The following is a 49,932-nucleotide window of genomic DNA, read 5'->3' as shown; positions in this document are numbered from 1 at the left end:
AACTGTCTCAGGCAAGACCTATTTTGGGAAAAGAGCCTGGGCGCACTCGCCGATGTGACTGAATTTCCTTTTCCACATTACTTTGGAAAGGCTCGTACACCCAGGCTAATTGATGAGCCAAACACAGACCTGAATCCTTACATCGCTCCACCCAACCGATCTGCTACTGCGTAGAATAGAAATCGAGAGACCTGTACGTTCAACCATCACCATGACCACACTTCTCAAACCTTCTACCCTAATCCCCAAAGGATTGCGGATACAGCAGATCAACAACTACACCCTGTTTAAATTCACTGATGAATTGGGCGATCGAATGCAAGCCCTGCTTGACAAGAAAAAAGCTGATTGTCTTACCTCAGATGAAACTCTGGAACTAGAAGCTATTGGCGAACTCGACGAGATTTTTAGCTACATTAACGCGGTCATTGTCGCTAGAGCTAATGGTCATTCCTAAATCGCTCTACGAAACCGTTCGACAACGTACCCAATTTCGGTGTGAATATTGTCACTATCCCGAACTTCTCAGTTCTGCCCCGCTTTCCATCGATCACATCCCTGGTCGTTTGAGTAAAAAAATTCCCTTAACATAGACATAAGCCAAATCAAGCTGACCGATGAATTGGAGCAATAACAATGATCGCGATCGCCAAAAAACCCTTGACCTTATCACAGAGGGCGACCCGACCAAATTGAAACGACGAACGTTGTTCATTTATACAAGCGGGTCGCCCCTACAAGCGCCGATATTACCAATGACCCATGACCCATGACAAAATAATCTAAATCCAAGAATCGAACCACATTCGCAGTTGATGACCCCTAAGAGATAGAGGTAATCCTAAATAAATCGGCAACCAAAAGACAAATGCCAACAGAATTAAACTGATAACCGTTATTGCCGCAATTTGCCAAGATTCTTGCTCTCGATGTAGCCAACGGTCAACCAGCCAAGCCAACCCTAACCCAGAAAACACAGAAGCTCCCATATAGTGGTATAAAAATGTACAGCGACTCACCCCAACCCAAGGTAATAACTGAGCCAGCCAGTTAAGCCCTAAATAGAGACTAATATAATTCACCGTTGTGGGTGGAAAATATCCATGCATTCCTGACCAAAGACGCTGTAGCAACAGCAACAGTAACAATAAAATTGCTGCTGTTGATAGCCACCAAAGGATAGGATTTCCCATAGCATGGACATCATAAATCACCTGACCATATCCCTTGGGTAACGGAGGGTAAGCCGGGACTTGTTCGCGGGTACTCTGGGCAGTTTGGTAAAAGTAAGCCACAGGTCGCAGCATAATCAGCCAAGTGTACCATTTAGAACAGTAGGGATGAACCTCTGGTCCGCTACCGATTTTTTCGTGAAAGGTCAAAATTCTATAGTGGGCTTCCCAAAATCCGGGTTGGGGATTCATAATTAGGTGGGGAATCCAGAGTAAGCTATAGGTTAACGCTGGAATTAGGGCAAAATTGACTAAAAACTGAATCCCGTTTAATTGAGTTAGATTAACTAAAGAAGTTTTGCCCCAATGCTTGGCTCTGAGGGCACTGGGTTTTGATCCAACGCTTGGCTCTGAGGAAACCAGGTTTTGACCTAACGCTTGGCTCTGAGGGAACCGGGTTTTGAATGTAGAGACGTGCCATGGCGCGTCTGTAGAATCAGATTTTACCATGAGCATTTTTTGAGACTCTGATGTTACTAAACCCGCCCCAAGCGACGTTTTTTTTGAATCACCTCTCCACTGAAGCAACCAAGCCATTCCCCAAAGAAGATAAACTCCGAATAAAAACCATAAACCATTCCATTTAATACAAGCAGATGCGCCAAAAAAAGCACCCGATAATGCCATAGTAGTCCAGCGTTTTGACTGGGGTTGACTGAGTGCGATTAACAAACATAAATTCCCAAATAATCCCAAAATAACTAAATAGACATTATTCAGCGCGTAGCGAGACTCAACTAAAAATAGACCATCTGCCCCGGCTAACAAGGCGGCAATTAACGCATAGCTGCGACGCCGATTAAGCTGATAAGCAATCCCGGCGACAACTAAGGGGATAAACGAACCCGTGAGCGCATTCAGCCAACGATAACTCCATGTAGATAGCAATGAACCCGCCAAACCATTCATGGGCTGCTGATCCCAGGGAAGATGAGAACCCAGCCACATCCCGATCGCGATAATATATTGACTCAAGGGCGGGTGAGCATTGAAAAAGTCTGTTCCGGTTAAGTAATTATTGGCAAATTTGGCATAATATACCTCGTCAAATACCAAAGTGTTAAATCGACCTAAGCCCCAAAATCGGAGAATGGCTGAGGCTAAAAAAATAGCGGTTAAGCCAAAATGAAACCAATAGTTTGATAAGTTTAATGATTTGTTATTTAAAATCATATAATATCAGGTGAATCGGGTTGGTATTAGATCCCCAACTTCTTTAAGAAGTCGAGGAGCGGGTGGGGAGTTCACCCCGCTTCGCTAACGCTAACATCTGCTCCATATCTCATCCTGAGAAAGGAGTAAGCTAATATTAGGGCATCTCAGGGGACAGTTATGAATCATCGTGATCCTTCTGGACAACCAAGGAGACAGTTAGGAGTTCTGGCTAAATTCTTTAAATTTGATCGATACCAAACCACGATCCGCATAGAACTATTGGCAGGGTTCACCACCTTTATGACGATGGCTTATATTTTGGTTGTGAATCCGGGCATTTTATCCGATGCCATTTTTTTACAAGCATCAGGAGATTTGTTTAATGAATTAGTCATCGCCACAGCACTTTCTGCGGCAATTGCTACCCTAGTTATGGGATTGTGGGCGAATTACCCCCTTGCCCTTGCCCCCGGTATGGGACTCAATGCCTTTTTTACCTACTCGGTGGTATTGGGATTAGGCATCGACTGGCGGATTGCCCTTTCTGCTATCTTAATCGAAGGGTTGATTTTTATTGCCCTAACTCTGTCAAATGTGCGCCATTTAATCGTCAAAGCGATCCCCGATTGTCTGAAACGGGCAACGGCGGCGGGAATTGGCTTATTTATCGCCTATATTGGCTTAAGTGGGGCGGGGATTATCGCCGCTGATGCGGTGACAAAAACGAAATTAGGGGATTTGAGTCAACCTTCGACATTAATTGCAATCGCGGGTATCCTGATCACCTCGGCATTTGTCGCCCGTCGCCTCACGGGGGCGCTGCTATGGGGGATTTTGGCAACGGCGGCGCTAGCCTGGATTCTCGGCGTGTCTCCGTTACCAGAGGGGATTGTCGGTGTTCCTGAGTTACCCGTGGATTTAGTCGGAGTTGCGATCGCGGGATTGGGTAGAATCAATCAGGTGAATGGGTGGGATTTCCTGGCGGTGTTGTTTGTGTTTCTGTTTGTGGATTTATTTGACACCGTGGGTACGCTGACTGGGGTGGGGATGCAGGCGGGCTATATTGATGAACATGGGGAATTGCCCCGGGCAAATCAAGCGTTGATGGCGGATGCAGTGGGGACAACGGTAGGGGCGGTTTTGGGAACTTCGACGGTGACGACGTATATTGAGTCGGCTGCGGGTATTGCTGAAGGGGGGCGCACGGGATTTACGGCTGTTGTTGTGGCGATTTTGTTTGTTGTTTCGATATTTTTTATTCCTTTACTTTCGGGAATTCCGGCTTTTGCTACGACGCCAGCGTTGGTGATTGTGGGGGTGTTGATGGCTGGGAATTTACGGGGAATTCACTGGGATGATCCGGCGGAGTCCATTCCTTCATTTTTAACAATTTTAATGATGCCGTTGACGTATTCGATCGCGGAAGGTTTGGCGATTGGATTGATTACCTACCCGTTAATTAAAGGGTTTCAGGGGAAAGCCGATGAAGTCGCGATCGCGGTGTGGGTTTTGGCGGGGATTTTTGTGCTACGTTTTATCGTAATGGCGATGAATAGTGGCGGATGAGTTTAAGAGAGTTCCCCGATAAGTTGTACTTTTTTAACGCAGAGGACGCAGAGGTTAGCGCAGAGGTTCGCAGAGGTTCTCATAAATTATATAACAAAGGGCAAATGACGAAGGACAAAGGACAAATAACTAATCAATTGTGGCTTAAGTGTAGCGCCAGTATGACCTGTAATAATCCATAGTAGGGCGCGAATGCTGTCACGAAGGATACGCAGCCAGGATTCAGTGGGTTGGTTGGAGGGTACGGAGATGGGGGTGAAGGTGATGCTTTGGCTTCCGAGAACGAGAGTCGCGATCGCTTTGGCTCTGGGTATATGATAATCGGAGGTGATTAGGTAGATATGTTGGATTTTGTGGCGTTTGAAGTCAGCTACTAGGGAGGTAAAATTGGTGACGGTATCGACGGCGCGATAGTCGAGATGAACGCGCTGAATCGGAATATTAGCATTCTGGAAAATGGTATAGGTAACTTCGGGGGGTGAACCACTCGAAACCCAGATGTCTAGGGAGGGGTGAGTTTGGGCAAATTGGGCGGTGAATCGTTCGCGATCGCGCCCACCGCCTAAGGTTAGGATAGCTTGAGGATAGGGTGATTGGTATTGTGCGATCGCCAGCCGCAGGGGAATGATACCGATCAATAGTAGGACGAGGGTAACACTGACCCAACCCAAAAAACGATATCGTTTGTGACAGCAATAAACACCCTTCACTGGCTATAGGTTAAATCTTCTGGTAAAGGTTTTTTTTCAATAATAGCGGTATAAACTCGAATCAGCTTTTGCGCCGCTTGTTCCCAAGTATAATTTTGAAAGATGAATTCACGGGCGCGAGTTCCCATAGCTTTAGCTTGTTGAGGATGATTTAAGCAGTTAATTAAAGCATCGGCAATAGCATCGGTATCAATTGCCACAACATGAGCAGCTTTAGCATCGGCCGCTTCTGGGAAATTGCAGCCCGTCGTAATTATACAGGGTAATCCTGACGCCATACCTTCTAAGACAGACATACTGAAGCCTTCGGAGTAAGAAGGAGCAACATATAGAGTAGCGGCTGCAAGAGCAGCATATTTTAATGATCCGGTGAGCATCCCTGTAAAGGTGACAGCATCTAGACAGCTTTCTTGTGTAAAATAGCGCTTAGCTGTGGGCAAAAAGCCAATATTATCGGGTCCTGCTATAACTAGATGAGTTTGCGGAAACTGGCTATGAACCTTAGCAAAAGCTGGAGCGAGTAAATCTAGTCCTTTTTTAGGATCAAGACGGCCCAAAAATAAAATTAGGGTTTTATTCCTAGTTGCCAGAAATTGTTGGCAAAAAATCTCTGGGTCAGGTAGTCTTTCAAATTCTTGACAGTAGATGCCATTTGGAATAACTACTGTAGGAGGTTTTAGACCTAATAGCTTGATATTTTTAGCTTCTGTATTGGCGAGAACTTGAATTGCACTGGCTCGCTGTATCGCTGGTTTTTCTAAAATATTGTAGTAAATTTTTTTCTTCCAAGCTTTATGTGATAGCGCCCAAGGCTCTAGCATACCACGAGGGCTTCTAATGTAGGGAATATTGTAGCGCTGACAAGCCCAGCAAGCTGGTAAAACTGGATAAGAAAAAACTGTGTTAATATTAACTAAATCATAATTTAAGACATGTTTTATCAGCCATTTATGCATTGAAAAGCTAATAGTCTGTTTTTGAAAATTCCATCGATTAAAATATTTAACATTGTATTTTTTTTTGTTAATCCATGTATTTAAAGGAATATCTAGATTATTCAGTCCATTGGCATTGGTTGCAACAAGATCTATTTTAATGCCCAAAGAACCAACTCCTTGAGCTAATTCAACGATACTTTTTGCTGGACCACCATAAACTAATCCTAGGTAAGGTGTAACGACTAAAATTCTCATAGGTTGTTTAAAAAATTGAATCTTTAAGTTTTAAGGTTGCATCAATAGCCTGGAATAAACTATCAAAAAATCGAGTAACTCCATAATTTTTAACTATTTTTTGACTGACTTGTCCCATTTTTAATCGGGAATCTAAATCTAAACTATGTAAATTTAATAATGCCCGTGTAATATCTTGTTGACTTTTAGGATTGAAGAGTAAGCCATTTTCACCCTCTTGAATAAGTTCGTGACATGCTCCTACTGTGCGACTGCATAGAACTGGCAATTTAGCTGCACAAGCTTCATTGATGACTAAACCCCATTGTTCTTGTAAAGCAGGATGTACAAAAGCATTAGCTAAGCCATACCAATCACCAATGTTTTTGTAGGTAATAAAACCTGGCAAATGAACAGTTTCATCGAGTTTTCGTTCCACTATCAGGTGTCGAATAGCATATTCTTCTTCTCCGTTACCACAAATTACAAGCTCCCAAGCAATTTTTTCTCCAATGTTTTGGCGATAATCAGCAAAAGCCTTTATTAGGAGCAGAACATTTTTACGTTTAATAAACCGAGTGACGGCAAGGAAATAAGGGGAATCAGGTATCTCCGGCTGACGTTGTTTTGTTGCCAAAGGATTTTGTCTTGCTACCTCAGCGGCTTGAGTAAAATAACTGTTATCAACAACATCATAACCCATAAAAATTCGTTCGCTAGGAAAACCTAGTTGAATTAAATAGTCTCGATGGAGTTGACCCCCGACAACAGCAGCATCAAATTTTCTTACATAGAGCCAGGATTTAAGCTGTTCCTTCCACCACTGTCGCCTTTCGTCATCCCATTTACTTTCACTCATCAGAATTGCTGGCACCTGATGACGTTTACACCAGTAAAGCGCTGCACGGGAGAAAGGAAAACCCCATCCAGGAATTACCACTATATTAGGTTTACAGTAGTCAAGATAAGACGAAAGTAAAGATGCTGCTATCTTAGACTGGGAAGTACGGTCTATGTAAGGAGGCGTGGTAGCAACAGGTAAAAGAGTTTTTAGGGGAAAGGTAATTTCATTGCTCAACTCTCCCCAGATATGGTTTTTGCTCTTATCTGTTACTTGAACTGCGGTCAAACTCCAGCCTCTGTACTGACAGGCTGCGTAGACAGCACGTAACCGAGCTGCATGGTAGCCGCCAATATGGTGGAAAATGACAATAAGATGCATGGAATAATAACGTTGTGAAGTTTGATTGATAGAGAAACTAAGAGTTTAGGCTCAATCATAAGGCAGTTTAGTCAGCGACATGTCAGTAGACATTTCAACGATAGTTTGCAGAGAAAATTTTTGTTTAAAATAGGCTCGTTTAATCCAGAGCAATAAGAAGCAGGGCCAAAATGCCATACCAATCCAGGCATAAATTCCTGCTAAATCTCCACCCCGAAGCAATGGCACCAGCGAGGCACTAAGGATAGCACGAATCATCACACCGGCAAAAGGCTGAATGCGGGTACTACAGCGCACAATAGCTGCCACAATTGCTCCATACAACACTGAGAAGCCTAAAATACCAATAATTCCCCCTTCAGCATAGAATGAACCAAATAAGGATGGTGAAATTCCCAACGTGCTTCCCTTACTCGAATTAACTAAGCCAAATTGGCTGGCATAGCCACCCCCAACAGGTTTTTCGGGCCACCAGGCTCTAGGTATAGGACGCAACAAAATTTCTAGATGCTCCATACCCCAGCGAAAGTCTAAATGATGGGGATAGACACGTTTCACCATAACAAACCCATCCAACATATTTGCATCTTCCGCGCTGTAGGCACGCTCTAAAGTTGCCTGATTCAAAACAACATCAGTGACTTCAGGATTACGCATAACACCCGCCAGTGCAAATAGACCTAGACAGAGTATTGCTAGAGCAGATAGAAGAATTAGACGAGCTTTAGGTCGATAAGAACAAGACAAGATAACGGCACTAGCGATTAACCATCCCAAAAACTGAAAGCGTCGGGTGGGACCAAAGGTAAAATCAACCACACCTATTAGAATAAAAACGGCTACAATTTTGCTTATCGCTGAAGGAAGTCCACCAAATTTCCATAAGCAGACAAGCATTACTGCAACTCCTACTAGAACTAGAGGAAATAGATACAAATAGCCACTGATCTCAAAGGCTAGTGAACGTCCTGACCTTAATTGGGTAATCACACTAGAACGAGTGAGTAGTATCAGGGGTAAGCAAAACAGACCGAACAAGATAAGTTTAGGGCGCAGCCACCGAAAAAAGAAAGGTTCTCCAAATGGTACAGTAACAGGTATGGCTTGCCGTTGTTTCCACATATAGGTTGCCAAGAAACAGATTTGACCGAGTATGATGTAGCTTAAGGCAGTGAGAGCATCTTCTTTTGTAATAGCGCCAAGTCCAATTCGACTTGAAGTATTAATCCACCTTCCTAGACCACTAGTCACAACTCCGTATCGAAAGGAAGAAACGTAGAATAAGAAGGTACTGATTAGCAGAGGAATTTCATCATTGCGCCGCAGCAACCATATCCCACTAATAACCAGCAGTGCGAGTTGAGTGAAAACTAGTTCTGGGTATTCAAAGATGTGCATAGGGTAAAGATTGAAGATGGTGATGCAACTGCGACAGGCTAAACTCAGACATATCAGTAGCTGCTTCGGCAAAGGCTTGGAGTTGCCCAGGATTATTTAAGCAGAATTCGAGGGCTTGGGCGATCGCTTCCCCAGTGACGTCTGGTAGGATTAGCCCATTGACTCGATCTTTCACCACTTCACCACAAAATCTGGACGCTATTATCGGCAGCTTCCATGCCTGTGCTTCTAGTTGAACCAAGCCAAAACCATCAGATAGGGTAGGAAACAGGAAAACATCGGCACGTTGATAGCACTGGGCTGTTTGACGGCGAGGGATAGCGCCAATCCACCGGATCTGCTTGTACATTTTAGCTTGCCTAGCAATGCCTAGAGAACCAACGAGCCAGAATTCAATCGGTTGATGATGTAGGAGTTCAGCCGCTTCTAGAATTGCACCAATACCCTTACGCAAAATCACTTGACCCAGAAATAGCACGCGCAGGGGACATTTTGGAGAGAACGCTGCAGGGTAGGTTCGCTCAAAATTGCTGGCTGTCTCAGGGGGGTTGTAAGCAAGGGGAATAATGTCTATCTTATTTGCTGGAATACCGACTTGTTGCAAAGCTTGGCTTGACCAGGGAGAATTAACGATAATTCGGTCAGCTAGCAAACATTCTTCTTGCCAGTTCATCCAGTATTGAGGTGGTGCTGGTTGCCAAGTAGACTGGTAGTCCAGATGTCTACTATGTTCCTGTCGAACTAATGTTTCCTCGACTGAGCCTGGATCGATTTGACCTAGGATAGTGATCCAACCCTGAGTTTTAGCATAGCGGAACAGTTCTAAAGCGGCATAACTGTAGGCAAAGAGGATAGGACAAGTGTTAAGTTGTGGCGTGAGGGTTTCCAGTAACTCGACGGCTTGTTGTTGGAACCAGTGATTACGCCCAATAATACCTGTCCATCCTAAATTTTTTGGCAGGCGTTGTGCCAGTTCAAAGCGAATCAAAGAGTGAGTGAAGGCGTGGACAGAGGCTTGGGCTAAATCAGGGTGAAAGCGATCGCGTAAATTCGCTAAAATATGTCTCGGTAGCAAGTTTAGTGGAGAATTAGGTAAAACCCAAGCATCGGTAATCAGATAGGCAAGTTTTCCATACTGTTGTAATGCTCGTGGGATAGCATAATGTTCACGGGCACCCAGTTGACAGCATATCCATGATGGCACTTGATAAAACATTCCCTTTATTAAGGATTATATTGGCGCATTTGTTTCTATTAATATTTTATTTTTTTCTAAAAATTCTTAAATTTATCTTTCCAGTTTCTGGGACTTTCTCCTATTTTACAAAATATTTCTACTTGCTTATAGCCCAACTTGTTAGCAATTATTTTAGACCAAAATTTATCTTGAAAAAAATTGAATGACTTATCAAAATTTTAGAATAATTATTTTTAATAAACTGAACAACTTTGTGTACATGATTATTTCGACAATCGTCAAAAATAACAATTCCATTCATTTCAAGGAGCTGTACTACAAAATAAAAGTCTACAAACACATCTTCAAATAAATGAGAGCCATCTATATAAACTAGTCCAAATTTTTCATGTTCTAAAATCAACCGGGGCAGCACTAATGATGAATACTCTTCAAAGAAACGGAAATTTTTATCAAGCTGTTCTTGTGTAATGACAGTAATAGCACTATTTTTCCAGACGGTACTTTGGTAGGGATCGATTGCTGTGTGTAAAAAATCTTTTTTTGTGTGAACCTCTTGAAGAGTTGAAAGAATAGCTAATGCAGAACCTCCAAATGCCAATCCAATTTCTAGTGTCTTCTTTGGGCATAAATCGATAATTAGTCTTCGGAGGAGTTGTAAATTATTTATTGTTGACATTCCCCGGATCTGAATAAGATTTCCATCTCCATCTATAGTTTGTCCATTTTTTATAATGGTTTTTAATCGGGGACAAAAATCTAGATTTGAATCCGAGAGAATGAGTTGCGATTTTTTCATAGGTTGGGCTATTCTAATTTTTGAAGCATGTTACGATAGTTAATTTGTTTAACTCCTGGTGGTAATATTCATATCCGACTGTTTTTGACAAAGTGACGGTTTAACTTCAACTGCGGAAAATATCTCTTGCCATTCCTCTTCCGTATAGATTGGCTGTGAGAGTAGGGAGAGCCACAATCGGTAAATCTGCCAAGAAATTGGGTTTCTTTTCAGTAAGGCATAGGGTAAACCTTGTAAGGCAGCAAACCACCAAAATGGTTCTCGAATAACCCAGTTCATTCCGCGTTTGACTGCATATCTAAACTGACTAAAGAACCGATACAGCGATAGTACCAGCACATAAGGAAAAGGGCATCTGCGCCACATACTCCACTGCTCATTACGGGCATGGCGATGGTGAGTGCGAGTTTCGTTACGCCCTGTTGGTGTGAAGTGGTGGCGAATGATGATGTCTGTAAAGAAATAGATTTCATATCCTACAGCTAAACATTGAAGTGCGTAATCAGGTTCTTCGTAGGCATGGAAGAAGTTTGTGTCAAAGCCATCAACCTCAAAATATACGCTGCGCCGGAAACAAGCAGCCGCACAAGCAAATGTGCCACAGTAGTAAGACGCTCCAAAGTCTTTAACTGTTAAGGATTCTAAGTACTCTTCCGTTCGTTGCGGGAAAGAGGCAACTGCTAGGCGAGGACGTTCATGAAACAAACATTTTAACCGGGCTACGATATCTTGCTCAAGCGGATAGCTATCGTCATCAAGAGCAAGTACTAGATCACCTTCGGCTTGGCGAATGAGGTAATCTCGGGAAGCTACAGAGCCTCTGCTGACTGGGTTAATGAAAAGGCGATAATGATTGTAATTCTGTTGAATCAATTCAATGGTTTTATCGGTACATCCGTCAGCACAGATCAACACCTCATCAAGGGGTGGAAATAAGGACTCTATTACTTCACAAGTTTGCTTGAGTTCGTTGACTCGGTTATGGGTCGTAATCATCACAGATACTCTCAGCTCCGTGGCGGCTTGATGTGTTAACGGGGACGGCATCGGAGAGTCATGTTTTAAATTATGCTGTTCTTGGCTTGCCACTGGTACATCAACTCCGCTTTATACAGATTATACAGATTTCAGGTGCTGCCGACACTGCTGACACTGAGACAGATCTCCTAGTAAACCCCGTCCATAGCCGCTCATCCCATAGATCTTAGTCATGTACTCAAACACGATGAGCTTAAACCCGGGGTGAGGAACATTCATTATTATAAGTTGTGTTGCGGCATTTCGTAAGCGTAAGAGACGCCGCATCACTGAAACCTTACCATTCAAGGTTGGGATCGTTAAACATGGGGTGAACCAGTTCAACTAACCCTTCCTTATCCGAGGGACACCTGATATCTGTAGAAACAATGATTTTAACCGATTCAGTTGCAATCGCTAGATTCCTCCCTTGAACTACATTAAAAATTCAGGATAGTAAATTTTCAAACCTACACATTTAATCATTATTTTTTATTTATATTTAACCGAATCAAGAATGGTTTTGCACTAAATATTACTTTTCCCGTATAAGCAGATTTATTTATAAATATTCATGAAAAGTTATTAAAAATTTGAAATTCTTTAGATTGCATATTGCCGAAGTCGGTTATTATTAAGAGTGGAGTCCGATTACAGTTTAAAAATTCTGGCTATCAGGTTCTATTAGTTCTAATTAGAGATTGGAGGATATTCGCTCCCGTAAGTGATTGTATAGTTTTAACACAACCGCCTACGGCGATACGCTATCTACCACTACATGGTCATCAATTAAGCTCTGAGGCAGATACATGGCTAACATTACTGGTACACCTTTCGATGATAACGGTATTGTCAATCCTATACTAAGGGGAACAGCTCTTAATGATCTCATCAATGGTCTAGATGGGAATGATATTCTACAAGGTCGAGCTGGCAACGATCTCTTACGGGGTTGGGCTGGCGATGACACCATAATAGGGGCAACTGGCAATGACCAACTTGATGGTGGAAACGGTAATGATATCTTGGATGGCGGCAGAGGCAACGACCGCTACATCGTGGATAGTACCACCGATCAGATTATAGATGCGGATGGTTGGGGAACCGTTATTTCTATAGCACCGAGTTTCTCACTCGAAACTCAAGCGAGTGGGTATAGTGGTCTAAGAGGCTTAAATTTGCGGCTTATAGGGACTGCTATTGATGGTACAGGTGACAATTTTGACAATTTAATTAGTGGTAACGGGGAAAGTAACACTCTCGAAGGCTTAGATGGTGATGACATTCTCAAGGGTAGTGATGGCAATGATAATCTTATTGGAGGTAACGGAAATGATCAACTTATAGGCGGAGCAGGCTTAGACACCTTTGATGGAGGTGCTGGTAATGACATATACACCGTTGATAACGCCAATGAAACAATTATCGATGCGGATGGTCAAGGAACGGTTAACTCATCCGTGGATTTTAATCTGTCAACGCAAGCAAGTGGATACACTGCTCCTAGGGGCTTGAATCTACGCCTCAGAGATACAGCTATAAATGGTACAGGAGACAACTTTGATAACGTAATCATTGGTAATGCAGCAAATAACACGCTTCGGGGTTTGGATGGCAATGACCTGCTCAATGGTGCAGATGGTGATGACATCCTTGAAGGTGGAAGCGGCGACGACACTCTAGAAGGTGCTTCTGGTAGCAACACTCTCATCGGTGGTCTGGGTGACGATATCTACAATATTTCTGGAGGGGACACTGACGAAATTGATGAATCCACCGGAGGTGGCATTGATACTGTTTTCTCTACGATTGATTTTTCTCTGAACGATCTCCCCAGCGGTGTCACTATTGCAGGTGAGGTTGAGAATCTAATTCTGGCTGCACCTGGAGCTAGTATAGGGGCAATAGAAGGTCCTATCCTTGGTGAAGGAAATGCCTTAAACAATGAGATTATCGGAAATCGACAAGATAACACGCTCAATGGTTTAGGCGGTGATGACAGTATTTTTGGCTCTTTTGGTAATGACATTATCGATGGTGGAGACGACGCTGATAGTCTATTTGGAGAAGATGGTGATGACACTCTGATTGGTGGTAATGGCGATGATATCCTCGATGGGGGCAGCGGCATCAATACTCTGGATGGTGGCGATGGCGATGATACTTACATCATTCGCAACGCCAATGATTCAATTGTGGCTGACCCCAGTGGTACTGATACGGTAGAGTCTTTTGCTAATAGGGGGCTAGGTATTGGTAGTGGTCTAGAGAACTTGACCTTGCTGGGTAGTGTGACTTTAGGACTTGGAAATGAACTTGATAATACGATTACGGGTAATGACTTCAACAATCTGATTGACAGTGGCGAGGGCGATGATACTGTCTTTGGTGAAGCGGGTCAAGACAATATCAGGGGAGGGACAGGTAATGATATCCTCAATGGAGGAAACGATGGCGACTCTCTTGATGGTGGTGGTGGTGATGACGAACTATTCGGCGATGAGGGTGGGGATAGTCTGTTTGGTGGCTTTGGCTTTGATATCCTCAATGGTGGAAACGGTGAGGATTTTCTCAATGGGTTTGTGCAGGATGATATTTTGACTGGGGGAGCTGACGCGGATATCTTCTTTTTCGGAGGAAGGAATAGTGTTCGTTCTCTTGGTATGGATACAATTACCGACTTTGGAGACGGTGCAGACATTATTCAATTGAGTCAGAGGACTTTCTCTGCTTTGACCAGTGCTACTGGCGTGGGTTTTAGCGTGTCTGGCGAGTTTGCACTAGCCGCTGACGATTTACAGGCTCAGACAACTGGTGCTGTGCTCGTGTACAGTCAGACTGGCAGGTTGTTTTATGATACCAATGGCGCTGCTGTAGGGTTTGGTTCAGATGGTGGTCAGTTTGCTATCCTTAATGGCACACCAGCACTGGCTGGAGGAGATTTTGAAATAGTTGCTTAGTCAAGCTCCATCGCTTACCGATTCCAACTTCAGCAGGACTGAGAATTACTCCATCCTGTTGGAGTTGCGGTGCATTAGCCATTTTTATTGAAACCAATAATCAACAAATGTTCAGCAGAAATAATTGATCCCCAAAATGTATCACTTTTTCCTTTTGTGCTATTCAATCGCAGTTGTCAAATCTTGATACAGCCATTGTGTGCAAATCACACACAGAGGCAGTTTGGAGGGGTTGGTGGAGTTTTGCGATCGCGTCATATCACCTCTTGATACAACAGAGCAGCTCACCGGAAGGGGTGATATGATGTCTGGCAAGACCTTAGGGTTGGTTTGTAAGGACAACATGGTTAGCTTTGAGGCTGATTGATTCCAGCGCTGACGCCACCGTTGCACTGTCACTCGACTGGTATGCAATTGTTGTGCAATCTGCTCATTGTTTAAGCCACGATTAGCTAATAGCACAATTTTCGCACGCCGGACTAACCTCTGTTGACTTGTATGACGATGCACGAGCAACTCCTAGATAGCCTGCGGTTGTCTAGTTAAAGCGATAGCTATCGGTAGTGGTCTTGACATAGTTTTCAATGGAGTAGTCTTCTGCCACAAGTGGGGGAATGGGTGTCATTCCCTGTCCGATTTTATCAGGCTTCTAACCGAAAAGCTATTTCTGCGAGGCTGTACTAGGGAACCTTGACCCATAAAGTTGCAATCTGAGATGGCAACCATCTTGGACGCAACCCTTGACATTTCTTTAACTACTTTTTCTGGATCTTTGACATGATGTAAGATAGCGAATTCACAAACTAGATCAAACTTGTTGTCGGGAAAAGGAAGTTGGTAAGCATTCCCATCTATCAAATCCTGATTCGGAATTCCTTTATTGTATCCTTGCTCACGCAAAGCGTCAACTGGTTCGATTCCTTTAACAATTAAATTGGGGAAACGGTTCTCTTTCAGTTAGCTCTCGCAATAATGTAAAATAGGTACATGGATAAGACAAAAAATTATGGGTCTTCCGTACTTAGATTCCTGTGCTTAATGACTCTTGCGGGAACTCCTACAGCGATCGCGTTCGGGGGTAAATCGTGCGTAACCACACTCCCTGCACCCACAATGGTGCGATCGCCAATCGTCACACCTTTGAGGATTATGACATTGGCTCCCAACCAAACGCAATCTCCAATTTGAGTAGGTTTAGCAATCATCGGTTGCTCAAGGGGGGCGAGCGTAGGATCGTGACCATGATCGTGATCGGTAATGTAACAATTAGGACCAATACCGCAGTTTTTACCAATAGTCAGTGATAGTATAGCATCCAGAAAGGTATGGCGGTTGATGTAGGTATTAGCACCAATATGAATCTTCGGATGAGGGAGGAGTTCGCCCGTGGTAAGTAGTATCACACCTCGATCTAGGGCACAAGGACTCTCGATTTCAATATCCGCAAAATTGCGGGGAATTTCAATATGTCGCATCCAGACATAGCCGTGTAGCTTGACTCCTAGCGTGCGATAGTAGACATTGCGCCAACGACTTTTGACGCCTTCAATAACTCGATTGATGGCTAAAATTCCAGGACGCAGCCAACTCATGACTTATCCCCTGGTGTCCCATATTTTGATGAAATAATTTCTTTAACGGCGCTCACTTTGCCCCTAAGAACGGCTGGGAGATAAAGCCAACCCTTCACAGAAACAAGAGAAGCAGCGATCCCAAACCCCTGCAGTACAGCGAGTTTGACATAATCCGAAAATTGTCGTCGGTCTAAGATGCAGGTCATGACATAGTGACGATTAATTAAATCCATTTTTGCAACCACTCCTGGATGGCTCTTATGCTCTCCAGGTTGGCTGTCATGGAAAATGCGAGCCGTGCGAACATTAGCCAGTTTCCATTGTTTACCCACTATTAGAGAAAGGGTTACATCCTCCATTAGAGAATAACCTGTAAAGAGAGAGGAGAACAAGGGTTGGGGCAAAGCTTGTTCTCGATAAAGAACACAAGTGGTATTAAGCCATTCTACAGGAACAACGTCTGGTAAATCCACCCGATCCTCGGGTAGCAAGTTTAACGCCGGTCCAATACATTTTCCCGCATAACTCTTTTCCGAATGCCCATGGAGAAAGTGAAATAGAGTGCGACTAATCCAACCGGGCGGTAAATATCGCTGATTCGTAATCATGGCGTTAACACCTCCCAAACTCGAGTCACTCTGGAGAGCTTTCCATAACCGCCATAGACAATCTGGCTCTAAAATGATGTCATCGTCGAGAAACCAAATACTATCTTGGGTCGTGTATTGCATGGCTTGATTTCGCTGGGTTGCTGCACCTATTTCTGTAGCTCTATAGTAAGTGATTGGAGTCGCTAAACCAGGAATACTGGCTTGGCAAAGTTGTTGAGTATCATCGTGAGTCGAACCATCGACCACAATTATCTCAAGAGGCTGAACTGACTGTTGAGCCAAGCTTTGAAGCATTCGGAGTAATGGAATGCTACGGTTACGGGTGGGAATAATTGCTGAAATTGGCAGAAGTTGAGGCATGGCTATGTAAACCTTTAGACTAAAAGCTCCATGCAGCAAACGAACACTCTGTCAGCTTTCTAAGTTGTTCAACATCGCCACGCAACACATCTACTAATGCTTGGCGAAGTGACTCACTTAACACCGGTGGTTTTATTGGCTGCTCTAGTAACCAGGGAATGATTTTCCGAAGCCGCCCTCCTGCTGGAAATGCCGTCACCTGTACACCTAAGTTTGTCAGTCGCCTTTTTTGACTAGTTTGATGAAACACATTGCCAAATTCTGGGTGTGTGAAAGTCGAATCGACTTCGAGAAAACGAAAAATTCGATGTAATGTTCCCGTACAGTCACTGACTAAATCGTCTAAGTCGATGACCAAAATTCGAGAAAGTGGGTAGTAAGGAAAAAACTGTTCTAGCTGCATGTAATAGCGACTACAATGAATGTAATGGTTAGTGTCAAGGTCTGCCAATGCTTCCTTCAAGTCTCGATATTCACAGCGAGCAGCAAAATTATGGATGTAGTGAGAAACTATACGTTGAATTGGGTCTCGAACAATATAAATGAGTTTTGCCTCTGGAATCAAGCGATACATGCGCTCTGGTATACCCTTGAACGCCGGGTATTTTGTATAGTTAGGCGATGACTCACCTCTAAGAGTTGTTGATTCTGCAAAGTGAGATTTATACCAATCTAAACCCCGATTCCAAGTTTTTTCTTTTACAAAAAAATCAAGCTCTTTTAGGGTTGACATTTGGATTTTAGGATGTAGTTTCAAGTAATGATACAGACTTGATGTACCACATTTCATAGCACCAATTATCACAAAATCAGGCAGTCGATCAAACCGAGAATTCATGGGTCATCATAAAGTCAATTTTGGCGTTTATTTAATATTAGCATTTCGCTTATACTGAGCAAGTTTTTCAGCCATATTAAATCCAAACAGCTTATAGGCAAAGCGATAAATTACAGGTGCAGCTTTGCCTGAAGGCATGAAATTTGAACTATTCCTATGTATCTGAGAAATAACCTCAGTAGCCCATTGCTTATTATAAAGCCAAATCATCCGGGCACACTCAAAACGAGCTTGGTTTATTGCATTCCGTCGTAATTGAGTTAACTCACCTCTAGTTTCTAGATAGTGTTCTATTTTTTCTTCAATTGCTAGACGCTGATAATGGATTTCAGTTATATTTCTCTTACAGACTGTTGATTCACTCCATTGTCTGTAAATTGAACCAGATTCAGGGAAATATTCAAAGCGTTTCCTTGCCATCAGCAACCGCAAATATAACTCGTGTTCCTGACAGCAATGCTGATCATCTTTCCATCCTCCAACATCTAAGATAGCTTGCTTGCGCCAAAGCGGACTTCCTGTTTGAGGTAGATACCATCTCGCTAATAAAATCCAAGGATCGTGAGGTGCAGGAATAGGTAAAAATTCTTGCCATGATTTACCATCTCGGTGATATTCAAAAAGGCTGGGACTGTAAATAACATCGGCTTGAGGAACTTTAGCAATAAAATTTATTTGTTTTTCCACTTTATTTGGCAACAGGTAATCATCAGCATCTAAATACTGTAACCATTTACCTGTACTGAGTTGGATTAGGCGATTCCTAGCAACGTTACCACCCTGATTTGAAGTACTTTCCCAATATATTTTATTTCCAAAATTTTTGATAATCTCAAGACTTTTATCAGTGGAGCCATCGTCAAGTACAATTACTTCTTTATCAGAATATGTCTGGTTTAAAGCGCTTTTTATAGCCTGACAAATCCACCTTTCTGCATTATAACATGGAATTAATATACTTACTCTAGAAAACATAATCTATTTTGAGTCTCTCTTTATATTAAAGCAAATATTTAGCAATGTTTTTTCTGCGATTTGAATACTTTCCCACTTTAGGGATAGCAACAAGATTGCATAGCCAGGGCCAGTTGTGATCTTTAGGATTAAGTAAGTTATATAAAACACCATACGACAACTCCGGCATTGGATTTGGATAACTTCGGTTTACATGATAAAGATCAAATAAATGAGGTTTAAAAAAACTCCAAACATCTTTCGGATAAAAACCTAATCTTGATAAACCAACTTTATATATTTCAACAATAAATAGGGGTAATGATTCTTCATGAAATAGTAAATCTCCCTTTCTTAACACTAATGGTTCAGCACCCTCTACATCGATTTTTACTAATGAAACATTATGAATTATTTTATGGTTATTTATTAGTTGATTTAAGGTGGTAGATTTGATTATTTCTTTTTTGAAAAAGTCTGCTTCTAAAGGATTAACTTTTAAAGATTGTTTTACATCTACATGACCATCACGGCTAACCATAAACTCAACCGAACCATTCTGGTCAGTCACACAAATTTGTTCCAAGTAGATCTGTTTTAAAGAGAGTAAATCAATGGCTTTTTGTAAATATTCCGATGTTTGGCGTGAAGCTTCTACTGCAATTACTTTTCCTTTTTGGCCAACATTTTTAGCAAAAAATGCAGAGAAATATCCAATATTTGCTCCCAAATCTATACAAGTATCTCCTGCCAATAGCCAATCTCCTGCAATAAGTAGCTCGATTTCATCAAAATGTTGATTGCTAATATAGAGATTAACTGAAGTTTTTGACGCAGGAATGCATACAAATTCAAATCCATGTCTTTTGTATGTAAATGGTTTACCACTCCTGAAATTAACAATATACTGCCTAATATTCTTCTTGACCTGATGAGCAATAGTTTCTATCGGTTTTGGCTCATTTGCCATTAGATAGTATGCTGATTTAAACTTACTTAAAATTTTCTGCATTTCTAGTGTTCCTGAAAATTATTTTACTCTAATCCCATTTTCTGTCTTAACCGCTTTGCTGCCACTTCTGGCAACAAATATTTTTCTTTCATTGCCGAAATATTATAACGCATCTGAATCAACTCATTGTCTTCAATGTTCAATATTTTTTGTATAGCAGCAATCCAATCACCCTGTTTAACAGCAATACAGTTTACTTCATTTTGAAGATTCATATCATAAAGATAAAGTTCATCTTCATTAATTACAGGAATACTACCTCTAACTAAAGCTTCAATAACACGATGGGTTACTCTTTCATATCCAGGTGGGCATAAAGTGAAATCAGATTCAGACAAATACTCTATATACTTCTCAGGAGGTACTCCCCTTGTTTCACTAATCCTATTTCCATAATCAATCCATAACACTTTAAGCTCTATATTACTTTCATCCAGAAATGATTTTATTTTTTTGAGGATTTGCGCTCTATTTTGAGGATTTATATTACCCATGTAGTTTATCTTAAATTTTCTGCTTGCTTGTGGCATCCATTCAAAAGCAAACATTAAATGTTTTAGTTTTTCATTTTCCAAAAATTCCGAATGAACATCAAATCCAATAATATACTTTCTAGAAAAAAAACTAAATAAATCAAAATCATATAATCCATCTATATAGCCTATGCTTTCTGTCCGAAATAAAATCTTATAATTTTTGATTATTTGTTTTATATCAGTAAATAAATTTTTGATATAAAATTGTTTTTTTCGATAATAAAGTACATTTAGATGGCCGGCAATTCTAAGAAAATCCATAATCTTTGGTGACAAATCAATATTTGATAATTCTATATATAAATAGTCAATTTTGATTGTTTTGGGATGGCTAACAACTTTAATGTTTTTTATTTTATTGATTTTGCCCAAGTAAAGTAAATGTTGGTTATCTACAGCATTTTCCTTTTCTGGAGTAATCAAATAAATTTCATAGTCTTGCATAGAAATAGCTTTGGCAACTGTATAGGTTTTGCTGCGAATTTTCTCTGAATATAATCCTATCTTTTTTTTCATTATTTATTCCTATTTTTAACGCGGATTAAGATGCATTTGATATACCTTGCTCGTTTTAGCAGCAATCTTGAGCCAATCAAGTTTATTACAAACTTCTGTAACTTGTTGACCAAGCTCACCTAAGTTAATATTATGAGTCTTTATCAATGCCTGAAGCAGCCCTTGCTTATCATCTGGATCATAAAGCAGGCTTCCTGCTATCTCAAGCGTTTCCGGTATACCCCCTAACTTGGGCGCGATAATTGGCTTTCCATACGACATGGCAACCACCAAACTACTAGAAGTTAAAATATTTTCAAAGGGAAGCACTACAACTGTGGCGGCACTAAAAAACAGATGTATTTTCTCATCTTCAACAAACTCAGAATAAAGGATGACTCCTTTTATCCTTGAAGCTAGCTGATTTAATTTTCGCCCATAAGCAGTATCCAATGGTTTTCCTACAATTAGGAGAATATCATTCTCAAAAACATCCTGATTTTCACGCCAAACCTTAAGTAACCGCTCTATCCCTTTATAAGGTCTAAGCATCCCTTGGTTAAGATAGATGTGTCCAGTGGGAGATAAATTAAGTTCCTTTCGTGCCAATTGCTCATCAATTAGAGGACAGTAAATATCTCGATAATGCCCAATCGGTATAACTTCAGCTTTGGCAGGAGCAAACCAATACTCTTGAGCAATTACATCTAAGGTTGAGTAATTGTGCAAGATAATCTGATCAACCAACTGGGCCAAAATACGTCTAGTCCATAACTCCAGACGAGGAAACTTGGAATCATGGGAGATGCGATTATGAACTGTCCACACTACTCTGACACCAGCCCAGCGAGTCATCAGGACATCGATTAGAAGTTTGACACTATAAACAAACTTGGTTAACCATCTGTCACCTTTGATATAAGGGCTTAACCAATGTAAATGCACAATATCAAAAGACTGTTGACTCGTTTTAATCACCCGAAATATGGGAAATACTCGGCGATAACCCCAAGGAAAATGCACTCGCACACCATTTAACTCTAATGCCTTAGCCAAAAGAGTTTGATAAGGATTATCGATACGATAATCAGGCATCATTAACACTTGGATTGGTGTAGATGGTGTAGAAGTTTCAACACTCACTGGTTTAACTCCTCAAGAAATCCATTTTGCACTAAATGCCTAATACCTTCACTATACATTAAATGCCGGATTACTCCAACATAGTGACGACAAGGGGAACCCTTTATTCCTTTTTCTAAACGAACTTCATAATCCTCAGGCAATAACTCAACGCCAAACTTAGAACTGCAAAGTGTCAAAACAGTTTGCTCAATGCGCCAAAAATGACCGATTATTCCAGGGAGTCCGAGAAATTCCTCAATCCAGTCTAGATTTATTGATTGTTTGTGAATTAGTCCTAAGCCTGAATTAAATCTAGGTTGCATCGTGAAATTCAAACGTTCTCTCACAACTGTCGGTTCTACTGTATAGGCACTAGCTATATCCCTATTGACGCAATTGTATAAGTAGGTAGGAGATTCTATCCGCTTCAGCAATTCTGTCGGTTCCTGAAAAAATAATACATCGCTATCTAGCAGCAGCAGGCGATCGCTCTCTAGATAAGCCACAAAGTCAAACACTTTGGGCGAGAGGTGATTAGTCTGACGAAACTCCAGACAGCGAGGATAGGGTTTCAATAATGATACCATCTTCTCCTCTGCTATCTTTCGGTCAATGATTCTACTATCTGGAAAGTGATACTGGAGCGTATCACAATGTTCCTGCGTCAATGTTCCGTCGTCGTGGATACACAGGCTGTAGAGCCGACCAGAAAAATGGTAGAAAGACTTCAATACCCAAATTAGGTTTAGCAAATCGGTTGTAGAAGTCAAAACATGAATTTCACAAGTAGTATCTGTTGTGTCGGTTACTGGTCTAGAAGCTAAAATTTGCTGTCTAACATGATCTCGGTAGAAAGCGGTTTGTAAACCATGTTTATATTTTTGGCGTATTTTCAATAAGAAGTAGCCTAGAGACATAGTTAAATAATTATTATAAAAATTAAAATCAATTTTAATTATATTCAATCAATTTAAGTATGGGTAGGAACGCAGAAAAGAATCTTTTTTAGTGAACACTACATCAACTATCATTAAAGCCTCGTCAAATGGTCTATGACCAAATCCAGCAAAATCATATACTACATAGCCTCGCTGATTCATAAAGGATATAACTTCTGCAAACTGAGGTAATTTTATTTCAAGAGGAAATAAAATTACCTCTAAAATGAAGATTTCTGTACAACCTAATAACTTAGAAGCACCTTTTAAAACTTCTAGTTCAAAACCCTCTATATCTAACTTCACAAGCTGCGGCAATAATATTTTATTCTGTTCCACCAAAGAATCTATGGTTACAACCGATACCCGACGTTGTTCTGCTTGCCAATCCTTACCATGAAAGATTAAATCAGAAGATTCTGGAATCCTAAAAGTAGAACCCTCTTTAGGCTTAGTGGGCCATACTGTCAAGGGAAATTCACCACAACGGCTACCAGCGCCTACGAGAAAATATTGTGAATCCGGATATTCCTTACAAAAAGCCTCTAAGTAGGGTTCCATTTCTACTTGAGGTTCAATTAAGTAAAATTTTGCTTCTGGAAATATTTGCTTGGCTGTTCTACTCCATGAACCTCGATTTGCACCAACATCAAGCACTGATGAACAGGATAATCCTCGACGTCTAAGTTCCTGCAAAACTCTTTCTAAGCTTCCTGTTGTAGGGCGTCTAATGCTTTTGTGCCAAACTTCATACCCAAGACTATTAAGAAGATTTTTAATTATACGTTTAAATGTTTTATGCATTTGTGGTTTCACCCTATTAACACAGTTATTCAAAGGAGTTGCAATATGCACATCAGCTAACCAATACTTCCTTGGTTTTCATCCAAAACCACATCATAGAACAGGGACGATCTTCGTCCATACAAGCCATGGCATATTTTCTTGAGATAGTAAGACACCGAGGAAAATCATTGTAGTTTCTAGGATTTGTTTGGATTAACTCAATTCTATGAGTTTCACTGAATCGCTCATAAAAAATATGGGCAATATCTGGACAAACAAAGTGATGGAGTTCTACCAGAATGTCTGTATTTTGCAGCAACGGAACTTTTTTAGGATCAAGGAGTGTATATTCGGCTCCTTCAATATCACAAATAATTACGGTTTTTTGGTCTGAATATATAATTTCTGATAAAACTTCAGGGGTACAGGCTCCAAATACCTTAATCTGGTCATCAACCGTGTTTAATTTTGCAAAATTTTGTAGAAGTAAGTGAGCCTTTGGTTCTGACTCAAAACAGATGACTTTGGTTTCTTGCATACGATAGGCAAAACCCACTGCGTAGTATCCTTCTGCTGCACCAATGTCAATGATGAGTTTATAAGATTTGTCAATAATCTCTTCAACAATAGACCATAGCTCTTTTTCATAAGTTCCTATTACTTTTGGAGACCAAGCACTGTTAATTGAATCAGTTATATAACGTAATCCTTGAAAAGGACCTGAGGCGATATATCCATCTGTTTTACTCTTCAACACCGACTGTGCTTGGGCTATTTTACGGCGACGGAGCGTTCTGGCTATTTTACGAATTCTCATTGCCCGGTAATTAGAGTTTATACAAAAGCGAATTATCTTTCTAAATGACTCAGGCAATAATTGTTTAAGAAGGCTTCGGATCGAATTCATTGATCTGTATATCTGCGTTGGCATCTCGTGTCATTGGTCATTAGTTCTTTATTTCTTACTTAGGACTGTGTCCGGACGAAAATTCTCCCATAATTTGATTTTCAAGTTACCATTAAATTAAATATTTTATACATTTTTGACCAATTTATAATTTATTCAACCTTAGATAAATTGCTGACAAATAGATTTGGCATAATTGGGTAATTTGGCATAATAATCTCTATATATTTTATTATAAAAAATAATCTTTTTGACTTGAAAATTAATCTCATTTATTTCTTTTAATTCATTAAAAATATCTATGCCGTAGTGATATAGTTCTAGATCAAATTGATTGTATTTTTGAATAAGCTTCAAGCTTTTTATAGGTATATCGTTTTTAGATATTCTGTTATTCCCTACTCTTTGTTTTATATAAAGGCATTTTTTAAATTCCCATTTAAAAGCTCTCTTTAATAAGATAAGTGACTCATTAAATTTTTCTGTAATTCCAACAACTATAAAGTGTTCTTTTAAATTATTCTTAGCTAACTCCAGGATTTCAGAAGAACACTGATTAAACCCTATTTCTGTATGTTGACCCGATAAAAATTTTGTCTGTCCATTTTCTGACATCCTTGATATGCCGCTACAAACATAGTCTTCAAGACTCATATTTTGAGAAATGACTTGATTATGTAACTTGTGTTGAGGAACACGAATAATATGGTAATAATCCGATATGACCCGATCCACAGGATTTCTTAGCATAGTAAAGTAGGTAAATGGACGTGAGAAAAACTGATGATAGCCAAAGCTAAAATGACCTTTAACAATCTTTAACTTTGATAGTTCACTTTTGCTCATTTGAGGAGCTTGTATAGTTGTATTGAATTGTTGATCGATGGACAAGATTTGATGCGATAGATATTGACGTTTGAGGATACTAGTTAGCGTAGTTCCACCTGTTTTGGGAAGATGTAGAAAAAAAATAAGAGTGGAATTTGCTGTAGGTTCAATAACCATATTTTTCTCATCAATAAACATTTTTAATGCTAATGTCTCACTATAATTAAGTCGGTTTAAACAATTAATAATCTCTTTAATATTTTAACTCAATCGTTAATTTTTTGTTTCTATAGTTTAGAGGTAAAGGCACTAAACCATGGATATGAGATTCAAAATATGTACCCGTACCAAAAATATCGCGAGCCGGAATTGTCAGTATTAAAGCGTCTTCAATTCTTAACAAAATTTCAAGTTTTGGTTTTGACAACCAAATAATAATCGTGTAATCTCCACCTCCTAGATACTTTTGAATGTTGCGACATTCAAAAATACACTTTGTCGCTCGATCTAATGTCTCAATAATGTAGTTAGTAAAGGCAGGAGCCATCATTGTGACACGAACGCCCCCTAAAGTAGATATAATTAATCCAACACAATACTCCAAAAACCAATCCCAATGAGAGGAGAAATCCGGGCAGATAATTTTTAGCTTTCCCACCTAAAATTGCCCAACGAAACCCATCGATTACTCCGACCATAGGGTTGAGCGAATAAACTAATCGCCAATCTTGAGGCACAATCGTGCTACTAAATCCTACAGGCGAAATATACAAACCAAACTGGACGATAAACGGTACAATATAGCGAAAATCCCGATACTTTACATTCAGCGCGGCTAGCCATAACCCTGCTCCCATTGATGCCGCAAACGCAATTATAATAGTAAAAAATGGTAGAGTCAAAATTCGCCAACTGGGGAGGAAATCATACCATGCCATTAAGCCTAGCAAAATCATCCCTGATATCATAAAATCTACAAAGCTGACAATCACAGAACTTGCTGGCACAATCAAGCGGGGAAAGTAGACCTTGGCAATTAAATTGGCATTACTGATTAAACTATTGCTGCACCCGGAAAGGGAATTGGAAAAAAACTGCCAGGGCAACATCGCCGCAAATACCAAAATCGGATAAGGGACTCCTTCAGATGGTAACTTTGCCAGTTTACCAAAAACTATCGTAAATACCACCATCGTTAAAAAGGGTCGAATTAATACCCAGGCTATGCCAATGATGGTTTGCTTGTATAGTACTAGGATATCTCGCCATGCTAGAAAGTAGAACAGTTCCCGGTAACGCCACAAGTCTTTCCAATATTGTTGTTCGGTGCGACCTGCCTCAATTATCAGTTCTTGCATCATTGGTCATTTGTTATTTGTCCTTGGGTAGCTTTACTTCAATCCTCTGATTTTAAACTGAGAAGAATACCACTAGCGATCGCGTGCCTCCCTGTCTCTGAACCATCTGTTCATACAGCCCCCGTTAAAGCCCATCAGTATACCGACTTTAAACTAATTTACCTCATAAATCCCGTTTGTAGTTTTTTGGGCGCACGTCGGTGCGCCCCTACAATCCTGGAATTTACAAACATCCTCAGTCCAGCTTCAACGCATTGACTGGCACTTCTTCCCAGGAACTGACGGTTCTCAGACGCGCTACCCAACCTGCTGATTTTTGCTCATCTGTCAAGTTTTCTTGGAATGATTCGTGGCAGTCTTTGGCTTGGTCTTCGTCACAACAAGCGATGCACGAATAAATCAGACCTCCGGGATCAACCTGTTCATTCACCCAAATCATTGTATTCTCCTCATTCCCTGAAACAGTTAATCAAAATCTCAAGTACCATGGCACTGACTTAAGTCTGGTGGGCAATGCCCACCCTACGGTATATCAAGGGTTTGGGATCGCCCAAACTGTTTATTTTAGTGCCATTCATCTTAAGTCGATCTACTTAATTTTGTAAAAGACTGGGATCATCGCCTGCAAGAGGAAAAACACAGTTGTTGATATTTCATCAGCCTTGGCGACATAAGTTGTAAACCAATCTAAAGATTATATGTTTGTTTCCCTAGTTGGGGGAGCGCATCACCTGTAACTCGGCAAATGCGCCAGTCGGGTAGCACTATAGCACCTAGACGCTGATAAAACGCGATCGCAGGTTTATTCCAGTCCAGTACTGACCACTCTAAGCGCCCACAATCCCGTTCTACCGCTAGTTGGGCAACATAGGTTAGCAACGCCTTCCCGATACCCTGACGCCGAAATTTCGGGCGCACGAATAAATCTTCAATATAAATGCCCGGTTTGGTCAAAAAGGTGGAATAGTTAGAGAAAAACAGGGCAAACCCTACCGTTTGCCCCTCATACTCTGCCAAAATTGCCTCAACATGAGGTTTAGCGCCAAACAGATGGTCGTGGAGAGCGTCCACAGTCCCTGTGACTAGGTGAGACAGCTTCTCATACTCAGCCAGTGCTTGAATGAGTTCAAACAGCACTGGCACATCCGTTGGGGTAGCTGGTCGTACCTTCAACTTATTCATGGTTCGTTCGTTCGTAGTTGGCACAAAGCGTGCCATCAGCGAAGACAGCGCTTACTACAAAACCAATCCTAACTTAACCACCCTTGTAGGCGACGAGCAACTTGAGGGCGGCGCAGCTTCCGCATGGCTTTACTCTGAATCTGACGTACCCTTTCGCGGGAAAGGTTGAACATACTGCCGACTTCCTCTAATGTGTAGGCTTCAGGAGTAGCCAACCCATAGCGCAGAGAAATGACATCCTTTTCCCGTTCGGTGAGAACATCACTCAAGACATCGGAAATCTCTTGACGCATCATGGATTCGCTCATCTGCTGTTCGGGCAAGTGTAAATCATTATCTTCTAGCAAATCCACAAGTTCTGTATCTTCGCCTTTACCCACCCGATGGTTGAGGGAGAGCGATCGCCGACGTAATTGTAACAACTGACGCAAGTTAGTGCGGCTAATCTCTAAGGCTTCTGCAAGTTCGGTTTCGTTGGGAGTCCGTTGCAGTTGCTGTTTGAGTTCCCGTTGCACTTTTTTCAGCTTATTCAGCTTTTCGACAATGTGAATCGGTAAGCGAATGGTACGGGCGTCGTTGGCAATGGTACGGGTAATCGCCTGACGAATCCACCAATAAGCATAGGTGGAGAATTTGTAACCTTTGCCGGGATCGAACTTCTCCGCCGCCCGATTGAGCCCTAATGCGCCTTCTTGAATTAAATCTAGGAAAGGAACTCCCCGGTTAAGATAACGCTTGGCGATGGAAACGACTAAGCGTAAGTTGGAGCGAATCATTTTACGCTTAGATATCTGTCCTCGGTAGAGGCGATTTTCAAATTGACGTTCGGTTAGATCAAAAGCTTGAGCCAGTTCCGCATTCGTTGGCTTGCGCCCCAACTCCTGGTGCAAGCGTTCAGTCATCTCATCCATTTCTACCAAAAATTGAACCTGAGTGGCTAACTCGATCTCTTCTTCTGGCTTCAGCAAGGGATAACGCGCCATCTCCTTGAAGAAAGCTCCTACTGTATCATCAGAGCTAGTTTTATGGTAGCCAGATTGCCGCGTTTTTCCCGAACGAGTCTCTGAGTCGGAGAATTCGACTTCTACAAGATTTTGGTCATTGTCTGAGATTTGATCAGTCTGAGGGTGAGAAAAATCCGTATCTTCTGTAAACTGACGAGTAGAAGTTGGGTTCAATTGTGCGATAGTCATAGTTAGGTTTGAAGTAGGAGTGTTATGGAAAATTGTGATTGAGTTTTCTGGCAAATCAGATTGAGCCGATGGACTGAATATAAATGAGCGTTCTCAAGAAATTTTTTCAAAATTGGCTGTAGCTCTGGGCTTTACAGCTCAACAGCGGAGACGATTTGAATGGGAGTTGCCATCCAAGGCGCACCCCTCATCTCGATACCTTCTCTACGTTTAGGATTAGAAAATACTGATTCTAAGGCTACCAGAAGCAATTTGGCTAGTTGTTGCCCTGATTACAAACTACTCAACAGCATAGGTGTATGGATTATAGCGGGAAATTCAATGGGCTATATACAGAATCTCATACAGGTCAGTGTTTTCCTCTCTACCGATCGGGTGAAAATAAGCTGAAGGGGATGGGGAAGCAAGGGGAGATGGGGGAGATGGGGAGACAAGGGAGTTAACTCAAAACTTCGGTTGGGGCGGGCGCGAGTCACATCAGGGCAGGAAAAAAACGATAATAGTGAAACCCGCCCCTACATTCGGAAAAACGTTCCCTGTTCCCTGAAAAATGACCAATCAAATTAGGAGATGATGTTTGTGACTAGACCAACTCTCGTCGAGAATCCCGGAATCCCTGCTGAATCAGCAGATGGTGTATCTACTGCATACAATCCCAACGATTTCGATACTAACGTGATGGGAACATATAGTCGCTTCCCCATCGCCCTAGAACGGGGTACGGGTTGCCGGGTTTGGGATACAGCCGGACGTGATTATCTCGATTTTGTAGCTGGGATCGCTACCTGTACCTTGGGTCACGCCCATCCGGCTCTCATCGAAACGGTGACGCAACAAATCAAAACCCTGCACCATGTTTCTAATCTGTACTATATTCCCCCCCAAGGAGACTTAGCTCGGTGGATGATTGAGCATTCCTGTGCCGATCGCGTCTTTTTCTGTAACTCGGGTGCGGAGGCGAATGAAGGGGCAATTAAATTGGCTCGGAAATACGCCCACACGGTTCTAGAGATTGAGAAACCGATAATTTTGACAGCGAATGCCAGTTTCCATGGACGCACGTTAGCGACGATTACAGCAACGGGTCAGCCAAAGTATCAGAAGAATTTTGACCCCTTGGTGCCGGGATTCTATTATGTGCCGTATAACGATATCCGCGCCCTGGAAAATGCGATCACAGAATTGGATGAAGGGGATCAACGAGTAGCGGCGGTGATGCTGGAACCTCTGCAAGGAGAAGGGGGTGTGCGTCCAGGAGAGTTGGAGTACTTCCTGCGCTTGCGGAAAATCTGTGACGAGACGGGGATCTTGCTGATTTTAGATGAAGTACAAGTCGGTATGGGTCGCACGGGTAAGTACTGGGGATATGAGAATCTAGGGATTGAACCCGATATTTTTACCAGCGCTAAGGGATTAGCTGGCGGTGTTCCAATTGGGGCGATGCTGTGTAAGCAATTCTGTAATGTGTTTCAACCTGGGGATCACGCGAGTACCTTTGGCGGGAATCCCTTGGCTTGTGCTACTGCATTAACTGTCGCTCAGACGTTGGAACGGGAAGATATTCTACAAAACGTTCAGCAACGGGGCGAACAGTTGCGGACTCGTTTAAGAGCGATCGCGATGAACTATCCCCATCTGATTGTTGAGGTGCGCGGTTGGGGACTGATTAATGGGATGGAGTTGAACGCGGATGTGGAACTTACGGCTGTGGATGTGGTGAAAGCGGCGATGGAACGAGGATTGTTGTTAGTACCCGCAGGTCCTAAGGTGGTGCGCTTTGTCCCGCCCTTGATCGTCTCGGCTGAGGAAGTAGACGCCGCCGCTACTATCGTTGAACAATCCATAGCTGCGTTAGCTGCTTCAATCAGTAAATAAAGTCAAAAGTCACGCATTTTTAGGGGCGGGTTTGACTATTATCGCTTCTTACCTCATCCAGATGTGACTCGCGCCCGCCCCAACCTTTTTCCAGACGTAGCCTGCTACGTCTTTACAATCAAATTTGGTATAAATTGGTATATCAAAAAATTGCCCAGCCCATGAAAAAAATCTGGTCGTCGATAAAACCCTACATTCGCTGGGTCATTCTGGGCGGGACGCTGTTTTTTATCGCCAAAGCTTTTAAAGATCATTGGCGAGATGTTGCTGGAATTCGCATTGATCCCCAGGGGTGGACAATGCTGGCGATCGCACTTTTGGTTACGCTGCTGGCACATACTTGGTCGGGTTGGGTTTGGACGTGGATTTTACAGGCTTTTAAGCAACCCATAGGAGTGCGTTGGGCGCTACAGGTTTACCTGAAAACTAATATCGCTAAATATTTACCTGGCAATGTGTGGCATTTCTATGGTCGAATTTCAGCGGTGAGGGGGGCGGGGGGATCAGTGGGTGCGGCTAGTATCAGTGTGTTACTCGAACCCCTGTTAATGGCAGCCGCTGCGTTAGCGATCGCGTTAATTAGTGGCGGATTGGGGTGGATTAACACGGCGTCTGATAGCCGGATGTGGGGTTTACAAATTTTGGGCTTAATCGTGGTGTTGTTGGGAGTTCATCCGCGAGTTCTCAATCCCATTGTTCAACGCTTAAGCCGTTCCAAGAAGGTTACAGATACGGGAGACTTCTACATTGAACGCTATCCCTTATTGCCATTGTTGGGTGAAATGGGCTTTTTGGGATTTCGGGGAACCGGATTTATATTTACTTTACTGGCGCTAGGATCAATTACTCCCAGTCAAATTCTGCCGTTACTGAGTGCATTTAGTTTCGCCTGGTTACTGGGATTAGTCGTACCTGGCGCACCGGGAGGTTTAGGTGTATTTGAAGCCACTGCGATCGCGCTTTTAGATCAGCAGTTGTCTGCTGTTCTCATCCTTACAGGGGTTGCCTTATTTCGCCTTGTTAGTATTTTGGCAGAACTCAGCGCAGCTGGACTAGCCCTTATCAGCGAACGTTTGTGGACAAATTCCTAGAAGGTCGATGCGGTAACCACAGTTAGGACTCATGTATAGACGTGCCATGGCACGTCTATCAATTGTAGAGGCTCCCGCATCCTCTGGCTTCCCCGTGCAAAAAACGCTCTCGCATCCTCTGGCTTCCCCCTTTTGAAGGGGGACGGGAGGGGGATCTAATAGGGAAGAGGGGGATCTAATAGGGGGTGACAAAGACGGATTTAGTATCATTCATAATTTCTCCCAACCACCTCCCGCACCCGATAGATTGGTCGCCCTTGGGATTCATGGTAGGTTCGCATTAACACTTCTGCCAATAGACCAAAGCTAAATAACTGGACGCCTGCTAATAACAGAACAACAGCTAAAATCAGCAAAGGTCGGTCACCAATACTCTGCCCAAAACCTAGTTTGAGTATCGTTAAATATAGCCCTAAAAACAATCCGACACCGAAGGAAAGCAAGCCGAATAGTCCAAAGACATGCATGGGGCGAGTGAGGAATTTTTTCATAAAAAATACGGTCAATAAATCCATCACCACACGAAACGTTCGCCCCAATCCATACTTACTTGTACCATAACGACGGGCATGATGTCGCACGGGAATTTCACTAATTCTGGCTCCCTCAATGTAAGCTAACGCTGGCAAGAATCGATGTAACTCGCCATAGAGATTCATATCCGCCACCAGTTCAGAACGGTAGGCTTTAAGCGAACACCCATAGTCATGTAATTTGACGCCAGTTACCTTTCCAATAAGCAAATTGGCAATTTTAGAGGGGAGGAGTCGAGTTAAAGCCGCATCTTGTCTTTCTTTGCGCCAACCACTGACTAAATCATACCCTTCTTCTATTTTGGCGAGTAAGGCGGGAATATCAGCCGGATCATTTTGTAAATCACCATCTATCATCACAATAACGCGACCTTGAGCATGTTTAAATCCGGCTGACATAGCGGCGGTTTGACCGTAATTTCGGCGGAGAATCACCGCTTTTAAGTCCGGGCGGCTGCGTGCTAACTCCAGGAGGAGTTCTGTGGAACCATCTTGGGAACCATCATCGACACAGACAATTTCGTAGGAAAGCTGATTGGCACTTAAACTGGTTGCTACGGCGTCAACTAGGTGCGGTATACTAGCAACTTCATTGTAAATAGGTACAACTACCGATAACGCCAGTGGATTTGATGAAAGGATTTTTGCTTGATAGGTCTCAAACGATAATGAATCCGTCATTTCTCAAGTCCTAGTTTTCCAAATTTAGCCTGAATTTTTGAATGGTAGCAATTCTCCGACAGAATTTAACACAGATCATTTTTAGGAGCAAACTTCTGTTCATCTGGTTTTTCATAGCATCTTGGGCGTGGGGAATAGGTGTGGGGTGTAGAGAAGATTTCAGTAATTTTATTAATAGAATGATGTAAGCTTATTGTGTAAGGGCAGCTTTATTTTTAGGGTCTACTAATAAATATCCTCTATCTTTTCACTTTAATCAGTTTAGGAAATTCTGCCAAAAGCGATCGCGCAAATTCCACTCAATATTAAACCAATGCCTACCCAGTGCGTATAGGAAACATGTTCTTTTAAAAGAATCGTTCCAGATAAAGTGGTTGCTGTAATAGTTAATCCAATAACTAAGGGATAAACCAAGGATAAATTAAGTTTACCCAAAACGAGTACATAAAATACTGTACTCACTGCATAAGCCGTAATACCTCCGAGTAGATAAAGATTTAGAGGATTCTGACCAGCTCCTAGTTTTAGAAGGCTTTGACCGAGAGAGTTTAAGGAGACGGATATCAAAATCAGAACGCTGAGAACCAGAGGATTGTTCATGATCACATTTTTACCGATATGGAGCAAGTAGCAAGTTCATTGTATTCCCTTTTGCTTCATTTTTCTATTAATATCTAGCACCAATCTCACCTCATCAGGATTTTCTTCTGCCCATAATTCCCTATCCGCATTAATTTTATCTAAGTGATACTCTATAGTTTTAGGTGTAAGCAAAATACCAAAATCATTAGGTACAGTATGTTCGTGATGTGAAAAGATACGATTGAGGACTAAATCACCTACTTTTTCAGTGTAGTGAGAGTTATCTGCATAATTTTTCATCGTATCGGTAATCACCTCTGTGGTAATACTGTTGTAGCCGGAAAAATCCCAAACAGGAACAATTTTCACAAGATGTCGTTTCCACTGTTCAAAGGTTTGCCAACGTCCAGTAGCACGAATGGCTTCCCATTGGGTAGTGTGAGATGGAGAAATAAATACTTTTAAGTCTATGTTATATTCTTGGCAAAGTTCTACAATTTTTTTAAAGTCAGAGAAATATTGCTCAGAAAACTGATAATCTGAATGGAAGTCAAAGTAAAGTTTTATTCCTCCATTAAATCTCCATTCCGTTTCATCTGGCGGGATCTTACGATTAGGCATAAAGCCATTGTCACCATAATCATCATTTTCATTGGCATCGGCTAAACTGGCAACGACTGTTTCTCGACTGGCGAACAGGGCATCTAAAGAAAATGTAGAATTCAGAAAATCTTCCAGGGCAAAAAAATTTTTCTCTAGTCTCTTTTCGGAAAAAGTGGGTTGATTCATTAATGATGAATTAAACATAAAAAAGTCTACACCAAATACCACTGTTTTTATATTTTGCTGATTGGCAATTGCATGTTCTAAGTAACGGCGCACTTCATAAGCGTTAGGTCCGTTAATGGCTAAATTATAGGCAGGTTGTTTATCCTTTAAGGCTGAATGACTCGGATTTAATGCCTGTTTAGTTCGGGATGAACCTATAAAAACGGTTACCGGTTTAATTCGGATAACATCGGTTGCTTTAAAGAGTCGATCATTTTTATCTTTATATGGTTTTGAATCGTTAATTCCCAAAAAATCCGGAGTATTAAATATATCGTAAGGATCAATAATCATATTGAATAATCCTACTGATATTAAAGGAGTCAAAGCAGCGATAAAAAATACCAGATTAAACCAACGATAGGGTTTTCTCCAAAAATGATGTCTTTGGGATTTGGAAAAATTTTCAGAACGTTCAGATTTTAATTGAGTAAATAGTTTCATCCTGATTCAAGTGTATGGCGTTTTCCTGGGAGATGTAACACTCACGAGAGTAGAGAAAGGGAACAGGAGACAGAGGAAAATAACTAAGAAGTATGGATGTGTTTTGTGTGATTATAAACTAACATTAGGCTTCCTGAATAATTGAGAATTTCTAATTTCTGTATTAGAATTGAAAATAGAGAAATTCTGATACGCGATTGAGTGATAGCAAAGAAAAACTTGCTAAGACACCCACCCACGCTGCCCACCACCATCTGGGTTTAAGCTTTTGCAGAATTTGCTGGGTATTGGGCATAAATGTTGCACAGAAGGTTAGTGCTACTAAAACAACTAAACTTAACGTTTTACTGCCATTAATGTTTGGTAAATAAACTAAATCTTTCCAAGACTTAAGTTGGAATCCCAAGTGGGTTATTATTGACAATTTCCCTTGATCTTCACCAGGTAATATAACACCATTTATCCCCATCATTGTTTGGACAAGTTGAATTGCTTCTGGTAAACTGCGTGATCGAAATAATACCCATCCCAAGATAACTGCAAAAAATGTTACGATCCACGCTAATAGCTTGGGTAATGGCATATTGAATTTACGCCACCAATGATTAATGGATAAATACATACCGTGCAATCCACCCCATATCACATACGTCCAGCCCGCACCGTGCCATAACCCACCCAGTAGCATTGTAATTAAAAGGTTAGCATAACGACGTACTTGTCCCCGACGACTTCCACCAAGGGGAATGTAAAGGTAATCACGAAGGAAATTGGATAAGGTAATATGCCAACGTCGCCAGAAGTCGATAATAGAGGTGGCTTTATAGGGGGAATTAAAATTAATCGGCAGGTGGATATTGAACATCAACCCTAAACCAATTGCCATATCCGAGTAGCCAGAAAAATCAAAATATAGTTGAAAGGTATAACTCAGTGCGCCCACCCAGGCTTCAATAAAGCTGACAGCCCCTGGATTATCAAAAACTGGGACTACCCAGGGTGAAATGTTATCCGCGATTAAGACTTTCTTGGATAGCCCCAGACTAAACATAGTTAATCCTAGCGCCATGTTTTTTTGAGAAAAGATGAAATGCCGCTTTTTGCGAAACTGATTAATGAGTTCGTCATGACGTAGAATTGGTCCGGCAATTAATTGAGGAAAGTAACTAATAAACAAGCTGTAGCTTAATAGGTCGTAGTTAGAATTTTTGGTTTCTCCCCGGTAGGCATCAACTAAGTAAGCAATTTGGGTGAAGGTGTAAAAGGAAATACCTAGAGGTAAGATAATTGTCGGAATGATTAGGTCTGTGTTGAGAAGCCCGTTAATTGAAGATAGGAAAAAATTAGCATACTTGTAGTAACCAATGATTGCTAAGTTAATGCTAATCCCCACCCACAGTAAAATTTTTCCTTGCTTTCCTTTTGGTTGAGTATTTTCTATAGCTTTGCCCATTTGGTGATTAAAGGCAATAGAAATAAGTAAGAGGGGAAGATAGGCTATATTCCAGTAACCATAAAAAATGAAAGAACTGATGGTTAAGCAGATGGCAGCAAGTTTAAGTAACTTGAATTTCGCTAATCCAAAGAATACAATTAGTGTAAAAGGTAAAAATACAAAGATAAAAACGTATGAATTAAATAGCATTTTTTAGAGAATAAACATGAATGAATTTAGGAATGTTATACTTGAGTATTAAAAGATAATTTTGATACTAATTCAGTGACTGGCAATAGACGTAGTCGGCTTCTCGCTTCCTTGAGTATGACCAAGGACAAATGACAAATGACAATCAACGAACCGTTTTTCGTCGCCGTTTCCAGAAGAGCTGTGCTAATTGTCGCCTTAAATTAACCAACCATTGACCGACCCAATGCTGCAAAACCCGCAAGCGATGGCGCAGGGTTGGCAATCGCTGAAGATAGACTAATTGTCTAATCATACCAGCCAAACGACCGCTTATCTTCAGGGCAAAACTGGAAACTACCGCCTCCCCTTTTCCCAAGGTCAACATTTCTCCCAAATGTAAATAGCGGAACGGCTTTAAACGTTTACCCCTAACCGCCCGATACAGGTTTTTGGCGGCACAATCCGCTTGTTGGTAAGCTACTTGTGCGGTTTTGGGGAGTTGACCTGGATAATCTGGGATTTCTGCCATATCCCCTAGGGCGAGGACTTCTGGATAGCCGACAACCTGTAAAGTAGGGTGGGTGAGTATCTTACCTTGAGGATTCTGCTGACAAGGAAGATGGCGTACCCATTCAATGGAACGAGTTCCCACTGTCCATAACACCAGATCAACGGGCATAATGGTTTTTCCGTTCGGATTAATTAGAGTAATTTGATCCGCTTCAATCACCTCTACGCTGGTTTCAAACTCCATTTGTACCCGACGGGCGGTTAAGGCGCGATAGGCGGATTTCTGACTGTAAGGGGTAAAGGTTTTCAGCAATTGCTGACCCCGTTCAATCAGTCGTACTTGTCCCCGTTCCTGCAAGCGATCGCTCAGTTTACAAGCTAACTCTACACCACTCGGTCCTGCACCGATCACGGCGATGCGAATTTGCGGCAAATTCGACTGTTCCAACTGGTTAAGCTGTTGGTTGAGGCGTTCCGCATCAGTAACGGTGCGGAAGGGATAAGCATACGTCGCTGCACCCGGTACGCCCTCCAAGCGCATCTCGGCACCAACGGTTAATACTAAATAGTCATAACTTACGATTCTGAGATTTTGCCCTAATTCTGATAGGGTTTCTAATTGCAGCTTAACTTGGCGTTTTTCTAGATCGAGAGCCTGAATATTTCCTTGACAAAAGTTAATCGTTGTGTTATTTATTAAGTTTTGGTAACGGGGTGCAATTTCCCAGGCTTGCAGTTCCTCGGTAACCCGTTCATAGAGTAAGGGCGTAAACACCAGATGATCTTTGCGATCAATTAATGTAATTTTATACTTTGGTGATTTAAACAGGCGAAACCGTTGCAGGTATAAGGCGGTATAAAGTCCACCAAAACCCCCGCCTAGAATACAGATGTGAATAGATGGTTCATGGTTCATTGTTCATTCCTAAAGTCTAGTTTAGGAATTTCCCTGTATTCAGGGAAGTTCAGCACTAGAATCCCCAGTTTCTGTTCCATCAACTCGGAGTTTATCCTATAGTGCGCCCCTGAACCCCCAGTAATCAATAAACGTCGCGGCGCTTCCACCTTCTCGGCTAACGCGATTTTGTCTTCGTACATCATGCGTAGCCAGCTCAACTCTCCACCATAGCGGGCGTTGTAAATATAACCTATTGTCCACGCGATCGCAGCAACCGCAATCCAACTGGTCAGTTTTAATGATTTCCACATCAGAATTCAAAGTAAATAAACTCAGACGGCTGATTCGCCGCGAATAAGATGGTTAATCCTAGTAAAACCCGCGATACCCAAGGCAATAGTAACAATTCATATTCAAACTTACGTTTCTGCCAAACGGCGAGATGTTCCATAAATAACACACCATTTGCCAGCAAGAGTGTGACAATTAATACAGCGCCTTCGTTGAGACTATAGGAACTCAAGAATTCGCCTAAATTTGATAAAGAATACGCCCATGGGGTAATAATCGTTCGTAACTTTGAGAGTAATCGTAGAATATCCGTTTCCATAAAGAACAGACACCCCAGCGTCACGGCTCCAAAGGTTAGCGCCCAAGAGATAAACTGAAAACGGGACACCTGCTTTCCTTTTCCGATCAAGCGTTGAAAAGGTCTCCCTGTATATCGCAATAGCAGCAGTAACGCTCCATGATAAGCGCCCCAAATAATAAAATTCCACGCCGCACCGTGCCAGAACCCTGATAGGGTAAAGGTGATGAATAAAAAGAAGGCGGCTAATTGTTTTTTAGAACCCATTAGGGGTAAAAACACATAGTCGCGAAACCAGTTATTCAGGGTAATGTGCCATCGCCGCCAAAATTCCTGGATACTGACGGAGGTATAGGGAGCCAGGAAGTTCACGGTTAGTTGAACTCCCAATATTCTCGCCACACCCAGCGCCATGAAACTATAGCCGGCAAAATCAAAGTAGATTCGCAGGGTAAATAAGTAAGCAAAGAACCAAACAATCCAGGGATTGGCGGTTTCTTGTAAGTTAATGTAGGGGGCGATATTATCGGCTAGCACCAACTTCATAAAGAAGCCCAAAGATAGCCATCGTAATCCTAACTCAAGATTTTCTGCTGTGAATTTAAAGCGAAACCCTTGAATTTGGGGTAATAAGTCAGCCCGTCGTTCAATCGGTCCAGCGACAATTTGCGGAAAGAAGGCAATAAAGTTAATGTAATCCAGAAAAGCGATGGGTTTTTTATATTTAGGTCTGAGCGAATCGACCACAAATGCCACCATCTGGAAGGTGTAGAACGAAACCCCAGGAGGAATCTGTTGAAAAATGGGCAAGGGAAAGTTTTGTTCCCAATTGTTCCTGAATCCCGGTACAACAATGCCAAATACATCTTCGGCAAAAAATGTCAAGTATTTTAGGTAGGCGAGGATAGCGATGTCCGTGATAATCACAATCGCGGCAATTAACTTGGCACCATTCCCACGACGCTGGAGCATCAGCCGTACCATGAAGTAGTTGAACACTACCTCAATAATAAAGATGGCGAAACTAGAGCGACTAGCATTCAAAAACAATATCAGTGACATCACCGCCAAACCGATGGTGTCAAAGTTGTCTCGCCACAGCTTCAGTGATTTGCCAACATAGCGAATGGCAAAGAAAGGAATGGCGTAAAGCAGTAGCACCCACCAGAAGGAAAAGTCAGAAAAATTCAATTAGCAGCTTCCTCCTTTTTTGTCATTCGTCATTGGTTATTGGTCATTTCTTATTTGTCATTCGTCATTTGTTAGGGAACAGGGAACAGAGAACAGGGAATAAGGTAATGGGAGAAATTTGCTCCCCCTGCTCCCCTAACCAGGGCGGGTTTAGTCAAGTTATCAGTGTGTAGCCATAAATGATCTGTAAAACCCGCCCCTACAGCCCTGCTCCCAGACGTGCCATGGCACGTCTCTACCCTCCCAATCCTTTCCAAAATCCACCCCAGCCTTTGCCGGATTTTTCGGATGCTTCGGGTTCCACTTCTTTATTATCCGAGGGGGCTACGGGTTTGGCGTTGTTCAATGCGGCTGAAACATCGAATTCTGCGACTAGGTATTGAGCCGATTTCTCAATCGTTGGATAATCCCAGAACAATGTCGAAGGTAATTCCACCTCTAACCAATCTTCGAGTTCACCGACAATGGTTACCGCATCAATGGAATCAAGCCCATAGCGGGTTAAAGGTTCGGTGACATCAATGTTTTTGGCATCTAGGGATAGTTGTTCTACCAGTTGATTCACCATCCAATTTTGAATCGCTTGGACAGAATCAACGGGCTGATTCTTGGTTTCTACGTCACTTTGAAGCATAACGTCATTAGGCTTGGAGTTGGAGTTGTGCACTTGCATGGGGTTTTTCCTCTTGTGTTTCAGTGTGGGCTAGTTGAATGGGTACAATGGAAAACATTTTGTTTTCCTGATGCAGCTGAAGCATTTCTTGAGCAACATTTTCACTGTACGCTTTCGGGACAATATTGGGCAGCGATCGCCAGGGGCGTAAGCGGCGATAAAGTCCTAATACTAACCATTCTCCCTTGCTAAAGAACTCACCCAAGATTTTCCGGTTGTAAATCCAGGTGTGAACCGATGCGGCGGCGGCGTGTAAGTCGCAGTATTTTTTCGCCAGTTCAAATAATTCGGGATCTTGATCATGACCATGTTCAAATCCGGAGTTGGCAATGCGTTCATCAAAGGCGTCGAGTTCTTCTAAAACAATGGTAGTTAAGGTGATAATTTTTTCCAGTACGTCGGCGTCAACATCCGCTTCTGTCTTCAGCGCCTGTAGTTGTTCTAGGGCAATTTCTAGCCCTTGCAGCACATCGTCAGCCCCCCGACCAAATAATTCCAGCTTCTCTGGCTCAAATGGCGGGACGGATTTTTCTAGGGAGAAAATGGCATCCAGACGGGATTGGATACCCTCCATAGTCTTCTGCTTGCGTCTGGATCGATATTTGGCGATTGGGCGAAACTGGAGAATTAGGGCATGAAGGTTAACCACGCTGCTGCCATCAAACATACTGATAATCGAATTATCCCGCAGCAGTTTCTGGAAAATGCCCCAATCATGCTCATCGCGCATATAGAAACGGGAACCGAGGACGACGTAAACACTGTTAATCACCTCTTCTAGTTTGATGGTGACAAAGTATTTAACCACCGTCGCCCAGACGGAAAATTGTTCGGGGATAATATGAAACCCTCTAGCTGCACCGATGGTTTCACAATCACAAACCAACATATCGATGAACGCATCGACTAAGGTTTGCCGAGGTTGAGGGATATCAAAAACAGTTTTGTTATAAACAACCCGGTCAATGGCAAAGTTCAGCGTGGTTCTCAGGGCGGTATCAGCAGCACCGTGAGAGAAGGCGGCGCACAACATGCGGGTGATTTGGAAGCCCTTGAGTGCAAGTTCTAAACCCGAACCTTCGTCTTTTAAGCGTATCCCTTCGGGAATGAAGCAATCCTTAAACCCAATCCCACTCATATCTGAGGCGCGAATACCATGGGTGAGGATTTTGGGCAGGTTGTAGTAGCTAGAGGGGTCAAGTTGACGTTTGTCAACCATAAATAAGGAGAGACAACGAGCGCCTTCTTCTTCACTGGTTTTGGCTAAAACAAACGATACCCCGGAACGGGTAGCGCGGTTAATGGGCCACTTTTCCCCATTCAGGAGATACCCTCCCTCAACTTTTTTGGCACTCACATCGCCACCAATCAAGTCACTCCCATGGGCTCGTTCGGAATAGGCAAGACACATGGTTCCCTTTTCCTCGCGGATAAACTGGGAAAGTTTCTTTTTCTGGGCATCTGTACCCGCCATCCAGGTGAGGAATGACCAGAACATGGTGGTAAATGCGATCGCGATCGTTTGATCTCGCCGCGACATTACCCGCACAAAGGCGACGAATTCCTCAAAGGAGGTAAATTTACCGCCACATTTTTCGGGAACGTAGTAATCTTGAAGTTTCCAGTTATAAAGCCAATCCACTTCAGCTTCAGGAAATTCTTCGCTCTCATCCAGTTCCATCACCCGTTTGAAGGACATCGTACTCTCTGGATGAGCCGGATCTCCTAAATCCCGTTCTAGCGCTTGTGCTATTTGATACTGTTTCAGTTGATGCATTTCTTTGTACCCTCTTTGTTTTTTCGTAGGGGCGGGTTTTACGATTATCCTTACTTGTCACCCTGATGTTCCTAAACCCGCCCCGATATGGTGGAATAAATCTTTAACCAATCACCAATCCCCAATCACCAACCCTAAGACTTGGGAACTTGTAATTGCTGCACCAAAGCATCGACTTCTCCCTGGAGGGTGCGGAACTTACTCCTGAGTTTCGGATTTTCACTCCAATCCGCGATCACACCCAGTTCTCCATTCAAGAACTTAGTTCTCGCCGCAAGGCGCTGAATTTTGCCACTTGAGGTTTTCTCAATTGTTCCCGGTTGAACTAGGACAACCGCATAAGCTGGGATTTCATGTTCCTCGGCTACAGCTTGACGAATATCCGTAATTACTTCCTCAAAGTTGACATCTTGAGTCCGACGTTCAACCTCCTGTAGCACAATCAACCGTTCCTCACCGCCAGCCTCGATGGAAAAGGCGGCGCCATAATCAGGACGCAAGGCGGAGTGAACCTGCTGGACTGTCCATTCAATATCTTGAGGATAATGATTAGTACCTCGGATAATAATCAGGTCTTTAATCCGACCGGTAATAAATAGTTCACCGTCCCGCAAAAATCCTAAATCCCCGGTTCGTAAGAACGGACCTTCGTCGGTATCTGTCAGGTAAGCCTGAAATGTTTCCTTTGTCGAATCCGGACGTTGCCAGTACCCTTTCGCCACACTGGGGTCTTTCACCCAAATTTCCCCTACTTGATCACGGTCACATTGTGTCAATGTATCAGGATTAGCGATAACGACTTGAGTATCACAAACCAGACGCCCACAACTGGGTAACATCCTTACCCCTTCTTGGGGGCTGGATACGGGAACAATCCGATTTTTTTCTAAAGCAGACGCATCAAGGATACAAAGAACCGGCGGGGTGAGCAATGGCTTACTGGATACCAGCAGGGTATCTTCTGCTAGTCCATAAGCAGGGGCAAAGGCATTCCAACGGAACCCACATTGTTCAAAGGTTTCAAAGAAAGACTGCATCACTTTCGGGTTAATCGGTTCCGCCGCATTTCCCGCCGCTTGCCAACTGCTCAAATCCAGTTTTGCTAGTTGTTTGGGTTTTGCCCGCCGCACACACAAATCGTAAGCAAAGTTAGGCGCTTGGCTATGAGTTGCCCGATAATGGGTAATTGCCCCTAACCATCGCATCGGTTGCTTAATAAAGGAAAAGGGCGACATTACATAACAGGGCGTCCCGTTATAGAGGGGTTGAACCATGCCTTGGACTAACCCGTAATCGTGGAAGTAAGGCATCCAAGTCACGGTGGCGCTATCTGCATCGTAACCGCAGGCTTGATTAAGATAGCCGGAATGGAACATCAGGTTATGGTGAGATAGCATTACCCCCTTGGGTGTGGAGGTAGACCCTGATGTGTACTGGAGATACGCTAGATCATCCCGACTTGCTTGTGGATCTTGCCATGCTTGAGCCAGATTGAGATCGACCTGTTCAGTATCCAGCCACTGCATTTGGTCGAATTCGGGAAACTCCTCCCGTCCATTCTCCAGCAGAGAAAGAATTCGACCTGTGGTTAAACAAATAGAGGCTTGGGCATCTTGAACAATAGAGCGCAGTCTGGGTAACGTGCGCTTCATTCGTCCCCCATCCGGAGGCGGGACAGGGATCGCAATTATCCCCCCATATAAACAGCCACAAAAGGCAGCAATCACCTCTAATCCTTGGGGATAGAGGAGTAAAGCACGTTCACCTCTAGCACTATGCTGTTGCAGCCAAGCCCCAATCGCCCGGGCTAAACGGTCAAGGTCAGCATAAGTGAGTTCGGGTCCTTCTGGCTTGCCATCAACGAGAAACTTATAGGCTAACTTGTCTGGGTGCTGCAGCGCCCTCCAACGTAGCAGTTCCGTAAGTGTAGAAAATTCAGCTAGGGAATTTGTCGAACTAGCAGGGTTTTGAACCATTTTTAATAACGTTGTCTAAGGAGTTGGCTTGGGCTAACTTTAGGATGTTGCAGCCGCGATCGCTCCATTCTTAGTCGGCGTTTGATTCGCCACCTTAGCTGGGCTACCTGATCCTCACGAACACTTAACTAATCTTAAAAATTGATAACCAAACGTGACATAATTATTATCCTCCCAGTGCTTTACATAATTATGGCGTAATATTTATGAATGATACTGATCCTCTATAAAGTTTTGGTAAAGTTTTAGCCCGCCCTCGGTTCCATAATTTGTATCCAGGTTCGCCCTTGATTATCTTGTTGGGATTGTTAAACCATAAAGAATGAACCAATTCGCCAATCTCCTGCAAACCCCCCATAGCGGTTATCACTGGGATGGAAGTAGTTCTCGCTTCTTTGAAGGGTGGTACTATCGAGTCACCTTACCCGATTGGGGTCAGACCTTTGGCTTCATGTATTCCATTGAAGATCCCATCGGCGGTCAACCCCACACCGGTGGCGCCGCTCAAATTTTGGGTCCTGAGGATGGTTATCTGTGCCGTACTTTTCCAGATGTTGAGCAATTTTGGGCATCTCCCACATCCTTAGCCCTAGGACATTGGGGGAAAACAGACTTAGCAATTCCCGCCCAATATTTAGATCCCGCCACCTTTGACAATCATATCCACCAAGGGTATCAAGCCACCGCTACCTTGAATCAAGGTAAAATTAGTGATCCCGCCACGGGGGATTACTGCCATTGGCGCTATGAAATTCAACCCATCTATGGTTGGGCGAGTCGCGATGCACCTGAGCAATCAACAGCAGGCTGGTTATCGTCATTCCAGATATTTGAACCCGGTTGGCAGATTTTGATGGCTCACGGCTGGGCGACGGGTTGGATTGAGTGGAAGGGTCAACGCTACGAGTTTACCAATGCTCCCGCTTACGGCGAAAAAAACTGGGGACGTTCTTTTCCACAAAAGTGGTTTTGGCTCAATTGCAACAGCTTTGACAATGAACCTGACTTGGCGCTCACGGCGGGTGGGGGTAGGCGGGGAGTGCTGTGGTGGATGGAATCAGCGGCGTTAATTGGTATCCACTATCAAGGGCAATTTTATGAATTTGTCCCCTGGAATTCAGAAGTGCGCTGGCAAATTCAGCCTTGGGGAGACTGGCAAATGCAAGCCCGCAATGCTGAGTATGAGGTTGAGTTAATCAGTACGACAAATCAACCGGGTACTCTCCTGCGTGCCCCAACGGAACAGGGTTTAATCTTTATTTGCCGCGATACCATGCAGGGTAAGCTTACCCTGGAACTGCGATCGCGACGCGGGGGAACTGCTAAAACGATTCTCAAAGCCGATAGCTCACTTTGCGGACTAGAAGTGGGTGGGGAACCTTGGAATGAGGCTTGGACAGGTCAGGCAAAATTGCCCTGGATTTCCTAGATTCCTTATTTTTTGCAGAAGTTGGGGATCAGGCAAGACTATAGAGAAAGTATTGGGTATAATGGTTGAGTTGAATGGGGCTGTGGCTCAGATGGATAGAGCAAGCGCCTCCTGAAAAATCGGGCACCGTCAGGGAAACCTAACGAGTGAATGTAGTCAAATTCAAGGAAGCCTAAGTCTTAACAGATAAGGTAATCTTGAGCCAAGCCGATTAGTTGGAGTTTAAGCCAATCTGGAAAAACTCCAACCTTATAACTAATCGGAAGGTGCAGAGACTGGTTTAAGGAAACCAATAAAAGATGGACTATAATGTCTCATCGAAAGTAGAGCAACGCGGTATTCTGGCTGGACTGTTATTAGGTGATGGAAAAAGAAATCAAAAAAACTTCTTTATCCAGACTTCATCTAAACATGAGGAGTATCTCTTATTTAAGAAAAAGCTTCTCGAACAAATAACCGGAAAACCAGTCAGTATCCGACGCTGGAGTACAAGGAAGGACTATAAGCAGATTCGCCTGGAACCCAAGTTGATTCCGCTGACGCGGGTCTTGGTTAAGAAGCTTTATCAAGCTGGAACGAAAACAATCACTCGGAAGTTCCTGAATCTCTTAACCCCCCAGGGAATAGCCATCTGGTTTATGGATGATGGTTCTAAGTCCTTCCCGAAAAAAGACGGAAAGGTTCATGCTTTGACGCTTAATCTCAATACTTATCTCTCGAAACCACAAAATGAGATCATTGTTTCTTATTTTGCAGAGGTTTGGGGATTTAAGTGGGGGCTGAGTAAAGGGAAAGGTCTTTATCGTCTGCGAATGGGAACGAAAGAAGGAAAACGATTTCTAGCTTTCATTCGTCCTTACATCCACGAAAGTATGCTCTATAAAGTACAAACGTCCTTAAACAGAACGGCTACCACCTAAAGGCGACAAGCCCAAGGTGAAGGGATAGTCCAGAGAGTGAGGAAACTCACACCAATCTGAAGCGCTAGGTCGCCGGTTCGAATCCGGCCAGTCCCGTGGTTAAGAGAATATCAGTAGACCGAAAAAGTTTTCGGTTGAAATCGCTATGTCCCAGACGCGATGCAAGAAGCGTCTGGGGAGTGAGTGTCCAAATCTGTACGGACTAGCAGAGGATTAGGGTGGAAAGTTTTCAGGGGATCGTAGAACTTTTCCAGTAATGGATTGCATTGCGGTTAAGCGTACCTTTAGACTGGTATCTTGCGATGTAGGGGGATTTTCAGGTTCCACCCAAACGAGCGCTCCTCCTTGATACCACCTGATTCATCTATTTATTCATGCTTTTGAGGATTTCTGTGCGTCAACGGCGATACTTGTTTTCGCGATCGCGGCGCTCTAAAGTTAGATTACTGCCCTGGTTGATGCCGATTTTGGCGGTTTCGCTATTGTGTGGCTATAAGCAAATTCAAAGTTATTTGATCCAGCCGGAAGCTATTTTGGTTTTAGGGGGAGAAGAAGAACGAGAACTCTTTGCGGCTGATTTCGCCCAGCAGCACCCCAATCTTCACATCTGGGTATCGTCGGGTAGTCCGTCTTGGTACACCGAAAAGGTATTCGCCAAAGCCGGAATTCCCCGCAACCTTCTCCATATTGATCGCCGTGCTACCGATACAGTAACCAACTTTACGACGTTGGTGGATGAGTTGAAAGCCCAAGGTATCGATGGTGTCTATTTGATTACGGCTGATGATCACATGCTGCGTGCGCGTGTAATTGGTGAAATTGTGTTTGGCAGTCGCGGGATCACGATTAAACCCGTCCCTGTGTCCTTAGGACGTGATCCTGAACCCATTGAGAAATCCCTGCGGGATGGTGCGAGAGCTTTATTATGGGTAACTACGGGATATACTGGAGCGACTTTGGGTCAGACATCCAATTTTCTCAAAAAATAGAACTTATAAGAGTAAAGACATTCTATGCAGCGTCTCTACATGACCGCTAATTGTAATGAAACCAAGCAACCTTTTAGGCGGCGAGTTCTTGGACTAAAACATAGGGCTGAACAATCAAGGCTTGAAACCGTTTGCTTTGATCGCTATTCCAATCGGCTAATTGATTGGGAAAAGGTTTGTGAAGCTGTTGGTTACTAATCCAAGACTGGACAGACAAGGTATCATCATTCGCGATCGCGACTCCAACATCAAGTATATCTAACTCTTGCGTCACCACGATCACAACATCTTGTTTAGCGTGAGGAACCAGCCAATCCCAGGCGGCTTCATCAACGGATTGAGCGAGTTCTGCTTTTAAATCTTGCATGACTTATCGAAGGACTTATGACAAAGGACGAATGACTAATGACGAATAGACATCGCCGCATCCAAATGTTTTAATAATGTACCTTGAGGTAAAGACCCTTGTAAATGACTCCAAGGCAGTATTTGCTCTGTTGACCAATTCTCATGGACATAAAAATCCAATTCTGGCAACTTTCCTTTTAACTGCTTGAGAGCCCGCCGAAAACTGCCCACGGAATCGCCATAATGCCGTGTTAATTCTAACAACTCAGACAATCGGCGATCGCCTCTAGAGATTAGCGCCTGAATCACTGACCAATTATAGCTTTCTGGGCGAAAGTCAATCCCCTGCGATCGCAAGGCTTTCTGCAAATACTTCAACCGCTTCTGGGCGGCGGGATTCACGCCAAACCATTGAAAGGGTGTATGGGCTTTGGGAACAAAGGTACTGCATCCCAAAGTTAAGCGTAAACCTGGGGCGGCTTTTTTGATCGCCTGCATCATCGCTACCGTCTGTTCCACATCAGACATCTCTTCTCCGGGAATACCCACCATCCCATAAACTTTGAGTGCCTTTAATCCCCCAGCTTTAGCATTAATTGCCGCTTGAATAATCTCTTGATTATGCAATTTCTTATTAATAATTTGCCGTAATCGTTCCGAACCACTTTCCACAGCAATAGTAATCGATCGCGTGTCCCGTTTCGACAAAGTTTCCGCTAGTTTAGGTGTAACGGTATTGGTTCGCACTGAGGCAATACTTAAGCGGACATTATCATAGTCCGGTTTTGCCAGATAATCCAGCAACACCTCAAACTCTGGATGCTGAGTCACCGACGCCCCCAGTAAGCCAATGCGCTTAGTTACTGTCAATCCGCGTTCAATCGCTGGAATCAACGAATCAGTTGCACTTGGCGTGCGAAAGGGCAAAGTTAAATAACTCGCCAAACAGAAGCGGCACATTTCTGGGCAACTGCGTACCACTTCCACCATATAAATATTTTCCCAAGCGGCTTTTTCGGTAACAACGGTGGAGGCGGATAGAGTATTCCCGCGATAGGTTTGCTTAGTTACGGTGGCCCGAATCTGGGAATCGACGGGTTGAATGGATGCGATCGCGCCTGTTTGCTCCTGATAGGTTACGGTATACAAACTGGGAACATATATCCCTGGAACTTGGGCTAATCGCCGCAATTTCTCGATTCTATTGGCTTGGCGAATTTCTTTATAAGCCTCAATAAAATCCCCTAATAGGGTTTCCCCATCCCCTAACAAAATCACATCAAAGAAATCAGCAAAGGGTTCAGGATTTGCGGTTAGTACGGGTCCGCCGCCAAACACCAGGGGATGCTGCTCATTCCGTTGTGCGGATCGTACCGGAATCTCTAAGGATTCTAGTAGGGACAAAATATTGACATAATCCAGTTCCCATGATAATGAAAAGCCGAGTAACTCTGGCTGTCTGGGCAAAGGTTCATGGCAATCAGTAAACAAGCGACTTACCTGGAGGTCAGATCGCTCGGCTAGGGTTGCCCAAACCACCTGATAGCCTAAGCTGGTAATCCCCACGGTGTAGTCATTGGGGAAGGCAAAGATGGTGGGGATAGCATCGGTTTGCGGGGGAGTCGGTGTAAAGAGTAAGCGTTCAGCGGCAAAGGCAGAAACAGTCACAAGCAGTATTTGAGGCAATTAGGTTTGTGCTTTCTATTTTGACACTCCCCCGCTTGAAAGACGGGGGATTCTTGAGCTAATCACAGCCCTTTCGAGTTACCCCTAATTAGGTCTTACACGATTATGTCCTACCCGAAGTCAACTAGAATATCACTTAATATCTAGAACCCCTCTTCT

General features: G+C 42.8%; 45 protein-coding genes and 1 pseudogene. 8 read left to right on the top strand and 38 right to left on the bottom strand.

Annotated features, from left to right (window positions below; translation table 11 throughout):
• Window positions 1-211: 211 nt before the first annotated feature.
• Window positions 212-457 (top strand): hypothetical protein, encoded by a 246-nt coding sequence (locus tag RID09_RS25675; protein ID WP_446338749.1) that lies wholly within the window; start codon window positions 212-214, stop codon window positions 455-457.
• A gap of 325 nt (window positions 458-782) precedes the next feature.
• On the opposite strand, the gene RID09_RS25670 is transcribed toward RID09_RS25675, so the two are convergent.
• On the bottom strand, window positions 783-2,405 hold the full coding sequence (locus tag RID09_RS25670) for a dolichyl-phosphate-mannose--protein mannosyltransferase (RefSeq protein WP_446338748.1): 1,623 nt from the start codon (window positions 2,403-2,405) through the stop codon (window positions 783-785).
• Between the two features lie 159 nt (window positions 2,406-2,564).
• Between RID09_RS25670 and RID09_RS25665 the strand changes: the two genes are divergently transcribed.
• Window positions 2,565-3,953, top strand: coding sequence for an NCS2 family permease (locus tag RID09_RS25665; RefSeq protein WP_446338747.1), 1,389 nt, complete (start codon window positions 2,565-2,567; stop codon window positions 3,951-3,953).
• Window positions 3,954-4,039: 86 nt separating this feature from the next.
• Here the strand turns inward: RID09_RS25665 and RID09_RS25660 are convergent, their stop codons facing one another.
• The 7 genes from RID09_RS25660 to RID09_RS25630 all read right to left on the bottom strand — a co-directional run bounded on the left by RID09_RS25660 (window position 4,040) and on the right by RID09_RS25630 (window position 11,541).
• The gene (locus tag RID09_RS25660; protein ID WP_446338746.1) at window positions 4,040-4,663 is read right to left on the bottom strand and encodes a YdcF family protein; all 624 of its coding nucleotides are present in this window, start codon (window positions 4,661-4,663) and stop codon (window positions 4,040-4,042) included.
• A complete protein-coding gene (locus RID09_RS25655; protein WP_446338745.1) occupies window positions 4,660-5,856 on the bottom strand; it encodes a glycosyltransferase in 1,197 nt (398 codons plus the stop codon). Before RID09_RS25655 ends, RID09_RS25660 begins: the two co-directional genes overlap by 4 nt.
• 7 nt (window positions 5,857-5,863) lie before the next feature.
• Complete coding sequence (locus RID09_RS25650; protein ID WP_446338744.1) at window positions 5,864-7,057, bottom strand: glycosyltransferase family 4 protein; 1,194 nt, start codon at window positions 7,055-7,057, stop codon at window positions 5,864-5,866.
• A gap of 51 nt (window positions 7,058-7,108) precedes the next feature.
• Entirely contained in the window at window positions 7,109-8,455 is a 1,347-nt protein-coding gene (locus RID09_RS25645; RefSeq protein ID WP_446338743.1) for a hypothetical protein, read from the bottom strand.
• Window positions 8,442-9,671, bottom strand: a complete 1,230-nt coding sequence (locus RID09_RS25640; RefSeq protein ID WP_446338742.1) for a glycosyltransferase family 4 protein — start codon at window positions 9,669-9,671, stop codon at window positions 8,442-8,444. Before RID09_RS25640 ends, RID09_RS25645 begins: the two co-directional genes overlap by 14 nt.
• A 148-nt stretch (window positions 9,672-9,819) precedes the next feature.
• Entirely contained in the window at window positions 9,820-10,452 is a 633-nt protein-coding gene (locus RID09_RS25635; protein WP_446338741.1) for a class I SAM-dependent methyltransferase, read from the bottom strand.
• Between the two features lie 48 nt (window positions 10,453-10,500).
• Window positions 10,501-11,541, bottom strand: coding sequence for a glycosyltransferase family 2 protein (locus RID09_RS25630; protein ID WP_446338740.1), 1,041 nt, complete (start codon window positions 11,539-11,541; stop codon window positions 10,501-10,503).
• Window positions 11,542-12,278: 737 nt separating this feature from the next.
• On the opposite strand from RID09_RS25630, the gene RID09_RS25625 reads away from it, so the two are divergent.
• Window positions 12,279-14,429, top strand: coding sequence for a calcium-binding protein (locus RID09_RS25625; RefSeq protein ID WP_446338739.1), 2,151 nt, complete (start codon window positions 12,279-12,281; stop codon window positions 14,427-14,429).
• A gap of 159 nt (window positions 14,430-14,588) precedes the next feature.
• Here the strand turns inward: RID09_RS25625 and RID09_RS25620 are convergent, their stop codons facing one another.
• The 18 genes from RID09_RS25620 to RID09_RS25535 all read right to left on the bottom strand — a co-directional run bounded on the left by RID09_RS25620 (window position 14,589) and on the right by RID09_RS25535 (window position 29,126).
• Window positions 14,589-14,939 carry a helix-turn-helix domain-containing protein gene (locus tag RID09_RS25620; RefSeq protein ID WP_446338738.1) on the bottom strand — a complete coding sequence of 117 codons (351 nt, stop codon included), beginning with the start codon at window positions 14,937-14,939 and terminating at the stop codon, window positions 14,589-14,591.
• A gap of 111 nt (window positions 14,940-15,050) precedes the next feature.
• Window positions 15,051-15,347, bottom strand: coding sequence for a class I SAM-dependent methyltransferase (locus RID09_RS25615; RefSeq protein ID WP_446338752.1), 297 nt, complete (start codon window positions 15,345-15,347; stop codon window positions 15,051-15,053).
• An 86-nt stretch (window positions 15,348-15,433) separates the two neighbouring features.
• Window positions 15,434-16,021, bottom strand: coding sequence for an acyltransferase (locus tag RID09_RS25610; protein WP_446338737.1), 588 nt, complete (start codon window positions 16,019-16,021; stop codon window positions 15,434-15,436).
• Window positions 16,018-16,974, bottom strand: coding sequence for a glycosyltransferase family 2 protein (locus tag RID09_RS25605; protein WP_446338736.1), 957 nt, complete (start codon window positions 16,972-16,974; stop codon window positions 16,018-16,020). The genes RID09_RS25610 and RID09_RS25605 overlap by 4 nt, the downstream gene beginning before the upstream one ends.
• 19 nt (window positions 16,975-16,993) lie before the next feature.
• Window positions 16,994-17,812, bottom strand: a complete 819-nt coding sequence (locus tag RID09_RS25600) for a sulfotransferase family protein (RefSeq protein WP_446338735.1) — start codon at window positions 17,810-17,812, stop codon at window positions 16,994-16,996.
• A 27-nt stretch (window positions 17,813-17,839) separates the two neighbouring features.
• Entirely contained in the window at window positions 17,840-18,787 is a 948-nt protein-coding gene (locus RID09_RS25595) for a glycosyltransferase (protein ID WP_446338734.1), read from the bottom strand.
• 25 nt (window positions 18,788-18,812) lie between these two features.
• On the bottom strand, window positions 18,813-19,778 hold the full coding sequence (locus RID09_RS25590) for an FkbM family methyltransferase (protein ID WP_446338733.1): 966 nt from the start codon (window positions 19,776-19,778) through the stop codon (window positions 18,813-18,815).
• A gap of 23 nt (window positions 19,779-19,801) precedes the next feature.
• Window positions 19,802-20,830, bottom strand: coding sequence for an exostosin domain-containing protein (locus tag RID09_RS25585; RefSeq protein ID WP_446338732.1), 1,029 nt, complete (start codon window positions 20,828-20,830; stop codon window positions 19,802-19,804).
• A 15-nt stretch (window positions 20,831-20,845) separates the two neighbouring features.
• Window positions 20,846-21,952, bottom strand: a complete 1,107-nt coding sequence (locus RID09_RS25580; protein ID WP_446338731.1) for a glycosyltransferase family 4 protein — start codon at window positions 21,950-21,952, stop codon at window positions 20,846-20,848.
• Window positions 21,949-22,851: a hypothetical protein gene (locus RID09_RS25575; protein ID WP_446338730.1), complete on the bottom strand. Its 903-nt coding sequence runs from the start codon at window positions 22,849-22,851 to the stop codon at window positions 21,949-21,951. The genes RID09_RS25580 and RID09_RS25575 overlap by 4 nt, the downstream gene beginning before the upstream one ends.
• Window positions 22,852-22,899: 48 nt before the next feature.
• The gene (locus tag RID09_RS25570; protein WP_446338729.1) at window positions 22,900-23,676 is read right to left on the bottom strand and encodes an FkbM family methyltransferase; all 777 of its coding nucleotides are present in this window, start codon (window positions 23,674-23,676) and stop codon (window positions 22,900-22,902) included.
• 52 nt (window positions 23,677-23,728) lie between these two features.
• On the bottom strand, window positions 23,729-24,475 hold the full coding sequence (locus RID09_RS25565) for a hypothetical protein (RefSeq protein WP_446338728.1): 747 nt from the start codon (window positions 24,473-24,475) through the stop codon (window positions 23,729-23,731).
• A gap of 252 nt (window positions 24,476-24,727) precedes the next feature.
• Complete coding sequence (locus tag RID09_RS25560) at window positions 24,728-25,570, bottom strand: sulfotransferase family 2 domain-containing protein (RefSeq protein ID WP_446338727.1); 843 nt, start codon at window positions 25,568-25,570, stop codon at window positions 24,728-24,730.
• Between the two features lie 76 nt (window positions 25,571-25,646).
• Window positions 25,647-25,943, bottom strand: a complete 297-nt coding sequence (locus RID09_RS25555) for a hypothetical protein (RefSeq protein WP_446338726.1) — start codon at window positions 25,941-25,943, stop codon at window positions 25,647-25,649.
• Complete coding sequence (locus tag RID09_RS25550) at window positions 25,921-26,754, bottom strand: ABC transporter permease (RefSeq protein WP_446338725.1); 834 nt, start codon at window positions 26,752-26,754, stop codon at window positions 25,921-25,923. The genes RID09_RS25555 and RID09_RS25550 overlap by 23 nt, the downstream gene beginning before the upstream one ends.
• Window positions 26,755-26,986: 232 nt before the next feature.
• Window positions 26,987-27,190: a glycogen debranching protein gene (locus tag RID09_RS25545; protein WP_446338724.1), complete on the bottom strand. Its 204-nt coding sequence runs from the start codon at window positions 27,188-27,190 to the stop codon at window positions 26,987-26,989.
• Between the two features lie 248 nt (window positions 27,191-27,438).
• Window positions 27,439-27,933 carry an N-acetyltransferase family protein gene (locus RID09_RS25540; protein ID WP_446338723.1) on the bottom strand — a complete coding sequence of 165 codons (495 nt, stop codon included), beginning with the start codon at window positions 27,931-27,933 and terminating at the stop codon, window positions 27,439-27,441.
• A 68-nt stretch (window positions 27,934-28,001) separates the two neighbouring features.
• Window positions 28,002-29,126, bottom strand: a complete 1,125-nt coding sequence (locus RID09_RS25535; RefSeq protein WP_446338722.1) for an RNA polymerase sigma factor, RpoD/SigA family — start codon at window positions 29,124-29,126, stop codon at window positions 28,002-28,004.
• A gap of 573 nt (window positions 29,127-29,699) precedes the next feature.
• On the opposite strand from RID09_RS25535, the gene RID09_RS25530 reads away from it, so the two are divergent.
• On the top strand, window positions 29,700-31,001 hold the full coding sequence (locus tag RID09_RS25530) for an acetylornithine/succinylornithine family transaminase (protein WP_446338751.1): 1,302 nt from the start codon (window positions 29,700-29,702) through the stop codon (window positions 30,999-31,001).
• Between the two features lie 161 nt (window positions 31,002-31,162).
• A complete protein-coding gene (locus RID09_RS25525) occupies window positions 31,163-32,092 on the top strand; it encodes a UPF0104 family protein (RefSeq protein ID WP_446338721.1) in 930 nt (309 codons plus the stop codon).
• Between the two features lie 206 nt (window positions 32,093-32,298).
• On the opposite strand, the gene RID09_RS25520 is transcribed toward RID09_RS25525, so the two are convergent.
• The 10 genes and pseudogenes from RID09_RS25520 to RID09_RS25475 form a co-directional block, all read right to left on the bottom strand.
• Complete coding sequence (locus tag RID09_RS25520) at window positions 32,299-33,306, bottom strand: glycosyltransferase family 2 protein (protein ID WP_446338720.1); 1,008 nt, start codon at window positions 33,304-33,306, stop codon at window positions 32,299-32,301.
• A 261-nt stretch (window positions 33,307-33,567) separates the two neighbouring features.
• Entirely contained in the window at window positions 33,568-33,906 is a 339-nt protein-coding gene (locus RID09_RS25515) for an SMR family transporter (RefSeq protein ID WP_446338719.1), read from the bottom strand.
• A 36-nt stretch (window positions 33,907-33,942) separates the two neighbouring features.
• Window positions 33,943-35,160: a hypothetical protein gene (locus RID09_RS25510; protein ID WP_446338718.1), complete on the bottom strand. Its 1,218-nt coding sequence runs from the start codon at window positions 35,158-35,160 to the stop codon at window positions 33,943-33,945.
• Window positions 35,161-35,323: 163 nt separating this feature from the next.
• Window positions 35,324-36,805, bottom strand: coding sequence for an MBOAT family O-acyltransferase (locus RID09_RS25505; protein WP_446338717.1), 1,482 nt, complete (start codon window positions 36,803-36,805; stop codon window positions 35,324-35,326).
• Window positions 36,806-36,950: 145 nt separating this feature from the next.
• The gene (locus RID09_RS25500; protein ID WP_446338716.1) at window positions 36,951-38,213 is read right to left on the bottom strand and encodes an NAD(P)/FAD-dependent oxidoreductase; all 1,263 of its coding nucleotides are present in this window, start codon (window positions 38,211-38,213) and stop codon (window positions 36,951-36,953) included.
• A gap of 44 nt (window positions 38,214-38,257) precedes the next feature.
• A pseudogene (locus RID09_RS25495) lies at window positions 38,258-38,506 on the bottom strand (hypothetical protein); the annotation flags it as partial.
• Window positions 38,506-39,975 (bottom strand): MBOAT family O-acyltransferase, encoded by a 1,470-nt coding sequence (locus tag RID09_RS25490; RefSeq protein ID WP_446338715.1) that lies wholly within the window; start codon window positions 39,973-39,975, stop codon window positions 38,506-38,508. The pseudogene RID09_RS25495 and the gene RID09_RS25490, both read right to left, overlap by 1 nt.
• A 235-nt stretch (window positions 39,976-40,210) precedes the next feature.
• Window positions 40,211-40,609: an acyl carrier protein gene (locus RID09_RS25485; RefSeq protein ID WP_446338750.1), complete on the bottom strand. Its 399-nt coding sequence runs from the start codon at window positions 40,607-40,609 to the stop codon at window positions 40,211-40,213.
• A 7-nt stretch (window positions 40,610-40,616) separates the two neighbouring features.
• Complete coding sequence (locus RID09_RS25480) at window positions 40,617-42,425, bottom strand: acyl-CoA dehydrogenase (protein ID WP_446338714.1); 1,809 nt, start codon at window positions 42,423-42,425, stop codon at window positions 40,617-40,619.
• Window positions 42,426-42,559: 134 nt separating this feature from the next.
• The gene (locus RID09_RS25475; protein ID WP_446338713.1) at window positions 42,560-44,401 is read right to left on the bottom strand and encodes a fatty acyl-AMP ligase; all 1,842 of its coding nucleotides are present in this window, start codon (window positions 44,399-44,401) and stop codon (window positions 42,560-42,562) included.
• A 322-nt stretch (window positions 44,402-44,723) separates the two neighbouring features.
• On the opposite strand from RID09_RS25475, the gene RID09_RS25470 reads away from it, so the two are divergent.
• The 3 genes from RID09_RS25470 to RID09_RS25460 all read left to right on the top strand — a co-directional run bounded on the left by RID09_RS25470 (window position 44,724) and on the right by RID09_RS25460 (window position 47,739).
• The gene (locus RID09_RS25470) at window positions 44,724-45,830 is read left to right on the top strand and encodes a tocopherol cyclase family protein (RefSeq protein WP_446338712.1); all 1,107 of its coding nucleotides are present in this window, start codon (window positions 44,724-44,726) and stop codon (window positions 45,828-45,830) included.
• A 299-nt stretch (window positions 45,831-46,129) separates the two neighbouring features.
• The gene (locus RID09_RS25465) at window positions 46,130-46,750 is read left to right on the top strand and encodes an LAGLIDADG endonuclease (RefSeq protein WP_446338711.1); all 621 of its coding nucleotides are present in this window, start codon (window positions 46,130-46,132) and stop codon (window positions 46,748-46,750) included.
• 374 nt (window positions 46,751-47,124) lie between these two features.
• A complete protein-coding gene (locus tag RID09_RS25460) occupies window positions 47,125-47,739 on the top strand; it encodes a YdcF family protein (protein ID WP_446338710.1) in 615 nt (204 codons plus the stop codon).
• A gap of 73 nt (window positions 47,740-47,812) precedes the next feature.
• On the opposite strand, the gene RID09_RS25455 is transcribed toward RID09_RS25460, so the two are convergent.
• On the bottom strand, window positions 47,813-48,106 hold the full coding sequence (locus RID09_RS25455) for a DUF2288 domain-containing protein (protein ID WP_446338709.1): 294 nt from the start codon (window positions 48,104-48,106) through the stop codon (window positions 47,813-47,815).
• A 35-nt stretch (window positions 48,107-48,141) separates the two neighbouring features.
• Entirely contained in the window at window positions 48,142-49,755 is a 1,614-nt protein-coding gene (locus tag RID09_RS25450) for a B12-binding domain-containing radical SAM protein (protein WP_446338708.1), read from the bottom strand.
• Window positions 49,756-49,932: the final 177 nt, after the last annotated feature.

This window comes from Coleofasciculus sp. G1-WW12-02 (assembly GCF_040219735.1).
Classification (GTDB): Bacteria; Cyanobacteriota; Cyanobacteriia; order Cyanobacteriales; family Coleofasciculaceae; genus Coleofasciculus.
Note: the sequence above shows the minus strand (reverse complement) of the source record. Positions and strands in the feature narration are given on the sequence as shown.

Coding starts and splice junctions, on each gene's coding strand:
- RID09_RS25675 (WP_446338749.1), top strand. CDS start 212: ATGACCACACTTCTCAAACCTTCTACCCTAATCCCCAAAGGATTGCGG.
- RID09_RS25515 (WP_446338719.1), bottom strand. CDS start 33,906: ATGAACAATCCTCTGGTTCTCAGCGTTCTGATTTTGATATCCGTCTCC.
- RID09_RS25460 (WP_446338710.1), top strand. CDS start 47,125: ATGCTTTTGAGGATTTCTGTGCGTCAACGGCGATACTTGTTTTCGCGA.
- RID09_RS25485 (WP_446338750.1), bottom strand. CDS start 40,609: ATGCTTCAAAGTGACGTAGAAACCAAGAATCAGCCCGTTGATTCTGTC.
- RID09_RS25570 (WP_446338729.1), bottom strand. CDS start 23,676: ATGCATAAAACATTTAAACGTATAATTAAAAATCTTCTTAATAGTCTT.
- RID09_RS25510 (WP_446338718.1), bottom strand. CDS start 35,160: ATGAAACTATTTACTCAATTAAAATCTGAACGTTCTGAAAATTTTTCC.
- RID09_RS25455 (WP_446338709.1), bottom strand. CDS start 48,106: ATGCAAGATTTAAAAGCAGAACTCGCTCAATCCGTTGATGAAGCCGCC.
- RID09_RS25585 (WP_446338732.1), bottom strand. CDS start 20,830: ATGAAAAAAAAGATAGGATTATATTCAGAGAAAATTCGCAGCAAAACC.
- RID09_RS25470 (WP_446338712.1), top strand. CDS start 44,724: ATGAACCAATTCGCCAATCTCCTGCAAACCCCCCATAGCGGTTATCAC.
- RID09_RS25555 (WP_446338726.1), bottom strand. CDS start 25,943: ATGATGGCTCCTGCCTTTACTAACTACATTATTGAGACATTAGATCGA.
- RID09_RS25600 (WP_446338735.1), bottom strand. CDS start 17,812: ATGAATTCTCGGTTTGATCGACTGCCTGATTTTGTGATAATTGGTGCT.
- RID09_RS25525 (WP_446338721.1), top strand. CDS start 31,163: ATGAAAAAAATCTGGTCGTCGATAAAACCCTACATTCGCTGGGTCATT.
- RID09_RS25665 (WP_446338747.1), top strand. CDS start 2,565: ATGAATCATCGTGATCCTTCTGGACAACCAAGGAGACAGTTAGGAGTT.
- RID09_RS25550 (WP_446338725.1), bottom strand. CDS start 26,754: ATGATGCAAGAACTGATAATTGAGGCAGGTCGCACCGAACAACAATAT.
- RID09_RS25650 (WP_446338744.1), bottom strand. CDS start 7,057: ATGCATCTTATTGTCATTTTCCACCATATTGGCGGCTACCATGCAGCT.
- RID09_RS25635 (WP_446338741.1), bottom strand. CDS start 10,452: ATGAAAAAATCGCAACTCATTCTCTCGGATTCAAATCTAGATTTTTGT.
- RID09_RS25610 (WP_446338737.1), bottom strand. CDS start 16,021: ATGAGTTGGCTGCGTCCTGGAATTTTAGCCATCAATCGAGTTATTGAA.
- RID09_RS25475 (WP_446338713.1), bottom strand. CDS start 44,401: ATGGTTCAAAACCCTGCTAGTTCGACAAATTCCCTAGCTGAATTTTCT.
- RID09_RS25560 (WP_446338727.1), bottom strand. CDS start 25,570: ATGGTTATTGAACCTACAGCAAATTCCACTCTTATTTTTTTTCTACAT.
- RID09_RS25465 (WP_446338711.1), top strand. CDS start 46,130: ATGGACTATAATGTCTCATCGAAAGTAGAGCAACGCGGTATTCTGGCT.
- RID09_RS25565 (WP_446338728.1), bottom strand. CDS start 24,475: ATGAGAATTCGTAAAATAGCCAGAACGCTCCGTCGCCGTAAAATAGCC.
- RID09_RS25640 (WP_446338742.1), bottom strand. CDS start 9,671: ATGTTTTATCAAGTGCCATCATGGATATGCTGTCAACTGGGTGCCCGT.
- RID09_RS25505 (WP_446338717.1), bottom strand. CDS start 36,805: ATGCTATTTAATTCATACGTTTTTATCTTTGTATTTTTACCTTTTACA.
- RID09_RS25655 (WP_446338745.1), bottom strand. CDS start 5,856: ATGAGAATTTTAGTCGTTACACCTTACCTAGGATTAGTTTATGGTGGT.
- RID09_RS25480 (WP_446338714.1), bottom strand. CDS start 42,425: ATGCATCAACTGAAACAGTATCAAATAGCACAAGCGCTAGAACGGGAT.
- RID09_RS25535 (WP_446338722.1), bottom strand. CDS start 29,126: ATGACTATCGCACAATTGAACCCAACTTCTACTCGTCAGTTTACAGAA.
- RID09_RS25625 (WP_446338739.1), top strand. CDS start 12,279: ATGGCTAACATTACTGGTACACCTTTCGATGATAACGGTATTGTCAAT.
- RID09_RS25540 (WP_446338723.1), bottom strand. CDS start 27,933: ATGAATAAGTTGAAGGTACGACCAGCTACCCCAACGGATGTGCCAGTG.
- RID09_RS25605 (WP_446338736.1), bottom strand. CDS start 16,974: ATGCCTCAACTTCTGCCAATTTCAGCAATTATTCCCACCCGTAACCGT.
- RID09_RS25545 (WP_446338724.1), bottom strand. CDS start 27,190: ATGATTTGGGTGAATGAACAGGTTGATCCCGGAGGTCTGATTTATTCG.
- RID09_RS25645 (WP_446338743.1), bottom strand. CDS start 8,455: ATGCACATCTTTGAATACCCAGAACTAGTTTTCACTCAACTCGCACTG.
- RID09_RS25500 (WP_446338716.1), bottom strand. CDS start 38,213: ATGAACCATGAACCATCTATTCACATCTGTATTCTAGGCGGGGGTTTT.
- RID09_RS25530 (WP_446338751.1), top strand. CDS start 29,700: ATGTTTGTGACTAGACCAACTCTCGTCGAGAATCCCGGAATCCCTGCT.
- RID09_RS25595 (WP_446338734.1), bottom strand. CDS start 18,787: ATGTTTTCTAGAGTAAGTATATTAATTCCATGTTATAATGCAGAAAGG.
- RID09_RS25590 (WP_446338733.1), bottom strand. CDS start 19,778: ATGCAGAAAATTTTAAGTAAGTTTAAATCAGCATACTATCTAATGGCA.
- RID09_RS25670 (WP_446338748.1), bottom strand. CDS start 2,405: ATGATTTTAAATAACAAATCATTAAACTTATCAAACTATTGGTTTCAT.
- RID09_RS25575 (WP_446338730.1), bottom strand. CDS start 22,851: ATGTCTCTAGGCTACTTCTTATTGAAAATACGCCAAAAATATAAACAT.
- RID09_RS25520 (WP_446338720.1), bottom strand. CDS start 33,306: ATGACGGATTCATTATCGTTTGAGACCTATCAAGCAAAAATCCTTTCA.